Source organism: Streptococcus mobilis (assembly GCF_059727625.1).
This window is the reverse complement of the sequence record NZ_AP041823.1, coordinates 922,747-980,417: the sequence shown is the minus strand read 5'-3', so window position 1 is coordinate 980,417 and position 57,671 is coordinate 922,747. Positions and strand designations below refer to the sequence as shown.

The following is a 57,671-nucleotide window of genomic DNA, read 5'->3' as shown; positions in this document are numbered from 1 at the left end:
AACCACTTACTCTCATGGAAATGAGCGACGATGTTCGAGCGGTTGCACAGGCATGTGCATAGTCAACTCTCTAAGTATATCACTTCTATCAGACAAAGACAAGTATTTTTGCGCTTTGAAAGCGAATTTTCTTTGAAAAATCTATTTTTTGTATCTTGTAGTTTAAGATCGCATTCAAAACCTGCCTTCATCTACTTATCCTTAAATTTAAAGTCATTGAAGCTCATTTTGGCTTTAGACGAATCGTTCATCCCCTTCATTTTTTCTTCTTGTTCCTTAGTAATTTTTATCGGAATCGCTGCAGCAGTATTGGGTTTTAACACACCCGATTCGCTCACTTCATAGTCAACTGTGACATCTTTAAAAAGTGGCTCTCCATCATATTCCAAATTCAGGACAAAGGATCCATCACGATCGATGGTTGTGGTGGTACGATTCACAATAAAGAATAAGGCGAAGCGATTTTCCTCATTTCCAAAGGTATATCCTGGAAAAAAGACAAATAATTTTCCAGCTTCTCCAAGCGTTGGATGTTCCTTGATAAATTTCTCAGACGCTTCCAAGACTTCGTTGTCCTGGTCTTTATACTGCTCGGCCCTGACAAATGTGAGGGGTTCTTTTTTTCTATTGCTTGATTGGCTAGTCTTCTCTTCTTTTTTCGGGCCAGTAAACGATACTTTGACACAGCCTGTCAACAGAAGCAAACTTGTCATTAATACGATAATTTTTTTCATCTTGTCTCCTTTAAGTTGGTTAGAAAAAGAGGCTGGATACTCCCAGTCTCTCCTATAGCAAATCCTCGATCAGGTCATCGACCTCATCTTTTTCTGCTTTTGGTGTGATCTCTGTTACGATGATGCCTGCTACCGCACGCTCAACCAAAGCTTCCACATCCATACGTTGCTCATACTGCTCCGCATTTTTGAGTTTTGGATTAGTTTTTGGACGGTCTGGCGCAAAGATGGTACAACAATCTTCGAATGGCTGGATAGAGATTTCAAAGGTATCAATCTCTTGTGCAATATCGATGATTTCCAATTTGTCCATGGTCACTACCGGACGAATAACCGGCGTATTGGTTACTGCATTGATGGCCTGCATACTCTCTAAGGTTTGGCTAGCCACTTGTCCCAAACTTTCACCATTGATAATCACCAAACCACCGCGAACCTCGCGAATGCGGTCTGTAATGCGCATCATAAAGCGACGGGTCAAAGTCATGAGGTAAGCTTCTGGTGCTTTTGCCTTGATTTCCTCTTGGATCTCTGTGAAGGGCACCTCGATAAATTGGATATTGCCCCCAAACTTGGTCAACTTCCGTGTTAAATCATGGGCTTTTTTTAGAGCTCCTGGGCTGGTATAAGGCGGGCTAGCAAAGTGAACCGCCTCGATATCCACTCCCCGCTTCAAAGCTAGGTAACCAGCCACGGGAGAGTCGATCCCACCAGAAAGCATGAGCATGCCCTTGCCAGACGTACCAACAGGAAGGCCGCCTGACCCCTTAATGGTTTCATAAGAAATATAGGCTGCTTCTTCTCGAATTTCAACCTGCAAGTTGATATCTGGTTTTTTCATCTGAGCTTGGATGGTTGGAATCGCTTCAAAGACCGCACCTCCCAAGGTTTGGTTGAGCTCGCGACTATCGAGTTCAAAGGTATGGTCACTGCGCTTACTTGAGATTTTAAAGGTCAAGCCGTCCTTGTAAATCTCCTTCATGATCTCTTGCACCGCGGCTTTTAAGGCCGGAACTGATTTTTCAATCTTGTAAACAGGTGAAAAATTTTGGATTCCAAAAACCTGCTTGAGGGATTCGGCTACTGGCTCATAATCCGTCCCATGCAGATAAGCATGCGCCCGATCGCGGTCGGCTGTCACTTTGACAGCTGGATAGATAGATAAAACATCTTGGATATTATTGCGAAGTTTATTGATGAAACGCATGCGGTTCTTTCCTTTAGTAGAAAGCTCTCCATAGCGAATCATAATTTCTGAATAGGTTAAGGTCATGTTGATTTCCTTCTAAAATTAACGTACTTTTCGTGTTTGCTCGTAAATCAGTTTGAACTTGGTCAAGAATTGCTCGACTTGGCTCATGTCATTTTCAAGATCGAGACTTAAGCGAACAGCTGTCTGTGCAATACTCTTATCCACTCCCATAGCAATCAAGGTTCCAGCTGGCTTACCAGCTTTGGACGAGCAGGCACTGGTTGTTGAGATGTAAATATCAAACTCTTCAAAGGCATGGACCACTACTTCTCCACGAACTCCCTTGATCCCGAAAGTCAAGATGTGAGGCGCAAAGTGATCCTCACCAGAAAAGATGGTGACATCTGGATAGTTGGCCAATTCTTTGCGGATGACTTCTTTCATCTGCTGGGGCTTGCTGACAAAAGCTTCTTGGTTTTCCATGGCTAAGCGTAGGGCTTTTGCTGTTGCTGCGATACCTGCCACGTTCTCCGTTGTCGAGCGCATTTCTTTTTCTTGACCACCTCCGGTTAAGAGAGGGGTGATCTTTTTGCCTTCTTTGATGTAGACAAAGCCGACTCCGCGAAGTCCATGGAATTTGTGACTAGAGAAGGTCGCAAAGTCCACGCGCTCTGGTAGATAAACTTCTGTTGCTACCTTTGCCAAGGCTTGAACCGCATCGACATGGAAACTAACTGTTGGGCGATCTTCCAGAAGAGCTGCGATGTCATGGATGGGCTGGATGGAACCAATCTCATTGTTGACAGCCATGACAGAGACCAAGGTCGTATCCGGACGGAGTAGGTTAGCCAAGGCATCCACCTTGACAAAGCCACGCGCATCCACAGGAGCGTAGTCCACTTCGAATCCCTGTGTCTTTAACCAAGCAGCTGATTCCTTGATGGCAGGATGCTCGATGTCAGAGACAATGATGTGCTTGCCATAAGGAGCTTTCTCAAAGGCGACACCCTTGAGGATCCAGTTGTCCCCTTCTGTCCCACCAGACGTGAAGTAAATTTCCTCAGCTTTCTTGCCAATTAGCTCCGCAATTTGTTTCCGAGAAGCCTCTAAAATACGAGTCGCTTGACTACCTAGATTGTGCAAACTAGAAGGGTTGCCCCAGATCCGAGTCGCTACTTCTGTATAAGTCGCAAGGGCTTCTGGATAGGGTTTAGTCGTTGCTGAATTGTCAAAATAGATCATGTCCTACGCATCCATCACTTTCTTTTTACGTAACTTCTATTTTATCATTTCTAACCGCTTGGGACAAGGATTTGATAAAGAGAGATGCGGCAAAATCACTCTATAAAATTCAGTTCTTTTTAGACATTTTTCAGAAAATGACTTATAATAGGAAAGTGTTAAAAAACAATTTTTGATAGAAAGAGAATGAACATGTCACAATATTCAAGAAGTAACAAAAACCAAAAACCTGAGGAAAAAGTAGATTCAAGACCATCTCGCGGTGAGAAAGTCAAACAAGGTTTGTCCGTATTTCAAACCGTTGTAGCTACGATTGCCAGTCTCTTAGGGATTATCGTCACTTCCTTTACCATTATTAGCCTGCTCAATAAAGACAATCAAAAAACAGAAGAGAAACCATCTAGTAGCACCAGCGTCGTCGTGGTTCACGATAAGGGATCTGACTCAAGCGCTACCAATACAGATGCTAACACCAATACACAAACCAATTCAAGCAATACAGAAACAAGTTCACAAAAAGAAACCGATAGCTCATCTGCTACTGAATCTAGCTCGTCTGCCGCACAAGACCAAGGTTCCACAGCAACAGACAGTGGCGCAGATACAGCATCATCTGGAACCAACTAAAAAATCAGTAAGGACAACCTTACTGATTTTTTTTTGGCTTTCGATGCCAGCTTTTTCTGATTTATATAGAAAGCATCTATCTCATTGTCGTACTCCCACTTGAGCTTTGAACGCTCTTCCTAGATTTGATCCAATTACTCAAGTAATCTCCCCCCTATATCAATGTCGGATCCTATATACATCTCATCTAGATTCAATGTATTGTCCTCATTAATTGGGATATCTACTCCCCAACCCGATTCTTCAATATGATTTATACGTCCATAAACATTCATATAATATTCGGGAGTTGTAAGCCCACCATCACTCCATTGTGTCTGATCCCAATCAATCTGAACGGATTCAACTTTTGAATTTTGTGCTTTGACTAAATCAATAACCTTCTGTTCGTGTTCTTTTAGGTAGTCCAGTTGTTCTTTTTTTATGTCTCCTTCTGGTTTTTGTACGACTTTCTTTGAAGATGGGGTCGTTATCTTCTGTTCAGGTCTTTTGGTCAGGGTCATGATTTTTCCTCCAAGAAAAACCAGTCCTAGGATCGGTAACAAAATGATCAAAAATAGTTCCATTTGTCTCTTCATAAATCCTCCTTACAGACTTTGAATCTTCCAGTTCTTACTCAATATAATCACCCTTAATACTAATATTATGGCCCATACTAAATGTCATCTTTTGATCAGAATCAAATACGACATCCACCCTCCATCCTGAATCTTCAAGTTGATTGACGGTACCAAAAATTTCTATGACCTCATCTCCACCTTGTGGGGTCCCATTTCCACCATCAATCCATTGCGTTTCGTCCCAATAAATCTGAACAGAATCAACCTTTGAACTCTTCGATTTCACAAAATTGACGATTTCTTGCTCGTGCTCTTTGAGATAAACAAGTTGTTTTTGTTTGATCACTTCTATATCTTCTTTTGTGGAGGAAGAGGTTGCAGTTTGTACTTGTTTTGTATGAGCTTTTTGTTTTACACTACAACCTCCAATGCTTGTGAAAATAAACATTAAAGCTAATAACTTAAGTGTACATTTCATTTTAATTTTCTTGTTTCCTCATAACACTTTTACTTCTATTTACTTAAGAAAAAATTTTCCAGCCACCATTTTCCTCGATATAGATATCATTAAGCATGCCCATTTTTTTGATAGTTGGTATGCTATTTTGATCTTCTAGGTAAAAATCAACGGAGAATTTTGTGTTTTTTAATTGATTAATCTGACCAGAAATAGATAAATTGTATCCACCACCCTGAGGCGTTCCGTTTCTAGACTCTTCAATTTGCATACTGTTCCAATCAATCTGAACGGATTCGACTTTTGGATTTTGAGCTTTCACAAAATCAACAATTTCTTTTTCATGTTCTTTCAAATAGGCTAGCTGCTTTTGTTTAATGGCTTCTTTATCTTCTTTTGTGGTTGAAGAGGTGACAGTCTGCGCTTGTCTGCTCTTTTCACGTTCTTTCTTCACACATCCTACTAGACATCCAAGTGTTGAAATGAAAGCAAGTGCGATTATCAAATTGTTTATTTGTTTTCTCATAATTTTATTTCGTTTAAAAGTGATTCCTCTATTGCATCTCTCATTGTCTAACGGACGGATCATTTCTTTTCTACCCGATACAAATTGTCTGAACCAATTGAATCTATTTTAGGCATTTTATTTTCGTCTAACGTAAAATTCAGGCTAAAATTTGTTAGATCACTTCCATTGGCATAACCATAAACTAATAGTATTTCGTCACCTCCCTGAGGCGTTCCATTACCTCCTACAACTGTTTTAATACTGTCCCAGTCATAAGACACCTGCGTAATGTTAGCATTATGAGCTTTAACATAGGCTGTCATCTCTTGCTCGTGTTCTTTCAGATATGTGAGCTGTTTTTGTTTAATGGTTTTTTTGTCTTCCTTGGTTGTCGAAGGGGTTGCAATGGGTGCTTGTTTTGTTTGCTCTTTTGATTTTATGGTACATCCTCCTATACTTGCAAGGAGAGCTAATGTAGTGATTAATTTAAATATCGTTCGTTTTTCCATGGGGTAACTTTCTCTAACACAGTTCATTTTCAAAACGTATTGTACTTGATTAGGAAATTGGCTTTCCGCCAATCGTAGGTTCATGGAGCATAAACATTTCTCGCATGTTAATTGACTGATCATCATTAATTGGAATATCCACTCCCCATCCTGAGTTCTCGATATTATTAATTCGCCCAAAAACATTCATATAATATTCGGGAGTTGTAAGTCCACCATCACTCTTCTGAGTTTCATCCCAATTAATCTGAACTGACTCAATTTTTGGATTTTGAGACTTTACAAAATCGACGATTTCTTGCTCATGCTCTTTGAGATATGCTTCTTGTTCTTTTTTTATTTCTTCTTCTGATTTTTGTACGACTTTCTTTGAAGAAGTGGTTGTTATCTTCTGTTCTGGTCTTTTGGTCAGATTCATGATTTTTCCGCCAAGAAAAACCAGTCCTAGGATCGGTAACAGAATAATCAAAAATAGTTCCAGTCGTCTCTTCATCTCTTCTTCTCCAATCCTTCCTTTCATGACTGAATGGGACAGTCACTTTCCTTACTATTATAGCATCTTTCATTTGAATCTCAATCTAACTCACTAGTTAGAGACTATATGCAGCAATCATAAAAGAACTTTCGGGGTTCTTCTAGAATATAGGTAATCCTTTTTTACAAATAACAACCTAAGTGATGCTAAGAATTCAAATGTTGTATTTTTGTAGAGTATCTAAATATATAATGAAACTTTCCGCTGTGAGAAAAGTGCTAGAAACACCATTGTTTCTAGCACTCGGGAGTTTTGAAACTTTAGGTTCAAAACTAAGTCATGGAACTTCGTAGAAGTTCGCTGACGTCCGTATTCACTTAAGGAAAGTTTCTAAGAGGAGTTTATCTTCAATCAAAAAGGAACCCGAAGGTTCCTTTTGTGTTATTTCCGATACATCTTGACCTGAAGGTAAAGATCGTTATAGACTCCAAGCAACTTCTTGCCTAATTGTTGATAGACTTCCAAATGGTCCAGCGTTTCATCGCTTGGATAGAAGGATTGGTCATCTTGGATTTCTTTTGGCAACATGGCTTTGGCTTTTTTATTTGGCGTTGAGTAGCCGACATAAAGAGCATTTTTCAAAGCATTTTTAGGACGAAGCATGAAGTTAATAAAGGCATATGCTGCTTCTTTATTTTTCACGGTTTTTGGAATGACAATGTTATCAAACCAAAGGTTGCTGGCTTCAGTTGGGACGACATAGCGAAGATCCTTATTGGCTTCGAGCATTTGGCTGGCTTCTCCTGAGAAGGTAACCCCAATAGCCGCATTGTTTTGGATCATATAGCCTTTCATCTCATCAGCAACCAAAGCTTTGATGTTTGGCGTCAAGGTGTAGAGTTTATCTACTGCCTCTTGCAATTTCTTTGGATCCTTTTCATTGAGGCTATAGCCCAAGGTATTGAGACCAATTCCCATGACCTCACGCGCACCATCGTACATCATGATGTCATTTCTGTACTCTTCACGCCAGAGATCTGACCAATGTTCCGGAGCATTTTTGACCATCTTGGTATTGTAGACGATCCCCAAGGTCCCCCAGAAATAAGGTACTGAATATTGGTTACCCGGATCAAACGATTGGTTCAAGAGTTTTGGATCGATATTTTCCATCCCTTTGATCTTGGATTGATCCAACTTTTCAACCAGATGCTCATCCATCATCTTAGCAATCATGTATTCACTAGGAATCGCAATATCGTAGGTGGTTCCCCCTTGTTTGATCTTAGTGTACATGGCTTCGTTGGAATCAAAGGTATCATATTGCACCTGAATTCCTGTTTCTTTTGTGAATTCCTTGAGCAATTCTGGATCAATATAATCTCCCCAGTTGTAGATGACCAACTTGTCACTGTTCTTGGTATTCATGCTGGCTTCGATCTGGTGGCTAATTCCCCAGAGGACCAGAATGACAAGGACAATCCCAGTTAGGAATGAATAAAGTTTTTTCATGCTGCTTCCTCCTTTTCACGGGTAATAAAGTAATAACCGATGACCAAGAGCACACTAAAGAGAAAGACAAGGGCGGACAAGGCATTGATACTGAGGGAAATTCCTTGACGCGCACGTGAGTAGATCTCTACAGACAAGGTTGTAAAGCCATTTCCGGTTACAAAGAAGGTCACGGCAAAATCATCAAGCGAATAGGTAAAGGCCATAAAGTAGCCAGCAATAATGGCCGGTGTCAGATACGGCAACATGATCTCTTTGAGCATTTGCACTTGAGTAGCTCCCAAGTCATAGGCAGCATTGACCATATCCCGGTTCATTTCCTTGAGACGTGGCAAGACCATCAAGACCACAATGGGAATCGAGAAGGCTACGTGGCTAGCCAGAACAGATAGGAAACCTAGTTGGTACTTCACCGTCGTAAAGAGAATCAAGAAGCTGGCCCCGATCATAACGTCTGGCGCTACCATGAGAATGTTGTTAATGGAGAGCAAAGGTCCTTCTAACTTTTTCTTGGATTGGTAAATATAAATGGCTCCAAAGGTTCCAATCACTGTCGCAATCAAGGCTGACAAGAAGGCCAAGAGGAAGGTCTCTGATAAGATCAGCATCAGGCGACTATCTGCGAACAATTCATTGAAATGCTCAAGCGTGAAGCCCGTGAAGGCATTCATATCTCCCCCTTTATTGAAGGCATAAAAGATCAAATAGAAGATGGGAAGATAGAGGATCAGAAAGACGAAGCCTAGATAGAAATGGGATACTTTTTTCATCGTTCTCTCCTTTCTCTAGTTGCCCACATGGTAAGGAGCATAGCAAGGATCAGAACAACTCCGATGGTAGAACCCATTCCCCAGTTTTGTGTTGTCAGGAAGTGCTGTTCAATCGCAGTCCCTAAGGTAATGACTCGGTTTCCACCGATCATCCGTGTCAACATGAAGAGACTCAGACTAGGAATAAAGACAGACTGCACACCTGAGCGGACTCCATTCATGGACAAGGGGAAGACCACATGACGGAAGGTATCCCAACGATTGGCTCCCAAATCATAGCTGGCATTGATCAAGTTTGGATCTAAGTCATCTAAGACATTAAAGATCGGCAAGATCATAAAAGGCAACTCGATGTAGCTGGCTACAAAGATAAAGGAGAAATCAGTAAAGAGGATCTGCTGGGGAGCGACTCCGAGAAAGCTTAAAAAGCTATTAATGGAGCCGTTTTGCCCAAATATTCCGATAAAGGCATAGGCCTTGAGCAAGAGATTGACCCAGGTTGGCAAGACGATCAACATTAACCATAACTGCCGGTGTTTGAGCAGCGTCAAAAAGTAAGCAGTTGGATAGGAGATCAAGAGCGTCACCAGGGTGACAATTCCGGCATAAAGAACCGAATTAAAACTCATCTTTAAATAGGTCAAATTTTGCGAAGTGAAGAACTCTTTGTAGTTTTCAAGTGAAAACTGCCCTTCAACGTTAAAAAACGATTGAAAGATGATCATGACTACAGGAGCCAAAACAAAGAGAAAAATCCACAAGAAATAGGGGAGGATAAATAGATTAGAGGTTGTTTTCTTCATCTCTTTCCTCCTCAATGGCATTAATCAAACCAGCTTCTTGCTCTTCCACTTCAACGTACTCTTCGATCCGCGCATCGAATTCTTCTTCGGTTTCGTTGAGACGCATAACGTGGATATCTTCTGGTTCAAAGTCTAGCCCGATGACTTCTCCCACGATGGCCTTACGAGTGGAGTGGATCATCCACTCATTTCCCAAATCATCATAAGCGATGATCTCATAATGCACACCACGGAAGAGCTGGGTGTCCACCTTCACTTGGAGCTTGCCTTCTTCAGGAAGAGTGATTTGCAAGTCTTCAGGCCGAATGACAACTTCAACTGGTTCGTTTGGACGCATCCCACCATCGACGGCTTCAAAGCGTTTGCCATTGAACTCAACCAAGTAGTCCTCGATCATGCGACCTGAAAGGATGTTGGACTCACCGATAAAGGTAGCTACAAAGTGGTTGATCGGTTCATCATAGATATCTACTGGTGTACCAGATTGGACGATCTCTCCTTCGTTCATGACAAAGATCCAGTCACTCATGGCAAGGGCTTCTTCTTGGTCGTGGGTAACAAAGACAAAGGTAATCCCCAAGCGTTGTTGTAATTCTCGTAACTCGTACTGCATGTCTGTCCGAAGCTTCAAGTCAAGTGCAGACAAGGGCTCATCTAAAAGGACCACTCGTGGTTCATTGATAATAGCCCGTGCAATAGCTACCCGCTGGCGTTGACCACCAGATAATTTTTGGATCGAACGTTTTTCAAATCCAGCTAACTGGACCATTTTCAAGACTTCTGAAACCCGACGTTCGATCTCAGCCTTGTCCACCTTTTTCAAACGAAGGGGAAAAGCCACATTTTCAAAGACCGTCATATGTGGAAACAGGGCATAGGACTGAAAGACGGTGTGGACGTCCCGTTTGTTGGTAGGGACATCATTGATCCGTTCCCCATCAAGATAGACATCTCCAGTCGTCGCATCCAAAAGACCAGCAATGATATTAAGGATAGTTGATTTTCCTGATCCAGATGCACCGAGCAGGGTATAGAACTTCCCTTCCTCCAATTCAAAATTGATATCCTTTAGGACAACGGTTCCGCTATCTTCAAAGACCTTTGAAACATTTTTAAACTCAATAATTGGTTTTTTCAATTCACATAAATTCCTTCTTTACTGCGATTACCAAACTGCTTTTCATACGAAAATGCAGCGGCTGACAGGAAGACCTGTCAGACCACCAATACCTCTCGGGGACTTACTAGACTGCCCCACCTATTTACGGTATCGATAGGCACTCACCCCCTCTCCGACTGATGCTATCGATGGTTCACTATCAATTGTTCTTCAATACTTAAGCTCTTAGGCTTGACCGATAATGCGAACTTCTGGTTCTAAACGGACGCCTGAGTGAGCTTCTACTGCCTCAATGACATGAGCGATCAGGTCTTCGTAATCCTTAGCTGTTCCATTATCGACATTGACCATAAAGCCGGCATGCTTTTCAGAAACTTCCACACCACCGATTCGATAGCCTTTTAGACCTGCCTCGCTGATCAATTGACCTGCAAAATGACCGACAGGACGCTTAAAGACGGATCCACAAGAAGGGTATTCAAGGGGTTGTTTCAACTGGCGAAGATGGGTCAACCGATCCATCTCCTGCTTGATCGCCTCGTGATTGCCTGGTGACAAAGCAAATTTGGCAGAGATGACAACAGCACCTGTCTCTTGAATCTTAGAATGACGGTAGCCAAAAGCTAGTTCACTCGCTGACAGAGTTTCGATCTCTCCGTCTTTGGTCAAGACCTTACAGGATACTAGGACATGAGCGATCTCTCCCCCATAGGCTCCCGCATTCATAAAGACTGCGCCACCGACACTGCCTGGAATGCCACTAGCAAACTCGAAGCCTTTCAAACTATGGTGCAAGGCCACATGAGTGGTGTCGATGAGTTTAGCTCCTGCTTCTGCTTCGATCACATAACCATCCACACTGATGTCACGCAAGCGATCAAACATAATGACAAATCCCGGAATGCCCCCATCGCGGACAATGATATTGGACGCATTGCCCAGGACCATCCATGGAATTTGCTCTTGGTTGGCAAATTGAACGATGCGTTTTAATTCGTATTGATTGCGAGGAAAAGCTAAAAATTCAGCATTCCCACCTACCTTTGTGAAGGTATAATATTTTAAAGGTTCTTGAAAACGGATATCAATCCCTTCAAGAATTTGATTCATTTTTTCATTCATCTTTCTGTCTGTTCTCTCTCTATAAAAATACAAACTATTATACCAAATTTTTGACTATTTTTCGACCCTAAAAAACAAAAGAAGACCTATAATATTCAGGCCTTCCTTTTATCATTCATTATGCAATTTTACGAGCAATGGTACGATTCTTTTGTCCATCCAGAGCTGATTTGACCGAAATCCAAGCACCACCAAGAGTAAAGACAGCTAACAATCCTAGATTCAAGTAAAATTTATCTGGGACATCCCCTGAGAATGTCGCTTCATTGAGAAGCGTCCAGGTCATACCAAATGGCAAATCCAGTTCATTCATGAGCGCCAAAGTATAATCTAATTGGTTGACTAAAAAGACCGTCAAGACCATCAAAATAGCTGAAACTACCACACCTTTTTTAGTCAATTTCTTACCAAGAATCTCATAACCTTTGATGGTACAATAACCGAGGGCTGCACCTGCCAAAACAGACACATAGCCAAGACGCGCTACTAAGAGGGCAACTGCTCCACCGATGATCACACCGATCACAGCACCTACAATCCCTAAGAGGAAGTTTTCTTCCCGCGCTTCATAAGCCTCAACTGTATCTTGCACTTCGGCTTGGTAAGCTCTAAAGGTTGCATCGTCGATTAAGAAGATCGCATCTCCAATTTGATACAGACCAATTGGTCCTTCCTCACCCGTTTGCGCATTCACTTGCACAAATTGGTGGTTGAGCAAGAAATCAACAATATCTTGGATGGCTGTCCATAAGGTTTCGACAGCCTTGCCTTTGGTCATTCCGCCTTTGACAACGATCGAGGTCAAGTAACCATCAAAAGAGATAGCATTAATGGCTTTTGATTGTTCTTTTAATTCATTCCAAAGAATTTCACTATCTTCGATCAAGTCTCCTTCGGAACCTTGTTTCACACTGAGTGAAATGGTAAATACATTCTTGGTTTGAGCGCCTTCAATGACTAACAAGAAGCCTTCACGCTCCCCGTACATCACACGAGCTTCGCCATCAAATTGCAGACCAAGATCGGTAGCAATACTATATAAATATTCTGGTTTCATGTTTCCCCCTAGATTTTCAGGAAAGCTTGAGCTTTTCCCCATACTGTTCCCATTCTACCATAGGAGAAGCAAAAAGGACATATACATTCGTATACATCCTTCTTTCATTTGTGTTACATTCGGGTTTAATTCTCAACACGAACGCCAAATGTGTCAATTTTAAGTTGGAAAATCTGACCATCTAGCCCGAGTTTTTCGAGAGCTGCAACAAAGGCTGCTGTATGCTCTGGCGCTAAGAGGTTCATGATCGTTGGGCCTGCTCCCGACAGATAGGTGGCGTAAGCCCCATGCGCATGGGCGACTTCTTTGACCTGAGGAAACTCTTTGACAAGAGATTGACGGTAGCGTTCGTGGAAATGATCAGACTCGATGGAGCGACCAGCCGTCAGCAAATCTCCCTTGAGGAGAGCTGCGATAGCGACATTGGCTACGCTACTAGCTGCAACAGCTTCCTTATAAGACCATTCTTTCGGTAGGACATTCCGACTATCACTGGTCTTCAATTGGTAGCTCGGTACAAAGGCCACAAGGTCACAGCTTGGGAAGTCAGCCGTGACATATTGGACATCTTCACCGATGTAGCTCGCAATGACCATATTCCCAAAGATAGCTGGAGCTACATTATCCGGATGACCTTCGATCTCGGTCGCGATGCGTAATTTCTCAGCGTCTGATAGCTGGAGGTTGGCTAATTGGTTGGCCAATTCAATCCCTGCGACAATGACCGAGCTAGAAGATCCAAGACCACGCGCCAAAGGCACTTGACTGGTCATCTTGATTCGATGGGGCTGCATATCCGTTGAGATAGAAAGAGCTGTTGAGAGCAAGAGGTTTTTCTCATCTGTCGGAATCCCTGCTCCTAGATCATGCTCAATAAACCAAGCATCAGCTGATTCAAGGACTTCAATAGTCAAATAGCGAGTCACGGCAATCCCAACAGAATCAAAGCCTGGCCCTACATTGGCACTGGTTGCTGGAACAATAATTTTCATGCTTATTCTCCCAAGACTTTAAAGGTATTCAAGAGTTCGAAATTCGCCTCTGAATCCAATTTTTCAACCAAGTTCTTGAATTGTGTTTGGTTGACTTGGTGGGTAATGATGACGACACTTGCAAATTGACCATCTGAGTCTTCTTGGAGGATTTGCTTGAAGGAAGCTCCTTCTGCATTAAAGATTTCCGCAAGACGCAAGATTTGACCAGTCGCATCTGGTGCCTTGATTGAGAAATAATAGTTATTTTTCACGTCTTCTGGCTTAGCCAATTGAAGAGGGCGGCTGTATTCATTGAAGGCTTTACCGATCGTTCCTTCTTTTAGACGACGGACAATGCGAACGAGGTCGGCTACGACACTTGTCGCAGTTGGTTTTTGACCAGCACCTGGTCCATAGTACATAGACTCCCCAATACCGATGGACTCCACATAGACCGCATTCATAACGTCGTTCACTCCTGCGAGTGGATGTTGTTTTGGAAGGAAGGTTGGTGTCACTTCTGCTGCGATCCCTGACTCTGTTTCAACGATAGATCCGACCAGCTTAATGACATAGCCAAGGCTTTGAGCAACTGAGACATCTTGAGGAGTGATCTGGCTGATTCCTTTGTGACCCACTTGGTCAAATTGGATATTCATTCCAAAGGCAAATTGGCTCAAGATCACCATCTTGTAGGCAGCATCGATTCCTTCAACGTCGTTGGTTGGATCACTTTCAGCGTAACCAAGACGTTGCGCTTCTGCTAAAGCATCCTCATAAGTCCAGCCTTCTTCGACCATTTTAGTCATCATGAAGTTAGAGGTTCCATTGACCACACCGAGCACTTTGGTCACCTTGTCAGAAGCAAGGGAATTCACCAAGGTCCGAAGGATTGGGATCCCACCAGCTACGGCAGCTTCATAATAAAGGGCCACTTGGTGTTTTTGAGCAATCTCTAGCAACTCGCTTCCATGAACGGCAAGAAGGTCTTTGTTAGCAGAAACTACATGCTTGCCTGCTTCCAGGGCACGGGTGATAAAGGTCTTCGCTGGCTCGATACGACCCATCAATTCGACCACGATGGCAATGTCTTTGTCTTCAATGATCTCATCGACATTGGTCACAAAGTTGTAGTTGTGACCAGCAGCTTGCAATTTTTCCTTTTCCGCATCATCACGAACCAAGACCTTAGCGATCTCGATTTCATCTTGAGCTGCCTGGGTGATTTTTTCATGGTTTTCTTTTAATAAAAATGGTACGCCACTTGCAACAGTACCAAATCCTAGTAAGGCAATCTTAACAGACATCCTATTGACTCCTTGAATTTTCTATAGTAGCTCCATTATAACAAAAACTTGAGCGTTTGACAGCCAATTGCCTTAAAAATTCTGAATTTTCATGACAGGATCTGCCTGTAGCAAGTTCTGGAAAAGAACATAGAATTTGTGGTACAATAGAGAAAATGATGAAAACGGTGACACTATGAGTAAACGAAGAGTACCTAAAAAAATCAAAGTCCTACTTGGAATCAATGCACTCCTCTTGGTCTGTATCTTTATTTGTAGCTTTCTTCTGATCAAAAGGATCACTCAGCTGAGCGACGGAAATACCAGTGGTACTGCCGTGACGCGCTCGCTAGATGAACACAGTTCCTCTATCGAGTGGACCCGAATGAAAAAGCCGGTTAAACTGCCCATCCTCATGTACCACTCCGTGCACAATATGGCCGAGTCTGAAGCTGCCAATGCCAATCTGATTGTCGATCCAGAAACCTTTGAAAGCCAACTAAAGGCCCTGAAAAAAGCGGGTTACTACACCCTGACACCTGAGGAAGCCTATCGGATCCTCGCAAAAAATGAAGTGCCAAAAGGAAAGAAATATGTCTGGTTGACCTTTGATGATGGCGTCGAGGATTTCTATACCATCGTCTATCCGCTTCTTAAGAAGTACAAGATAACCGCCACCAACAATATCATCACGGACTTTACCCAAAAGGAAAAAGAAAATGTCCTGACCTTTGACCAAATCAAAGAGATGAAAAAAGCTGGCTTGACCTTTGAAAGCCATACGGTCAATCATCCAGACCTAGCCAATTCCAGTCTTGAAACCCAAAAGAATGAGCTGGTCGCTTCTAAACGCCTGCTGGATAAGGTGCTGGATCAAAATACTAGCGTTATCGTCTACCCATCTGGTCGCTACAGCCAGGTTACAATCGACCAAGCCAAGAAAGCTGACTACAAACTAGGCCTCACCACTAAAAATGGACTCGCCAGTTCCGCTGATGGCCTCTATGCCCTCAAACGAGTCCGGATCCTTCCAACCACTACAGGAGAGGACCTCCTAGCCATGATCCAAGAATAAAGAAAGAGAGTGGGACAGAAATCGGTAATTCGTTAGAATTCGATTTCGTCGTCCCACCTCCGCACAGTTGAGTAGGGCTGTAAAAGCTGATGAAATCAGCGTAGTAGAGCCCACTCAACCACTGCGTCTTGCTCGACAATCCAAAAATAATTGAGAGGCTAGGACTTTTGTCCCAGCCTCTTTTGTTATAGTTCCTTCTCTAGTTCTTTTAGAAAGGTGATTAAAAATTGATGGCGACTTTCTGCTATTTGCTTAGCAGTCTCCGTGTTCATTTCATCTTTTAATAGAAGCAACTTGTCATGGAAATGTTGGACAGTATCAGTGAGAGACCTCCCTTTGTGGCCACCATAGGAAAAAGTTCGCGCAATTCCTACAGCTCCTATCGCATCTAGGCGGTCTGCATCCTGGACAATCTTGCCTTCTAAGGTTTCTGGATGTTTCCCACGATTTTTGCTGAAAGAAACAGCATTGATAACCCGACAAATCTGGTCAATTTGGTCTTGAGGAATACCGATCTCTTCTAGAAACATGCGAGCATTTGCATTATTCTCTGTTTGAAACAATTTATCATCATCAGCATCGTGAAGAAGAGCTGACAAGCCCACTATCTCCAGATCACATGGACCATCTGCTTGTGCGATTCTCATAGCATTGGTATAGACGCGGAGGGTATGCTCCACATCATGGCCATCCGCTCGATCAGCAAATAAGGTTTTAACATACTGCTTAGCAGCTTGGATTCGTTCTTCGATCATCGTTCTTGTCCTTTGTTTAATCTCTGCTCAGTTTTATCTATTCATTTGAACTAGTTATGGAGATGTGCAGTTTACTTTAAAACCACCTCTCGGTGGTGATTACTTTTTCTTTTGTGGGAAGAGGGGGAGCCCTAGGGTCGCGATCTTCTCAGCGGGGATCTTCATGCCATCCTTGATCCATTTGGAGATGACAGAGACAATGGCTGAGCTCCAGAAGGAATTGAGGTAGCTGCCAGCGCCATTCGAGGAGCTACCATTTCGTTTTTCTAAAAAGTCATAGACTGCCTTGGTCAAGAGCCGTTCGAAATTATAATCAATGGCTAGACTGATGATCTTGGCTTCTTTCTTGACTTCCTTAAAGAGGTAGACCCAGACTTGGTAGAGATCTGTCTTGAGGTTGTAGCCATCTAAAGACTTGGTAATCTTTGCGATACTAGACTGAAAGATGGACTCTAGAATCTCTTCCTTGGAGTCATAATTACGGTAAAAGGCTGCGCGAGAGACACCGGCACGCTGAACCAGCTCAGAGATGGTGATCTTTTTCAGATCTTTTTTCTCCAACAATTGCAAAAGAGAGATTTCGATGGATTCTCGTGTAATCGCATTGTTTTCTCGGTTAAATCGTTTGAGATTTTCCAAGGATTTCTCGGATATTTTTCTTTCTGCCATAACATTTACTTTCTATCTGTCTCACCTGATGATATCTGCTTGGATAGCATTGTACTTCATGATATAATTGTAAAAGAAGACATACTACTTGTCAATGTACAATTTTATACAATTATGAGGTATGAACTGATGAAATGGAAAATTATTGCGGATTCAGGCTGTGACTACCGCTCTTTGGACAATCTGGCACAGGATACGGAGTTTGTCAGTGTCCCATTGACCATCCAAGTGGGTGATACCATCTATACAGATGATGCCCAGCTCAATATCGATCAGATGATGGAGGAGATGTATGCGACCACAACAGCTTCTAAGTCTGCCTGTCCGAGTCCAGATGATTATATGAAGTCTTTTGAAGGGGCTGAAAATATTGTCGTTGTGACCATCACTGGAACCCTTTCAGGTAGCTACAATAGTGCAGAGGTCGCTAAGAAGATTTATCTGGAAGAGCATCCGAATACCAATATCCACGTCATTAATAGCTTATCAGCTGGGGGTGAGGTGGACCTGATCGTTCGCAAGCTCAATCAGTTGGTCGCTGAAGGTCTCGATTTTGATCAAGTAGTCGATGTGATCACAACCTACCAGTCTAAGACGAAGTTGCTCTTTGTTTTGGCCAAGGTTGATAATCTGGTCAAAAATGGGCGTCTCAGCAAATTGCTCGGAACTGTTGTCGGGCTCCTCAATATCCGTATGGTCGGGGAAGCTAGTAAGACGGGTACCCTTGAGTTGCTTCAAAAAGCACGGGGCCAAAAGAAAGCGATCAAGGCAGCTTTTGATGAATTAATCAAGGCAGGCTATAATGGTGGACATATCACCATAGCCCACCGCAACAATGAAAAATTTATCGAGCAATTCTCTGAATTGGTCCGTGAAAAATTTGCCCGTGCAATGATTGAAGTCCTTCCTACTTCTGGACTTTGTAGTTTCTACGCCGAAGAAGGCGGCCTCCTCATGGGCTATGAAATTTAAGTTACCACTAAAAAGAGGCTAGGACAAAAGTCCTAGCCTCTTTATTGTTTTTGGATTGTCGAGCAAGACGCAGTGGTTGAGTGGGCTCTACTACGCTGATTTCATCAGCTTTTACAGCCCTACTCAACTGTGCGGAGGTGGGACGACCAAATCGAATTCTAACGAATGACCGATTTCTGTCCCACTCTCTCTTTTTATTCTCCGATCTCTTGGTAGAGAGTACGGATTTTTTTGCGGTAGATGGTGTAGCTGATTCCCGCTCCAATTAACAGGATGATACTATAAAGGATCACAGCCAGCAAGGTGCTGACGGAATGATAGGTCCAAATGAAGCTGACAATGATCAAGAGAAACATCACAAAGAGAAAGACAATCAAGAGAATAGACTGAAGAACTGCATTCCCACGATGACGGGTCATCAACTCCGTTATATTGGTCCAATTGGTGCTAAAGTTCTGAAAATCTTTGACATAGTCTCGGATGCAGATCGGAATGGTTGTTACAACCCAGATCAGCAACATGGCTAGGATAGCCAAGGGATGGACGCCAAAATAGAGACAAACACCAACTAGAAGAATGACAGGAAGGATGGATTGCACCAGATAGAGCAACCAAAACTTCATGAAGAGATAGCGTTTGAAATCAACAGGGAGGGATCTCAAGTACTCAAAGTTTTCGCGCTCTAGCGAAATACCGATACTGGTCAAGCCTCCAAAACTATTGAAAACACCGATCAAGATGGCAACAAGGGTCAGTGGCACCAGATACTGGGGCGTCAAGTAAGGACTAAGGCCTCCTATATTTTTCGATGCTCCTGCTGCTCCACTGAGGAGGAAAATATAAGGCAGAATGCTCATCATCAAGAGGACTTGTACCATAAGTGTTCCATCGCTCAAGAGTCTGCGATGATACTGAATGACAAATCGTCTAAAGGAGTCTTTCTGACCCACATGGAGCACTCTCACGCGCTCTTTGACGGTTTGGTTGGTCGCAACTGCAAGGGCCGCATCATAAAACTGCGGGATCACGATTTTGCGAACCAGGCCGATCAAGACCAGAAGGACCAGGATCCAGCCCAGAAGGCCAAGGATCGCTTCTCCATCAAAAGGATGGAGAATGAACTGATGAAAGGCCGTAAAAGGTGGAAATAGAATGGGAATATCTGCGCCACCCGACACTTCTACTCGATGAGTCTGGACTAGATTGAGATAGAGATAAGCTCCTAGACTCAGAAGGGAACCAATTCCGACCATGATGTTGGAGACCAGGGTCGTGTGTTTTTTGAAAAACAAAGTCTTGGTGATCAGATGGGATAGGATGATCGTCGCTAAAAAGAGAACGCCTAAGAGAATTAAGGCACAAAAGAGGCCTAGCAGGATCCCTAACGGATTGAAGCCGCCTGCTTGGACGGGCAGGATCAGAAAATAGCTGATCAAGGGAAGGATAGCCATGAGAAGGGTCAGGATGACCGAGATACTCTTTCCAGCAATGACTTCCGCATCTGAGAAAGCATAGGGCCGGTAAAACTGGAGGTCCTTGCTTTCATAAAAGACATTGTAAAAGCTCATAAAGCCTTGGGAAATGGTCATCAAGGAAAAGAGGGCGACCATATTGACAAAGAAGGCTGGTTGGTTCACAAAATCATAGATACTAAAGAGCAAGCCAAATATGAGGAAATAGACCAATCCTAAAAAGAGGTAGTTGAGCACCGATTTACGGGCAACATTGAGTTTGACGTCCGGTTTTTTTGCCTGTTTGGCACGTAATTTTGCGATCTGAGCAGGCTGACTGGCATAGATGATATTAACATTGACCAGTTGCTGGATGATCTTAAGACGCATGATCGCCACCTTCTTCCTTCCGACCCGCTAAGCTGAGATAGATACTTTCCAGACTTTGTTCGGGGTGTTGACCTTTCAATTCCTCGATCGTCCCATAGAAAATGAGATTTCCCTTTTTGAGAATGGCGATTTTATCACAGAGTTGTTCGGCCACTTCTAAGACGTGGGTAGAGAAAATAACCGTCTTGCCCCGATCCGCATGCTGGCGCATCATTTGTTTTAAATCGTATGAAGCCTGTGGGTCCAAACCGGTCATGGGTTCGTCCAATACCCAGATATCTGGATCTGACAAGAGGGCTGCAATGACGAAGACCTTCTGGCGCATCCCGTGTGAAAAGGATTCAATCACTTCATAGCGGTGGCTCTGAAAATCAAAGATCCTAAGAAGCTCCTCTAAGCGTTGGTCACAGTCTTTCTGACTCATATCATAAGAGGTCGCAACCAACTCCCAAAATTCATTGGCTGTGAGACGCAAGAAAAGATCTGGCGAATCTGCCACATAACCGATCTTCTTTTTGATCGCCAGTCGATGGCTATAGAGGTCCTGACCATCCACTTCAATGGAACCAGTGGTTGGGGTGATGACACTGACCAGGCTCTTGATGGTTGTGGACTTGCCAGCTCCGTTGTGGCCAATCAAACCGACAATTTGCCCATCCTCGATGGTCAGATACAAGTGGTTGAGGGCAATGTGCCCATCGTAATCTTTGGTAACTCCGTGAAATGTAATCATGTTAACTCCCTAATTGATCCTCATTGGGACCGGTTTTTCTTATTCTGTTGATAAGCGATCATCGAAATGGTAGAGCAATTCTAGCAGATAGTTTGGAATGGTCTCCACGAAGTCTTCTTTGTAGACCCGCTCTCCTCGCTTATGCAATTCTTTACCCCATGGTCCTAGATTAACTGCTGGAACCTGAATTTGGGCAATTTTTTCCAGATCCAGATCATAGACCTGAGCTGGTGTGGCTAGGCTATCCAAGACGACTTGATAAGAGGCTACATCCTTTTCCAAGGCACAATAACTGGTGTCGTTAATCCCCATAAAGTATTCTTCGACTTTTAATAGGTAACCTCTTGTGTCCAGATACTCGCGGTAATCAGTGATGAGGGACACGATATTGAAATCGGTATTGTCTAAAAAGCGGCAATTCATGGAAGGATAATATGGGGGCGCAAAACCGATGACCACCATAGGATCCTTATCTCCGAGAAACTCAAGGAGCCGCTGGATTTGCTGAATCGCAAGGCTCTGGTAGCTGGTCCCATTACGAAAATCTTGCTCCGCTTTTTTATTAGAAGCTTCTCTAAAGTCTTGGTAACCCTCTAAGGCTTGGCAACGTTCCTCTAGTTCTTGATAGGTGATGACTCTTGGCCTTGCAATAATATGGTCTTGGCCAGCCTGATCCTGCAAATGCTCGTACTTCTTGTAAAAGGCATCCAAGGCCTCCTGACTAAGCTCATAGATTCGTTGCAAGAGCTCTTGGGGTGTTTTCTTCAAATGCAACACACTGAAATAGCCAGCCGCATAGAGCACGGTCGATACATCGTACTGCTCCTTCAAATCTCTGAGATAGGACCACGAAGGAAGGGGAGACGTTTCTCCCAAGGCCTGATCTGCCAGATCGGGATGAAGGTCCAGCTGGCTTGCGATGGCTACTAGGAGGGATAAGGCATTGATCCCTTTGAGGGGTTCCTTCATATGGGACAAGACGCCTTGTGCCACAACGACTGGCATGAGTTTGCCGACTGTGCCAATGTGAAGGACCTTTTCTTTTCCTACTACCGATTCAAAAGGCTCTGAATCCACTGCTAATACATAATTCATATCAAACTTTTCCTGCAAATCTGTAAGGAGGCCCAAGGCTCCACGCATCCCACGTGAATAGGATTCCTCGTCTCCAACAGAGAGATAGAGCAGATTGACCTGACCTTCTGCGGGATCTGCTGCATAGGCTTCCAGAACCCCTAATTGAAGGGCCAAGGCTGCTTTCATATCGCAAGATCCTCTGCCAAATTTCCATTGACCAGATTCTAAATCAGCCTGCATATCTGGTCGTCTATCCAGTGTTTTCAAAGCTTCTGCTACTTTATCAGAATCGAGCGCGATCTCTGACAAATGTCCATAGTCTTCTAGATCGACTGTATCATGGTGGTGGAAAAGGATAACTGTTTTTTTCTTGCCCTTATCAACCAAGGCCCAATTGACTGACCGATGCAAATGATCCTGTGGCACCTCATAGCGCCCAAAGTGGTCCGGATGGTCCTTGAAATAGGGAATCTGAGCAATCCGTTGATCCAGGTAGGCTTCGATTCCTTGCTCAGTCTCAGTATTGGTGAAGCTTGGAATCGCCAAGGCTTCAGTAAAAATCGTTTCGATGCTCTCTCTATTGGTGGTTTTCACTTTCTCTCCATCCTTCTTTTCTATTATTCATCTTTGTGAGCTTTGCCAAGTGACAAAAGGCTGGTGAGCATGAGTCCTAGGAAGCCAAAGAGAGTCCAAGAGCTTGTTGCTTGACCTGTTTTTGGAAGGCTTGGTTGGCTTGTCACTTCTATCTTATCTTTATCAGCTCTTTGAGCCAATTCTTGTGCAGTTTCTTCTTTTTGTTCCTTACGGAAGTCCATCGGATCTCGACCGTGGCTTGGTTTTTGAGGAATTTCAGAAATAGCTGGATTGGTTGGCGTCATTGGATTACTTGGAACAATTGGTTTTTCCGCTTGATCTACTGGACTTGGGTCTTGTTCAGGATCTACTTTTGGTTGAATGGTTGCAATTGGCAAGATCCGATCTGCCAATGACGCATAGTCTGTATCTTTTTCACTTGGTTGATAACGGAACAAGAGAGATCGACTGTCTTCTACGATTGGAATCGTTGCAGAAATAGAATCTGTCTTGAAGGACACTTCATAAGGATCTGCAAAATAGATGTAATCCGGATCATAGGTGTGCAAACTCAAAACCAGTCGATGGCCTTTTTTCACTGTATAGAGATTTGGTTGCAGATACATGGTGTAATCATGATATTCATTTTCTTTCAGATCAATAGAATGACTAGAACTTGCTGAGTCATAGCGAGATGCTGGATTGGCCAGATTCATCCAACCACGCGCAATCACCACACTCTTAACCTTGTGGGTCTTGTAACGTTTGAGAGGCAAGGTTTCAAGGTTGCTACCATTCCAGTAGCCTGTCTCATCGATGGTTTCCTTGTCCAATGTGCGCGTGCTATAACCGTCTTTGTCATAGGTGATTTCTTCTTTGACCACATCAAAGTCTTCGTCTGAGACATCCATCAAGGTCGCACTGACATGGGCATGATTTTTGTCTCCCTTGACAAAAGCAGCGCTAAAATGCACAGGAATATGGCCTTTGATGGTGACATCTTGGTCGACAGGTGCTGCATAGGAAGCCGCTACTTCTGAGGAATGGAAGGCCGCATCTTGGTTACGTGTGGTCCAGTTATTTCCCGTACCATAGTAATCACCAGTTACTGTCACATCCTCCCGTTTGGAGTAGATTCGAGAAGAGATGGCATTGTTGGTATCCCATTTATCAAAACGACGCCATTTACTTGGATCTAGATTGTCCTGAGCTGTTACTTGCGGAAGGTTTTCAATCCCATTTTCAATACCGTAGAGGTAATGACTATACCAGAGATTCATCAGGTCATTAAAGGCTTGGCCTGCGACTTCTGTTCCTGACCAACGCGTAGATGGATAAATGTGATTGCCCTGGTGGAGCAAGACCTTGGCATCGATCCCCGCCTTTTTATAGGCTTCTAACATGAGTTCAAAATGTTTGGGTTTGACATTGTCATCATTGAGCCCTTGGATAATGAGAGGGGCCGCCTTTAAGTTGGCTGCGTTGAGCGTGTAGTCGCGTTTAGCATATTCTTCGTTGTAATTATGACCATCCTTGTGCTGGAGTTCATTGAGTTTGGTGATATAGGCTGCATAGTAATCCTTGACCTTGTCCCAATCTTCCTTGTCCAGGATCCGACCAGAGGTATAGACAGACAGCCAAGATAGGTCATTGGAAGCTCCGGTATCAAGAGGAGATCCTTGGCTGTTGAAATGGTCGTACCAACTAGCAATCCCTGCAGCTGGCACAATGGTCTTGAGACCTTCCACTCCAGTAGACGCTACACCAAATGTTGTCGTACCTGCCCAAGATAAACCAGTCATAGCGACGTTTCCGTTGGACCAGTCCGCCTTAACTTCATGGTTGCTAGTCTTATCTGAGTAAGCTTTGCGTTTACCATTGAGCCATTCAACGATATTTTTATAAGCAGCCACTTCAAGGTCAGAGCCGGTCGTATTGATCCCGTCTGATCCTTTTGAGCCCAAACCACTACTGGTCACCACTGCATAACCACGAACTAAGAAATAATTGTACCAGTTAAGATTTTCATAATCATAATGCGTATAGTCTTCAGAGCTTTCACGCGGATTGACATAGTACCAATCCTTTGGATTGGTCGCTTTGGCTACTTCTTCTGTCGTAACAGTCTTGGTTGCTTGGCGTTTGGCAGGTTTTTCATAGAGCTTGGCCATATCGAAGTTTCCACCTTCTTTGAGACCAATTCCCTCTAAGGTACGCTCTTCTGTTGTTCCTGTTACATAAGGACTAGCTTCAAAAATGGTCGCAGCTTTATAGTCCCCATTGACAGCAGCTTTTGGCACCTGCACAAAGGTCTTAACCAAGTCAGGCTTGCCGTCGCCATCCGTATCATAATCGGTTTCCACATAGACAATATAGCGGACGATGTCACTCTTGTCATAGGAGTAATGCTCCGGATCGTCTCCTGGCGTAAATGGGAAAATAGGTTGTGCTTTGCCATTCAAAAAGAGAGGAGTCTTCTTATCCGCGCGATAAGCTGCTCGGAGCTGTTTAGCTATATCAACCATTGAAGTGAGATTGGTGACCGGAGCAGAACCCTCCACTCCTTCCTTGACCATCCCTAGGCTCTTGGCAAAAGCTAATCGGTCTTTATCAGTAGATCCGACTTGATTTTCCTTAGTTGAAGCCCAGTTCAATAGTTGATTGACTGCCTCCGTCACTGTGACTTCTTTTTCACGATCCTGGTCGGTTACAGTTGCACCCGTAATTTTAGCCAAGTCTCCTTGGGTTACTTTTGGAGTCGCGCTCACCTCTTGACTGCCAACGGCAGGCGTCGCAGGTGCAGGGCTTGACTGATTGTCCAGAGTGGACTCAACAGTTGGGGCGCTCACTACCGCTGGACTTGATGCAGGTTCTTCCTGTAGCTCAGTTGTCGGAGCGGTTGGTGAAGTGGTTGGTCGGTTAGTTTCTGAAACCTCTTCCACTTTTGCAGGCTGAACGGTTTCTTTGTTGTCTCCTTGTGTTGAGGTCACTGTTTCAGTAACTTCAGAGCTTGTCGCTGGAGGAGTCACCGTCTCCTCAGTAGTTGTGCTACTTACTTGGTCTGCTTGCACATGCTGGGCGAGTACAGCAGGACTAATCAGTAAACCTGCAACGAGTAGAGAAACAAGAGTTGTTTTTTTCATAAAATGGTCTCCTTTCACCATTTTCAAAGTCAGTCCTAGCGGAGCCTGACTCTATTATGTTATATTCTCACTTCATTTCTTTCATGTATGCGATTTCTTTTCTAGGAAGGGCTCGTTTCCAGTGCAAACGTTTGTCCTATCCAACTATTTTTGGTAAAATAAGGACATTCACATGAAAGAAGAAATAACGATGGAAAATCAAACCTTAATGCAATATTTTGAGTGGTATTTGCCCGCTGATGGGAACCACTGGACGCGTCTTGCTGAAGATGCGCAACACATAGCAGACTTGGGTATTCGCAAGGTCTGGATGCCACCTGCCTTTAAAGCTACTTCTAACAATGACGTTGGGTACGGGGTCTATGATCTCTTTGATTTGGGCGAGTTCGACCAAAAAGGAACGGTTCGCACCAAATATGGTTTCAAAGAAGATTATCTTCAAGCCATCCAAGCCCTCAAAGATGCTGGGATTCAACCGATGGCCGATGTCGTTCTCAACCATAAAGCTGCGGCTGATGGTCTAGAGGAATTCGAGGTCGTTGAGGTCGATCCCATGGACCGAAACATTGTCCTCACAGAGCCTTTCACCATTCAAGGATGGACCAAATTTACCTTTGATGGTCGAAATGGAGCCTATAATGACTTCCACTGGCATTGGTACCACTTTACCGGTACCGACTACGATGCTTCTCGTAATAAAAGTGGGATCTACCAAATCCAAGGGGACAACAAAGGCTGGGCCCACGGAGATCTGGTGGACAAGGAGAATGGAAACTACGATTACCTCATGTACGCCGATATCGATTTCAAACACCCTGAGGTTGTAGAAAATCTCGATCAGTGGGCTGAATGGTTTATCGAAACGACTGGTGTAGAAGGTTTTCGTCTGGATGCAGTCAAACACATCGACTCCTTCTTTATGAAGAATTTCATCCACAATATCACCAAAAAATATGGAGAAGATTTCTACGTCTTTGGTGAGTTTTGGAATGGGGATAAAGAGACCAATGATGAATACTTGGAAAGCATTGACTACTTATACGACTTGGTCGATGTAGCCCTCCACCAAAATTTCTTCAGAGCTAGCCAAGAGGGTGAAAATTTCGACCTGCGAACCATTTTTGATGGAACACTGGCTCTCAATCATCCTGAAGAAGCCGTAACCTTTGTGGACAACCATGATACCCAACGAGGGCAAGCCTTGGAATCTACCGTTGAAGAATGGTTCAAGCCTGCTGCTTATGCCTTGATCTTACTTCGTGAAGCTGGTTTACCTTGTGTCTTCTATGGAGACTACTACGGTATCAAAGGCAAATTTGCACAAGATAGTTTCCAAGATGTCCTTGATCGCCTCTTATGTGTTCGCAAAGATCTGGCCTATGGGGAACAAACGGACTACTTCGATGATCCTAATTGCATCGGTTGGACACGTTCAGGTACAGAAGAATCAGCACCAATCGCCTGCTTGATTTCCAATAACCAAGCTGATACAAAAGTCATGGAGATCGGCTCATCCTACGCAGGTCTCACCTACTATGATGTCCTAGAAAATTGTAGCGAAACTGTCCAAGTTCAAGAAGACGGTACTGCTGAATTCCCAGTGGCAGAGCGCTCCGTCAGTGTCTGGGTAGCCCAAGATACAGAGGGCCAATAACCTTTATATGTAATTTTCTCCTAGGATCGACATCTTCCTAGGAGAATTTTTTCCTGTAAAAATTTTATAGGAAATACAGTTTCATTTTAGCACTATAAGAAAGCGCTGTCAATGGGTGTCGCGTCTATTTAAAAGAAATAAAGAGCATAAGAAAACTCGTTTTCCAATATGGAAAACGAGTTTTCATTTTAGCTCAATTCTGCAATGATTTCTTTCAATTGCGCTTTCGTATGAACTCCAGCCACTTGTTTGACAACTTGTCCATCTTTTTTAAAGAGAAGAGTTGGGATCGACATGATACCGAATTGACGTGCTGTATTTGGATTTTCATCGACATCCATCTTACAGATTTTCAAATCATCTTCATGTACTTCTTCTGCCAACTGATCCAAGATTGGAGCTTGCATGCGGCATGGACCGCACCAAGTTGCCCAAAAGTCAATCAAGACAAGGCCTTGGCTGGTTTCTTGTTCAAAAGTTGCATCTGTGATTATGTGTGCCATATTTCCTCCTTTTTCAGTAGTGACTACTGATTCTGCATTTCTACTTTTATTTTACACTAAAAGATGCCATTTTAGAAATATTTGCTACGGGGAGTCCTTAGGCATCTTCTCTCTTTTTGCGCCAAAAGATGAGGCTAGAAGCTGTTAGGCTAATCACCCCTAAGAGACCCAGAGAATGGTCTTTGCTCCCTGTTTGAGGAAGCGTATGATCTGCTTTCTCCCCTCCCACTACAAGAGTTGCAGCTTGAGGATCTTCTGCCAATCCTTGTGAAACAAATTGAGGTCCATAAGATACAGCTAGTGTATGAAGAGAGTGCTCTTGTCTTGCTGATCCTATTTGCATCTGCTCTGCTTTTTCAGGAAGAGTTTGGCTTGGTTGGACAAAGGATTCTGGGCTTGGAAGCCTATATTCTTCCTTGTAGTGCACTTCTGGAGCGACTAGAGCAGCACCTTCAACTTCTGGTAAATTCGCATAGTCTGTATCTGTTGCACTTGGTACATAAGCTGCCTTTTGGGCGCGGGTCTTTTCAACAATTGGAATCGCCGCCTGGATAGAATCTGTCTTAAAGGTCACTTCATATGGATGCTCCACCGTTAAATCAGATGGGTCATAGGTGTTGAAAACAAGTGCTAACTTGTGACCTTTCTTAACCGTATAGAGATTTGGTTGGAGATAGACCGTATAATCGTGGTATTCTCCAACTTTTGGCTCAATGCTAGCGCGTGAGCTTGCTGAATCGTAGCCAGACTCAGGGTTCGCAAGGTTGATCCAGCCTTTTGCAATCACCTTGTACTTGGTCTTGATGGTTTCGTATTCGGCAACAGATAGGTTGCTTAAATTGCTTCCCATCCAGAAACCGTCTGCTGTTTTATCTTGCTTGACGCTACCATTTCCTACCACGTCAAAGTCCTCATCTGCCACGTCTACTAAGAGGGCGTTAATTTGGAAATTCTTTCCTTGACCCTTGGCCAGAGCTGCCTTGAAATGGACAGGGATGTGGCCCTTGATCGTAGTGTCCTCAGTAACATCAGAAACGAAGGTTAGATTGGCCTTAGAGGAGGCTTTGCTGACTGTTTCATTACGTTTAGCGATCTCAACACCTGCAGCCGCATAATCACTAGAAATGGTTTCTTCTAGACGTTTCGAGCTTGCATGTAAGAAGAGACGTTGACTGCTCTTCCAGTTATCATAGCTGGTCCACTTGCTTGGATCATAGTTGTTTTGAGCTAGGACCGCTGGCAAGCTTTCGACGTGATTGTCCACTCCGTAGAGGTAATGGGTCAGCCAGGTATTGAGCAGGTCATAGAAGTCCTGACCATTGGCGGTGATGCCGTATCCCCGTGACATAGCTGCTGGATAGACGTGATCTCCTTGGTGAAGATAAAGCTTGACATCTTGTCCTGCTTTCTTGAGGGCATCGTACATGAGTTCAAAGTGTTTGGTCTTGACATTGTCATCATTCAAGCCATGGACGATCAGGGCACTGGTCTTGAGATTTTCTGGATGAAGGGTATAATCCCGCTCCTTCCAGACATCGCTGTAGTTACGATCATGGGCGTACTGGTCCTTGTTCAGTTGGTTGATGTAGTTGGAATAGTTTTGCCAAATCCCTGCCCAGTCGTCTTGGTCCAGCATCCGCGTGCTAACGTAGAGGGAGAGCCATGAAAGATCACTATAAGGCGCATTGCCAAACTGGGTTCCTTGGCTATTGAAATAATCATACCAAGAGGCAATCCCTGCTGCTGGAACGATTGTCTTTAGGCCTTCTACGCCTGTCGCTGCCACACCAAAGGTCGTGGTTCCAGCCCAGGAGAGACCTGTCATAGCGACATTGCCTGTTGCCCAGTCGGCCTTGATTTCGACATTGCTGGTCTTATCGGTGTAGGCCTTGCGTTTGCCATTAACCCATTCGATGATATTCTTGAAGGCATTGATTTCGAGATCAGACCCCGTCGTGTTAAATCCTTCTGATCCCTTGGTACCAAGTCCGGCGCTAGAGATAAAGGCATAGCCTCTGACCAAGAAATAGTCATACCAGTTCAGATCTTCGTAGTCATAAATATACTCGTAGGGACTGTAGTAATACCAATCCGATGCCTTGGCCTTTTTCGCTGCTTCTACTGTTGTTTCACTGCTTACTGGCCGTCTCTTTGCAGGTTGGCTGTGCAGTTTCTTCATATCATAGCTACCGTCTGTTGGAAGCCCCAAACTTTCAAGGGTCACGTAGTTTTCATCGAGCGTCCCCGCTACGTAAGGGCGCGCTTCGAGAATAGTGGCTGCCTTAAAATCACCTTGCGCTACTGCTTTTGGTAATTGAACAATGGCTTTGACTAAGTCCGGCTTGCCATCTGCATCGGTGTCGTAGTCCGTTTCGACATAGACAGGGAAGCGTACAATTTGGCTGTCTTCATATTTGTAGTCTTGGTCTTCTTTTTCTCCCGTTGTATAAGGGAAAATCGGCTGGGCCCGACCATTTAAAAAGAGCGGACTTTTCTTTTCAGCACGATAGGCATCGTAGAGTTTCTTAGCTGTTTCATACATCTTGGCCAATTCTGGCTGACTAACCTTACGAGTCAGATCTTCTGATTTTTCAATCAAGCCTAAACTCTGGGCAAAGCGTTCGCGATCTGCTTGGCTTTGGCCCAATTGGCTAGGATCTGTTGCTGCCCATTGAAGCAAGCCATTAACAGCATCTTGGACCGTCAACTCTTTAGAGGCCTGATCCGCTGCAAGGGTTGAACCTGTGACTTTTGCCAAATCCTGAGCTGTTACCGGAGCTTCTGAACTGGGAGCAGATTGAGGGGCAGCTTCCCTGTTGGTTGCTGCTGGAGTTGCCACTGGGACAGTCGGCTCACTTTGTCTTGTGTGTTCTTCTGTTGCGGGGGCTACTTGATTGGCAACTGCCGTCCGATCCAGCGATCCCTCACTCGAGCTCGCTCCTTCTTCACTAGTGGCAGTACTTGTGTCACTTGCTGTCTGTCTTGCTTCAGTAGCTGGAGCATGGACCACTTCTGTTGATGGGGCTAACTCTTCCGTTTGCTCATCTGCTGCTGCTACTTGGTGCAAGACCATCGGCGCGATCAATAAGCTCGATGCGACAATGGAAACCATTGTTTTCTTTTTCATGTCAATCTCCTCACTTTTTGTAATCAACACTCCTATTATACTATGTAAGCGTTTTTAGATCAATTAGATATTCAAATGATCCCACAAAAAACCGAGGCATCAGCCTCGGTTATCGATTCTTATTTAACGTGTTTCTTAAGATCTTCTTGTGCTTTTTTGTTTGACTCTGCTTGTTCTTTTTGCCATTTTTCAAGGGCTTTGTTGTAGTCAGCAGTTGTCACAGCTTTATCTTGGAGTTTCATTCCTTTGTAGATCACGTGGTCTTTTCCTTTACCACCAGTCCATGCAAATGGAGCTGAGAATGGTTCGATACGTGTCAAGAATGGACGTCCAGTTGATGAAGAAGTTGGCATCACAAGAGCACTATCTGTCAACCAAGCTTGCGCAGCCGCATATTTTTCATAGCGTTTGTTGACGTCTTGTGTTTCTGCACCAGCATCTTTGATCATCTTTTCAAAGTCGTACAGACCAACTTTTTTAGCTGCTTCATTGTTTTCACTTGGGTCAAATCCAAGGAAAGTCTTAGTATTTTCACCAGATGAAGCTTTCAAGATATCCATGTAAGTTGATGGGTCTTGGTAGTCAGGGCTCCATCCAACATTATCAGAGAGATCCCAGTCTTCGCCAGCCGCATTTGGCGCAAAGAGGGTCACATTTTGAAGGTCTTCTTTCGAAAGCATTTGGATATCGATGACGATATTTTCTTTACCAAGTGCTTCTTCAACAGATTGTTTGAAGGATTGTACCCGTTGAACTCTTGATGGTGTGGTTTGGTCTACAGGCATATCGATGTGAATTGGGAATTTCACACCTTCTGCTTCCAAAGCAGTCTTCGCTTTTGCAAACTCTTCCTTCGCTTTCTTAGCATCGAAGAGACCGTTTTGACCATCGTCTAGTTTAGTAGATTTCCACTCATCTCCGTAGGTATCCAATTGTGTTTTCACCATTTCACCAAAGGTCTTGCCATTAGCTTGGACAAATGTTGGTGGAATGTAGAGGTTACGGATGATCTTGCTTGCTCCGTCTTTTCCGTTCAATTGAGCAGCATACGCTTCACGGTTGAAGGCAAAGCTGATCGCTTGACGGAAGTCCTTGTTCAAGAGAGCTTTCTTAGTAGATTGTTTTTCTTCGTCGGTCTTCTTAGCTGTGTGTTTGTAAGATTGACGGTCGATGTTGGTACCAATGACATAAGAAGCAGCATCTTGAGGAGTGTAGGTGATTTCGTCTTTGAATTCTTTGGCTTGCTCTGAATAACCAGATCCAGTTGGGAAGAGTTTGGCCAAGCTAAGAGCATTTTCTCCGAATGATTTGGCCAATTTACTTTGGTCTTGTCCATCGTAGAATTCCAATTTAACATCTGAGATGTAGACCTTGTCTTTATCCCAGTAGTTTTCATTCTTGGTCATTTCGATAGAAGATTTTGAAGTAAAGCTCTTCAAGATGTAAGGACCATTGTAAAGAAGAGAGCTAGTATCACTTGCTTGAGCGAATTTATCCCCTTTTGATTTCACGAATTTTTCGTTGACAGGGAAAGTGATCCCAAGAGTCAATTTAGAGTTCCAGTAAGATTCTGGTTGGTTCAAAGTGATTTGAAGGGTATGATCATCAACTGCTTTTACTCCTACAGCTGAGAAATCTTTATTTTTACCACTAACGTAGTCATTCAAGCCTTTGATAGAATCTTGAATGATGTAGAGCATTTCTGATTTGTTATCAGCCGCATATTTGATCCCTGTGACGAAATCTTTAGCTGTTACATCCGCATACTCTTCGCCTTCTGAATCATACCATTTAGCATCATCACGAAGTTTATAAGTATAAGTCAAGCCATCTTGCGAAACTGTCCAATCTTTTGCAAGAGATGGAATCAAGTTCCCGTATTTATCATTTTCAAACAAACCATCAATCAAGTTTCCAGTGATATCGTGGGTTGCTGCTTTACCAGATGTGATATAGTTTAGGTTTTCTGGCTCAGTCTCATAGACATATGAGAATTTTTGGCCGTTGCTTGAGCTAGATGATTTAGAACCTCCAGAACAAGCTGCTAGGATACCTGCTGAAAGGAGGGCAACTCCCGCAAGTGCAATGACATTTCTTTTTTTCATGTAAAACTCCTTAAGAAATTTTAAGTTTATTTTAAGATTATACCACAAAGATTTTCAGAAGAAAAGGAATTTTCAGAAAATTTTAGTCTTTTAAAAAACTACTCCGGAGAGTAGTTCCAATTTTTACTCTACTAAGTCGCTCTTGAGGTAGGCATCGACCATGCGCTCTGTTGCGACTACAGAATCCAAGTGAGTCCGCTCATATGAGTGGCTAGATTCGATCCCTGCTCCAAGAAGGGCATGTTTGACTTCTGCTCCTGCGCTCATGGCTGCAGAGGCATCTGATCCATAGAAAGGATAGATGTCCAACTTATAAGGGATTTCTTGAGCTTTTGCCAAGGCTACTAAATGCTGACGGAATTCGTAGTGATACGGTCCAGAAGCGTCTTTGACACAGATGGATACCGTGTATTCATCCGTCGCTTGGTCATCTCCCATAGCTCCCATGTCCACTGCCAAGTATTCGACTACTTCAGCTGGAATACTAGAATTAGCCCCATGCCCTACTTCTTCAAAGACTGAAAAGGCAAAGGTGGTCGTTACTGGTAATTGGATCTGTTCTTCCTTGTACACGCGCAGAAGATTCAAGAGAATCGCCGCACTCACCTTGTCATCTAGATGACGAGATTTGATAAAGCCGGTGTCTGTCACAATGGTCCGAGGATCAAAGCTGACAAAGTCCCCCACTTCAATGCCAAGGGCACGGGTTTCTTTTTCATTGGTTACTTTTTCATCCAGACGGACTTCCATATTGTCCTGGGTCCGCTCGACAGTCCCCGCATCCTTGTAGACATGGCAAGAAGTCTGATGGACCAAAATCGTCCCAGAATGGGTCTTTCCTGTATTAGCCACATGGACTGTACAGTTTTCCCCTTCAATCATATTCCAAGGGAAGCCACCGATACGGTCTAGCTTGAGGCGGCCATCTGCTTTCACAGCGCGGACAATAGCCCCCAAGGTATCCACATGGGCTGTGACATAGCGTTGCTTGTCTGTGATCACACCAGGAACGGTCACATTCACGCCACCCTTAGCAGTCCGAGTTACTTCGTACCCAAAGCTTTCAATGGTTTTGACCAAGTATTCTGCGATCTCACGTGTAAAACCGGTCGGGGAAGGAATAGCTGTCAATTCCTGCAAATAAGTCACTGTCTGATTCATAATGCCTCCAAATGTGTTTTTCTTTATTCTAGCATGAAATAGGTGGAATAGCTAGAGGAGAGAGCTTACAGGGTAGAGTTTTTCAACTCTTCCCGTACTTGCATTAGGAGAAAGCCAGAGTTCTATTTATATTTTCAACACATTTTGGGAGAGATTCATCTAGTGCACCTAAAATAAAAAAAGAAACTTGTCCACAACTAACGGTGTCTAAACAAGTTCCACGCAGGCTATTTCAATGGTGATACATAATTATCAGGATAAAATATGATGTAATTTTTGACAATATCTGTTAGACTATCTTCAGTTATGTTTCTCCACTTATGGAGATAGAAGGTTTCAGACTTGAGAACAGAGTGAAACCATTCGATACAGCCATTATCTGCTATTTCGCCTCTTTTCTGAGAATTCTTACACTCCTGTTTCCAGCGATAAAGGTGGAGCGTTTGACGCCGAAACATTCTAAAATAATCGATACAGGGCACGTTTTCTTATACTCTTCTACTAGCTTGATAAGACTTACTTTGTCGATTCTCTTATCAAGTTCTGATACTTTTTTAGTAATTCTACCTGCAAACGTAACTGTTCCACTTCAGATAACTGTTTCATCCCATTACCATAAGTATATTGTTTCCCCACGGGTTGTTGGAAACGGTACAATTCATCATTCTGATACCATCGCTACCAGGTCTTGGCCTGACTAGCATTTTTGATGCTGAGGGTATCCATGATAACTTTATTTGATTTGCCTGCCTTCTTCATTTCGATACAGGCTAGTTTAGTTTCTACCGAATATGCTTTTTGACCATAACAAAACACCCCTGTTTCTAGTTTACCAGATTTCAACAGGAGTGTTTTCTTGTGTCTCATTTTATGGGTGCAGTGCCGACCCTAGGGATTCTTTCGTTCTCATATATACGTCATTAGTATAGGCTAATTTGATTTAAATTCCAAGAGAAATAACATTTTACATAAAAATCAGTGGGTATTTTACAATTTTTGCATATAATAGAGCTAAAAAACAACTGGTTTTAAGAATTCTTATCTGAAACATTCGGAAATTCCCCTTAACCGTAGCGGAAAGTTGTTTTCTTCTCCTATTTATAATAGACTATCACTAACATTAGATGAAAAGGTGACTCTATGACTATAAATCAACTGCTTCAAAAGCTGGAGCCTACTAGCCCTATCCTTCAAGCTAACTTTGGAATTGAACGCGAAAGTCTTCGTGTCGATAGACAGGGAAAATTAGCACATACGCCTCACCCTTCCTGCCTAGGAGCTCGAAGTTTCCACCCTTATATTCAAACAGATTTTTGTGAGTTTCAGATGGAACTCATCACACCAGTTGCTAAATCTACCACTGAGGCTCGTCGATTTCTTGGAGCCATTACCGATGTAGCTGGACGTTCCATCAGTAAAGATGAACTTCTCTGGCCCTTGTCCATGCCTCCTCGTATCAACGCCCAAGAAATCCAAGTTGCCCAACTGGAAAATGAATTTGAACGCCATTATCGTAACTACCTGGCCGAAAAATACGGAACTAAACTACAAGCTATCTCAGGTATCCACTATAATATGGAACTAGGGAAAGATTTGGTTGAAGCCCTATTCCAAGAAAGTGACCAGATTGATATAATTGCTTTCAAAAACGCCCTCTATCTTAAGCTGGCTCAAAACTACTTGCGCTACCGTTGGGTTATTACCTATCTCTTTGGGGCTGCACCTATTGCTGAGCAAGGCTTCTTCGACCAAGAAGTGCCAGAACTCGTGCGTTCCTTCCGAAACAGCGACCATGGTTATGTCAATAAGGAAGAAATACAAGTATCTTTTGCAAGCCTAGAAGACTATGTCTCTGCCATCGAAAATTATATCGAACAAGGTGATTTGATTGCGGAAAAGGAATTTTACTCGGCTGTTCGTTTCCGTGGACAAAAGGTTAATCGCTCCTTCCTTGACAAGGGAATCACCTACCTGGAATTCCGTAACTTCGACCTCAACCCCTTTGAGCGTATCGGTATTAGCCAAACTACCATGGATACCGTACACCTACTCCTTCTAGCCTTCCTCTGGCTGGATGCCCCTGAAAATGTTGATCAGGCTCTGGCTCAAGGTCACGCGCTGAATGAAAAAATTGCCCTCTCTCATCCTTTAGAACCTCTACCTTCTGAAGCTGAAACTCAGAACATTACGACAGCTCTAGACCAACTGGTGCAACATTTTGGGCTTGGTGACTATCATCAAGGGCTGGTCAAACAAGTTAAAGATGCCTTTGCAGATTCCAGTCAGACACTAGCTGCTCAACTTCTTCCTCATATCAAAGACAAGTCCCTTTCTGACTTTGCCCTTGACAAGGCGCTTGCCTATCATGATTACGACTGGACTGCCCACTATGCCCTTAAGGGTTATGAGGAGATGGAACTTTCTACCCAGATGCTGCTCTTTGATGCCATTCAAAAAGGGCTTCATTTTGAAATCCTAGATGAGCAGGATCAATTCCTTAAACTCTGGCATAAAGATCATGTTGAGTACGTCAAAAATGGTAACATGACCTCAAAAGACAACTATGTAGTTCCTCTTGCCATGGCTAATAAAACCGTGACCAAAAAAATCCTGGCTGATGCTGGCTTCCCTGTCCCTGCCGGCGACGAATTTACCAGTCTAGAACAAGGTCTAGCCTACTATCCTCTTATCAAGGGCAAGCAAATTGTGGTTAAACCAAAATCAACCAACTTCGGGCTGGGCATTTCCATTTTCCAAGAGCCTGCCAGCCTTGATAACTATAAGAAAGCTCTCGAGATTGCCTTTGCAGAAGATACAGCTGTTCTTGTTGAAGAATTTATCCCAGGAACCGAATACCGTTTCTTCATTCTGGACGGGCGTTGTGAGTCTGTCCTCCTTCGTGTTGCTGCTAATGTTGTCGGTGATGGCAAACACACCATTCGTGAATTAGTCGCTCAGAAAAATGCCAATCCATTGCGAGGCCGTGACCACCGCTCACCTCTGGAAATCATTAAGCTAGGAGACATCGAACAATTGATGTTGACTCAGCAAGGTTATGCACCTGATGATATTCTCCCAGAAGGGAAAAAGGTCAATCTCCGCCGTAACTCCAACATCTCTACGGGTGGTGACTCTATTGATATCACTGAGACAATAGATTCCTCTTACCAAGAATTGGCAGCAGCTATGGCAACTAGCATGGGGGCCTGGGCTTGCGGGGTTGACCTCATCATTCCAGATAAAACTCAGCCTGCTAGCAAGGAAAAACCTCATTTCACTTGTATCGAGCTCAACTTCAATCCCGCTATGTATATTCACACCTATTGTGCTGAAGGTCCTGGACAAGCTATCACTCCAAAAATCCTAGACAAGCTTTTTCCAGAAGTTGCCACAAGTCAAACCTAAAACCTAATTCTTAGGAACAAACAAATCACCTTTATCTCGATGATATGATACCTCTTAAGTAGACAAGGTAAATACCTAAAATCTACGGCTCTTTGTCAACTTTAGTGGGTTGAAGAAAAGCTAAGCTCGAGAAAGGACAAATTTCGTCCTTTCTTTTTTGATATTCAGAGCGATGAAAATTCGCTTCTTGAAGTTTTCAAAGTTCCGAAAACCAAAGGCATTGCGTTTGATAAGTTTGATGAGATTATTAGTCGCTTCCAATTTTGCGTTGGAATAGGATAACTGAAGGTCATTGATGATTTTCCCTTTGTCCTTTAGAAATGTTTTAAAGACAGTCTGAAAAAGAGAATGAACCTTCTTTATATTGTCTTCAATGAGTCCAAAAAATTTCTCTGGTTCCTTATTCTGAAGGTGAAAAAGCAAGAGCTGATAGAGATTATAGTGGTATTTCAAGTCTTCTGAATAGCTCAAAAGCTTGTCTAGGATTTCTTTATTGCCTAAATTGTCAAATTAAGTTAGACTTTTCAAGTAACTCAGAAAAACTTGGTAGGGTGATTGAAATAGTTCTAATGGGAATTCATAGACTACCCTCTGTTCAGCTATTCCCCCTTCATCTGTAACAAAAAAATATTTCTCATGATGTCGCCAAATATGTTGTCCATAACCTTTTATTTCCTCAAACTTACTAACTTCTTCCCAGCCTAGTTTACTATATTTCATGAACATTATCCGCTCTTTGTATTAATATTTGGTGATCATCAATACTGATAGGGCACAAAAATTTTGTCTGTAATAATTCTTTAAATAATTGTATCTCTATACTTTTATCATAACATATTCTTAGGTTCATTATCTAATCAATTAATCTATTGTCCATCAATTTTCTTTTTTTAACTCTTTCTCTAATTGTTTTAAGACTACTAAAATTTCGCTTTTATAATCCATAGTTTCATCTATAAATCTTCTTGCTAAACTAAAAAAATTAATGTCACCGATATTTTCTCCTCTTCTTATACACTTAGTTAAGTTATATATATCCTGTATAATTCCCGGGTATAACTTTTGACTTGGATATTCTAAGTCAATTAAATCTTGTAATTTGTCTGTATATTTCATATATTTATTTTTCATAATTCAAAACATTAACTTGGTACAATTCCTATATTCACTATCCAGTCTAATGGCCATTGATTTGGTAATAATGGAATTCTGTCATTATTTTGGACACATTTTCGGAGCGATTCATTTAGTCCACTTAAAGTACAAACAGGAACTTGCTTACAACTAATAGTGTATAAACAAATTCCTTACAAGCTATTTCAATGGTGATACATAATCATCTGGAAGTTTACCTCTCCAGTCAATCCACATTTGCTCAGCAATCGGAATTAATCTTTTTAGCTCTTCCTGAGTAAATAATTCTCTAGTTTCAGGTATATCAATTAATGATGTGGGACTCTCTTCTATGAAACGTTTCTCACTAGCCCTCTTTTCTTCTTCCGTCGGTGGCCAAGAATCATGCTTAATCTTCCAAGATATTTCGAGTAGTGATCTCTCTCCACTATCTAATAGAGAGAATAATTCTTGGGGTAAATCATAGACTGCTAACCAAGAAGCCACAGTTCCCTCTTCTAAAACTAAATAATATTTGTCCTCATTTTTCCAGATTGACTTCCCGTATCCTTCTACTTCTTCAAACTGGATAACATCTTCCCATTCTAGTTTTGTTGGTTTCATTTATATCTTCCTTACTTAAGTGGTGATACATAATCATTTGGAAGTTCTTCTCCAGATTCAATCCACTGCTTCTCAGCAATCGGAATCAACTCTTCAAGTTCTTCCTTAGAAAAAAGTTTCCTATTTTTAGGGACATCTATCAAAGAAGCTGGATGTTTGCTTATAAATTTTCTTCTAGATTCTCTTCTCTCTTCTTCCGTCGGTGGCCAAGAGTCATTCTGAACTTTCCAGGAAACTTCTTGGAGCGTTCTATCTCCACTCTCTAATAGAGCAAATAATTCTTGTGGGAGTTCATAGATTACTAACCAAGAAGCTACGGTGCCTTCTTCTAAAACTAAATAATACTTGTCCTCATTTTTCCAGATTGACTTCCCGTATCCTTCTACTTCTTCAAACTGGATAACATCTTCCCATTCTAATTTACTATGTTCCATGTATGCTCTCCGCTCTTTGTACTAATATCTTTCATTACACATTCAGGAATATCTCCTGTTGATCATTGTAACTATCTAGTTGACTGTTATACCAAACCCAGACTGTTAAATGGAATAGCTAGAGGAGAGATCTTACAGGATAGAGTTTTTCAACTCTTCCCGTACTTGCATTAAGAGAAGGCCTAGCTTGTTCTTCCCAGAGCCATCTCCCCCATCAGCCCAGTAGTCGTCATTTCGTGTATGTTCGATGAGGATGACATCTCCTGTCGCGAGCAATTCTTTCGCGATTTCTGGATTTTGGCTAAATTTCATCCGAAGGGCTTGATGCATCACCTCATCTTTGACCTCTTCCCAATCTGATCTCAAGGGATTCTGACGATTGCGTCCCTCCAAAGCAGCATCCATTGGAGAGGCTATCTGACGAATTTTCTCTTGAATTTCGGGTACTAATACAGTATCTGATGACAAAATGCTGGCTTTATCTTCTGCTTGTTTATCCTCTACAAGTTTAGCTGCAGCCAATTCGATTTCTTTGCGACTTTGTTTAACAGTCGAGTGTTGACCAGCAGTATATCCCATCATGAGAATAAAGCTAGTTGCAGCTACTGTTCCAACACTAATTAAGGCTTTAGTTTTGACTTTATTTAACATCTTAGACCTTCTTTCTATAAAAACTAAGTCAAGAATACTAGATAAAGCTAGAAAAGAGTATCACAGAAGTAAAAATGCCACCCGAAGGTGGCCAATATAACTTACAAAATTAGTAATCCGTCTGATAAATTTTTTTATACAAACCATTTTTCAGATACCCTAGACATAATGATTTCCTCCTTAATTACTAATAGATTATCAAATTTACTGTTTATTAGAATGAGTAATATGTGCAATTTTTGTAAATAAATTAAAAAAGCTGCATCTTCTGCAACTTTTTAATCTGGTGGAAAATAGCCCAACTGCTCAGCGATGTGAATCGCCTCCTGCCTGTTAATCACTCCCAATTTTGAAAAGATATTGGCCAAGTGATTGGAAACTGTACGTTTACTCACATAGACCTTGTCACAGACATCATCAATGGTCAAGCCATTTCTAACCAGTTCTAGTATCTCGATTTCTCGTGGTGTTAACACCTCTACCATTACTTCATCTGAAAAGACCTTACCACCTAGATAAATCTTTTCCAGTTTTTTCACCAACTCATCTGGGTCCATACTTTTGTCCAGAAAGCCATAAGCCCCCATAACTTTAGCTCGGTGTTCATACATTTTTTTACTGTAACCTGTCAAAATCACAACCTTACTAGAATAACCATTGTCGATAATCTCTTGTGCCAAGGTCAGCCCATCATCTTGATACAGACTCGTCAGGTTGATATCAATCAAAATAATGTCGTAGTCATTAAAAGTAATCTCCGAAATAGTCGAAAAATCATCTACTAACTGGACCTTTTTAATGTTTTCCGATAACTCTAAAATCATCTTGATACTTTGGCTAAATAATTTATGATCATCAATTAATAAAATTTTCATAACACAACTCCTTATCAATCGGGAGAGTAATTTCTACACGAAATCTCTTATTATTTTCAAAAATCTGCATTTGACCACCTAAAACACTAATTTTATTAGACATATTTTTCAATCCATAACCTAAGGATTTTTCTGTTTGAAGGCAGTCATTTTCAGAAATGATAAAAATAGCGTCATCATGCACATCAATCTTCAAAGAAATCCTTCCACCACTAGCGTACTTAACGGCATTGGTCGCCAACTCCTCAACCAGACGATAGGCAATTTTATCGTAAGGAGATAAAAGCCTAAAGTGGGCAGGAAACTGTGTGACTACTTCATTTTCTGCGTGATAGCGTTTGACAATCCGATTAATCAGCCCTTGATACTGGATGTCTAACTGTTCGTCTGTTTCTACCATTGGCTGATAATAATCCATCCGCTCACGAATCCGCTGAACCAACTCCTCTGTTACCAGATTGATCTGTTCACCAAAAGCTTGATTGCTACTATATTTATTGAAATTTTTTATTGCCATAACATTTTGCAGGATTTCATTGTGAAGAAATTCGGAGAACTGTTGTTCTGTATCTTCATTTGCCAGCAGATTTTTCACCATACGGTTACGCTTTAAAAAGAGAACTTTTACATAATCCCCAGAATCTAGCATTTCAGCAGAACGAAAGAGGCGAATCAATTCTTCCGAACAAATCCCGAACAATAGTAACATGATATTCAAGACCAAAAAGCTCGTGTTTAAATCTAGACGAAAGATGATGAAAATGCCTACTAACAAAAACATAACCAGTAAAAACAAGCGTGAAAAAGCTTTTATATAGGACAATTTTAACTCTGATACCTTTTTTTGAAGAGAGCTGATAATTGTTTTGAAGTGTAAAAAAGCTAAAATGCCAACAATTTCCAGATACCAGACTAGGTTCATCACTCCTGAGCCCCTCGTATTGATATACAAAAAGAAATAAGAAAGAGGCAATATCAAAGCTAATATCCACAAATTTCGTCTCTGATACTTGAGTTTACTTTTCAACTCTTTATGATATAAAATCAGTAAAATCAAGGGAACAAGGTTTAAAAAGAAAGACGCAAACAAGGACAGAAATAGAAAAATTGAAGGACTTAACAGATATGAACTAATGGTGATTAGTGTCAACACAAAGGACACACTCAACAGTTCTTCTCCTATTTTCTCTCCCAGAAAGATAATATACAGAGAACTATACACCAATAAAAAAGAGTTGAGCGGATGAAGAATATCAAAAAAGTGCAACAGGGTGCTCGCAGCTCCTTGATTAAATATGGATTGCCAGCTAATGAGAAACATCATCAGGAGCAACCAAAGTTTCAACTCACTATACCGAAAGGTCACAATATTACAAATATAGCTAAATACAATTAAAGCAATAATCAGCAATAAAACCATCTGCAAGGAAAAATCTGTCGAAAAGTCCAGAGTGATCCTATGATAAATATAAATCATTAAAGCTAGATGATTCAAAATCGTCAACCACCACAATAAAAGTGAGTTTTTCGAGAGCGATTTGACAAACTGTTTCATATATATCCACTTCCTGAACTACTTTAATATCATTATAACACAATACCAGAATTGTCGGATAGGCAACTCTGGTATTTGACTTAATTTTCAATAATTTGCCAACTTACTCTGTAAGTCACTAGCAGGTAAAGGACAAATAGTAAGACCGCTACTCCCAGATAGGTGATATCTATAGAAATGCTGGTATTAGCGAAATTTTCAAAATAGCCTAGAAGTGCGGTACTTAAGGCAAGCGCTAGCGGACCTGCGATGACCAGCGGAACCAAGAAATAACTTAGAATCTGTTGCAAAAGAATAGAGCGATTTTGCTTCCTCTTATTCCCAAGAAGATATAAGATTTGATAATCATTGACACTATCCAAAGCACTTGTAGAAGTTTGAAGGGACAAGATACTGAGGGAAATAATGATAAAAATAACACTGACAAAAATCATGACAAAGACAATGACGCCCATAAATCCAAGATAAATCTCAAAAATTCTTCCTTTGGTTTGATAGGTGAACGGATTCAACTCTGCTCCATCACGAGTGAAGTAGTATTTTTCTATCCACTGACTTAAGAATGTTTCTACTTTCCGTTTGTCGATATTTTCTTTGAAATTTGCAACATAGGTCGTGTGGTCTTCCGTCAATCCAACTACTACCTTATCTGGTACAATTAAGGTTCCTGTGTCATTTGTACCCACTGACGATAAAAAGTAAACTGTTTCAAGCGGCTTTGAAGACGCAAGATTAAGAGAATAACCGTTAATCATGAGAGTTTTTGTCGTTAATAGAAAGTCCTGAATCTGCTTGGCAGTTCCTTTATAGTTAGCATTGACCAGAAATTGGTTATCTGCCAAGTCAACCGCTTTTTCCCCTTGCAGTTTGCGGAGATGATTGTAGGCAGAAATTCCTAAAATCGGTACTTTTGATTCAGGAAGTTCCTTATCATGCGCCCAGAGATTGCTAGTATCAATCAAATCTTTATAGATTAAATCACTAGAATAGATAGGATAGCTGTACTCCTCTTTGATGAGGTTAAAGTCAAATCCATCTGCTTTTAATCTGTCTTTGACAGATTCCTGAGAAAACTGGAACTCCTGACCACGATAGAGATTGACAGTTACATCATAAGGTGAGTATTTGTTCAGCTCTCGGTTCATAGTCGTATAGGCACTACCACTAAAAACTAGTAAGCTGAGAGCCAGGGTCAAGGTTAAGGATAAGACAGCCAACGTGACCGAATTACTATCAGCTTGTTTTGAAAATTGACGAATTTTAAAACTGTTTAGTTTGTGATAGTAGGTTTGAGGCAGTTTTCTAAGGGAAACCAAGATAAAATGGCTCAAGGTATTGTAAAATAAAATCACAAAAATCACGAAGACAGATACCAGCAAGATACCCCAACTTTTCAAGAGTGATAGATGGTGATAGTCTGAAAAATAGAGAGCACCAAAACCGATAACAGCTGTCGAAAGAATAAAGAGAAGTGCTTGAAGAACTGGCTTGCCTTTTGCCAAGACAGATTTCTTGACCCCATTTTCTTGAATGAGTGCAATGATATTTTGCTTTCTAAAGGTAAGAATGTCCATGACACCAACAATAAAACTGGTTACCAAATAGGAATAAACTAGTAAGATGACAGACTTGCTATCAAAAAAAAGCAGACTACCAAAGTAATTGGCCATAAAAAACTCAGATGCAACCTTAGATAGAATGACCAGTAAAATCAAGCCAAGCAAGAAACCTAGAATCAAGGAAAAGATATTGACCAGCATGGTTTCAAAGAACAGGGTACGGATAATCTGCTTCTTCTTCATTCCCAGCGTTGCATAAAGTCCCAGCTCTTTCTTACGCCGTCCCAGGACAAAGTTTGTGGAATAAACGACGAGAAAGGCAATCGCCGATAGAATCAGATAGGAAAGCAAGCCCATGTACTGACCCATCACCGTCGTCAACATTTCCTTTGCCCCTGATAAACTTTGCATCACTGGATGGCTTGGTAAAGCATTAAAAGCATAGAGCAAGCTATAAATCAAGGTTAGACTGAAAAAGTAGATGGTGTAAGTCTGTAAATTTCGAAATACATTTCGTAAAATTAATTTTGGATACATACTCTCATCCTCCTATCTGGTACGGCTGTAAATCTCTTGCAAATACTGTTCATTAGATAAGCTGTTACGTTCCAAATCATCCATAATCTTTCCATCGCTAAGTAGCACCATCCGTGAGGAATACTTTGCTGCGGCAGGGTCGTGGGTAACCAATAAAATGGTAATACCAAAACTTTTATTGATTTCCTGCAAAAGCGCCATCAGTTTTTCAGAATTGGCAGAGTCCAAGGCTCCTGTCGGCTCATCTGCGATAATCAGTTTAGAATCATCAATCAAGGCTCTAGCAGTTGCCACACGTTGTCGCTGACCACCTGATAACTGATTAGGAAACTTATTTTTTAAGTTTTGGATGGACAACTTATCCAAAATTTCCAAAATCTTATCCTGATGTTTTTTGATATTTTTCCCCTGAATTTGAAGAGGTAGAACAATATTTTCATAAACTGTCAAGGTTTCCACCAAGTTGTAAGCTTGGAAAATATAGGAAATGTTTTTAGCACGATAGTCAGCTAGTTCATTTTCCTTGGCATGGATGATGTCGAAATCTTCAAATCGAATCTCACCTGATGTTGGTTTATCAATCGTTGAAATACAGTTGAGAAGTGTTGTTTTTCCACTACCACTAGCCCCCATAATTGCCAGGAATTCACCTTTTTCAACGGACAAGTTCACATCTAATAAAGCATGAACGATATTATCCCCTTGACCAAATGTTTTCGTTAATCCTGTCACAATAAGCTGTTTCATCATTTCATTCCTCCGTTTCTTTATTACTCTCTCATTATACGGTTTCTTTCAAGGTTTTCCATGAGTATTTTGTGCAATATATTCAAGTTATAAAAAACCGATGCCTTTTTCAGGTATCGGTCGATTTGATTATTTGCGATCGTTTCTTTTTTTCATAAAGTAAACAATCCCTATGACAACAACTCCTAAGACCAGTACAGGTGCATAGAATTCTAGTGTCCCAATAATTCCTTCCATTTTATCCTCCTGTCAAAAAATAGAGAGTTTTATCCACAGCGCATGTTTGGCGAAAAAGAATATGTAAACTACCAACCACAGCGCCCCTGTGCTGTTAATCTAACAGCCGTCCCCCACCCAGCAGCAGATTTTCCATCCAATTCTTGGATATTAATTTCCATAATCCAAAGAATCAATCTCAAAGTTATCTTGTTTTATTTGTATTTCTCCCGTCAATATAACACTAAATCAAAGTGTTGTCAAAGTTTTGTAATAAAATACTAGAATTTTCCTTTTGTTTTATCTAACAACGAACATTATTTATCGTACACTCATAGGAACAGGTGAAACACAATCCACAGCGACCTGCTAGTGTCATTTTAAAAGCTGTGTACCACCAGCTCCTGATTTCCCGGAAAGTTCTTGGTTTTCAACCTCGAAACTTAGAGAATCAATCTCTGGACGACTTGTATTTTTAGCCATAAGGTTGCCTCCTTCCTTCTTTTAGATGATCATCTTTACAGTAACTAGTATAAACTCTAGTATTGGCTAAGTAATGAGTAAATCGTGCAAGTTTCTTATTTTCGAGAAAAATTTTTATAGTGCCCAATTAAAAAGTAGCTGAACAATCTCTTGCTCAGCTACTTTTTAATCTTCTTGTCCAACTAATGATTTTCAAAACACCACATAAAAGTAAGGATAGATTAAATACCGCATAAAATCCTGTAAAACTGATCAGACCATTCTGGGATAAATCTTCCATATAAAGGGTCGGTTCAGTAAAGAACAAATATATTCCATAGCCCTCCACGAAAATAAGAAAACTGACAAAACCAATAAGGAAAAGTCCACTGGCAATAAGAAAGAGTCTCCATAAAAGAATAAGAATTCCTCCTATTGCTAAAAAAATTACTGGGATAAGGAGTAAATCATTCATGACTTTCTCCTTTCTAGTCAATCAACTGACGGAAATAGGTGGCAAGAGAGTAATCAAATTCCTCTAGCTTTTGAACTAAGTCCAAATACTCCTCTTTCTCATGATTTGTAGGAATGAAGCAAGGGTCTCCAAGACTTTCATCATCCATCTGATAATAGACTTCAGTTATTTCTTTTCCAACTTCGTTTCCCAATAAATTACCATCAAAAGCGGATTCTTCCATATTCCCAGAAATGACATTCTCCAAAGCTTCGCGAACATCCGGATAAAAGTATGAACTTCCGTCATCATAAAGGTTGTTAAAATTTTATAATTTTCTCTGTTATATAGGACGGTGAGTGCTATTTTGTCGTCGACACTCTTGAATAATTTATATTGTCTTTTTAACACTTGTTCTAGCCTATTTCTAATCCTCAAGAATTGAAAAATTATATTTGTTTTTGTATCTCTGATTGAAGCGGACAATTACATTCATAGGGTCTTTTTTTGTTAATCCATTATCAAAAGTTATACTTTTCGTTAACTCTTCCCGAAATTTTTGTATCCTAGATGCTATTTCAGCTACTAATCTTGAAGTATCAATTTTAAAAGTGGCAATACCCTTATCTTCCATAAAGAGTATTGAATCGAAAAATAATATTGAAATATACAAATCCGTAGCTGAACTCTTTGTCAATTTAATTAAAGAGTTCTCTAATAATAATTGAATGTTTTTGATATCACTTTGATTATAAAAATATTCAAACAGTATCTGATTTATATCTGTAGGAAAAACGTCTGGAACAAAAGTTGGAGGTTCAATTCGATACTTTTGTCTTCCGCGAAGTATATCTTCAACGTTTCCTTCTTTAATAGCTTCTATAATTTTTATTTTTTCCTTCAATTTAGTTTATTATTCTTCCTTCTTCTCTCCATATTTAGGATCAATTATATTAAATAAGCGAATTTGTTCCTCTTGAAAAAGGCTATTATAACGTTCAAAATCTCCATTTGCATTAGTCCATGCATTCTTTGATGCTATTCTAGTAACATATGATTGTAAAAGATAATAAAGAATATCTTCCTTATTATCAAATTTTTTCTCAGAATTTATTTTGCCACGTTCGACACCAACAATATAGTAATAATCGCCCTCTAAATAAATAGTACGTCCTTCTGGTAAAAATAGAGATGGTTTTTCTTCTGTAAATAAATCCGACTGATTCAGATTTGACTCCCCTATTTTTAATAGTAACTTCGCTAATTCTTGCTTTAACTGCATTATTTTTACCTCGTTCAATGTCGTTTAGATAACTACGCCCTCACCAGCCACTTTCGTGATAAAATTTATCAACTAATTCCCAATCGTAATCAGAAATAGCTGAACGACCATCAGCTCTCCGTACATCAATCCCTAATTTTCTTAACGCAGCGAAAGACATATGACCTAAGCAAATTGAACCTAAAACTGAATCATTGACAGACAGTTTGACAGAAATTTCTTTTAATTTATCAATAACGTTAATATCATTGATTTTACGGTTAACAATTTCTTTAATGATATGATAGGAGACTATAGGATTTAAATCTATATTATTTATTAAGTCCTCATTTTGATATGTTTTATCTTCAATTTTTTTAAGAATATTCACCCTATGCTCCTGCTAACATAATGACGTGTTCATCCATTTCACTATTTTCCTTAAATCCTATTCTACCAAAATAAACCCATGAATTCATGCTAAAACAAAAAGAGAGCAGCAAACTGAACTGCTCTCCATTTGGTTTATTTTTCGACCATACCGCCTTTGATAAGACTGTCTTTCGTTACTGAATAACTGACTGTTTTGTCATCTAGGGGATTGAAGCCTGGTACGATTTCTTTTAATTTATTAAAATCGATTTTTGTGTAATCAATGGTATTGCGGATATAAAAGATTCCGTCTTTGTATTCTGATGTCAGTTCAAATCCATGGCCCATCAGATCTTTGAATTTTTCTTGGCTTTTTGCGACGGCTTCTTTCATGGTTTCAAGAGGGTTCTCACCAGGAACTTTTGAGACGTCGTAATCATCAACTTTTTCTTGTAATAACAAGGTATCTCCCTTGTAATACAAGGTGATGGTTGACTTACCTGCTTCATCACTCGTTTCGAGAACGGTTTTTTGAGCACCTGCTAGTGCATCTTCTTTTTTGCTTTCATCAGTTGATGACTCTTTTGTCTTCTCTTTAGCGGATGATTTGCTTGTTGCTTTACTTGTCGCCTTAGTAGACGATGGACTAGTAGATTTTGTACTCTCTTTTTGTGTGCAACCAGCTAAAAGAAGACCCGCTGTCAAGAAGACGGCTAACATTTTTGTGGTTTTATTCATTTTGAATACCTCACTTTTTTATGATGGTTAGGGAAATGACTGACGTCTGAAACGAGTCATTTGGCAAGATCAACTGTCGTTTTAGATGTTATTAAAAAAGTCTCAAAAATGATGTCCGCAGCCCCTCCTTATCGATCATTGTAGCCATCTGGGTGGCTGGAATGCCAAGCCCAGGCTGTTTGGATAATGGTTTCGATATTGTCAAATTTGGGTTGCCAACCAAGGATGGCACGCGCTTTTTCAGATGAGGCAATCAAGGTATCTGGATCTCCTGGTCTGCGATCGGCCAGCTCAAGTGGGATCGGATGTCCTGTCACCTTGCGGGCTGCTTCAACGATTTGAAGATTGGAAAATCCGGTCGACGAGCCCAGGTTAAAGGCAGTCGATTCATTCCCATTACGCAGATACTCAACCGCTAAAAGATGGGCATCTGCCAAGTCAAATGGATGGACGTAGTCCCGAACATTGGTGCCATCTGGTGTCTTGTAGTCATCTCCAAAAATAGAGATCTTCTCGCGTTTGCCTTGGGCCACTTGCAAGACGATCGGCAAGAGATGAGTCTCTGGTCCATGGTCTTCTCCGATGGATCCATCTGGCTTGGCACCCGCTACATTAAAGTAACGAAGGGGCACATACTTGATCCCGTAGGCTTGATCGGCCCAACGCATGATGGTTTCCATCATGAGCTTGCTTTCACCATAAGGGTTGATTGGTTTTTGCGGAGTGGTTTCAAGAATCGGAATTTCTTCTGGAATGCCGTAGGTGGCAGCAGTTGAAGAAAAGACGATGTAGTGCACCCCACATTCATGCATGACTTCCAAGAGTTTGACCATGCCTGCTGTATTGTTATCAAAATATTTCAATGGATCTGCCATAGACTCAGCGACCAGTGAGTAGGCCGCAAAGTGGATGACCGCATCGATATCTTCGTGTTCTTTAAACACAGTGCGCATAAAGTCTTGGTCCGCCAGGTCTCCTTGATAAAAGACGGCATCTGGATGCACCGCTGCACGGTGGCCTGTGACCAGACTATCGACCACGACGACTTTTTCCTGTCCTTCATTGACCAAGCGGTCCACCATGTGGGAACCGATATAGCCAGCTCCTCCGAGTACGAGTATTGCCATTTGTTTTCCTTTCGCTTCTTGTCTTCTCTCTTATTGTACCAAATTTCTGCCGCTTCTCCACACTTAAAGTGTCGCAACAAAGCGTCTAAAGGCAGCTTGTCCTTCTGCTGTTCGCTTGTAGACTCCGGCATCTTCGAGCACGCGCGCAAAGATCTGGCCGACTGATTCACGGACAAGGGCCTCTGCCTCTGCTTCTTCTGTGATGGATGGGTGATTGGCTTTCAAATCATCCGCCCAAGCCTGGTGGTAGGTTGCCACTGTGCTCTCACGTCCAAGCAAATAGTCCTGAACCTGCTTGAGCTCTTCCTTGAGGCGAGGTGGCAAAATGGCCAAGCCCATGACTTCGATCAGGCCGATATTTTCTTTTTTGATGTGTTGCACATCCGCATGTGGGTGATAGATCCCATCTGGATGCTCTGGTGAGGTTTGGTTGTCACGGAGCACCAAGTCCAGTTCATAATGCCCATCACGAATCCGTGCAATGGGGGTAATGGTATGGTGGGGCTGACCGTCGGATGCTGCTAAGACTTGAACGGCTGGATCCGAGTAGCCTCGCCAGGCTGTGAGGATATGGTCTGCCAGGGCAATCAATTGCGCCTTGTCGTCCGTTTGCAAACGAAGAACTGACATGGGCCAATTAACAATTCCTACCGATACAGCCTCAAAGCCCTGAATGGTAAAGCTTTCCTCAACAGGAGCTAGCTCCATAGGGAAGGTGTGGCGTCCGCCTTGGTAATGGTCATGAGTCAGGATGGATCCCCCTACAATGGGCAGGTCTGCATTAGACCCTGCAAAATAGCCTGGAAAAGTCTCGACAATGGTCAAGAGTCGCTCAAAGGTCTTGCGGCTAATGGCCATGGGAACATGCTGGCTATCGAGGAAAATGCAGTGTTCATTGAAGTAGGCATAAGGGGAATACTGAAAGCCCCAATCATGACCGTCCATATCAAAGCGAATAATCCTGTGATTAGCCCGAGCTGGATGGTCTAGGCGACCTTGATAGCCTTCATTTTCAAAGCACAATTGGCAGGCTGGATAATGACTGGCTTTGGCAAGTTTGGCCGCTGCAATGTCTTTAGGATCTTTTTCAGGTTTTGACAGATTGATGGTGATTTCAAGAGAACCGTAGGGAGTTTGTGTCTCAAAGGCAATGTTTTGTGCAATGGCTTTGACCTTGATGTAATCATTGCGCTTAGAGAGGACATAGAAATCAGCAATCGCGTCTTCCTTGGACTGACGGTAAGTCTCCCAGAAACGTTGGTTGACCTGACTAGGGCTAGGGGTGATCCAATCCATCAACTCCGCACCTAGGCTGTCTTTTGCTGCCATACTATCCTGGATCTTGCTATTCGCAACCGCAATCTCCACCAACTGATCTTTGAGTGCAATCAAGTCTTCTTTTTTGGCTGGGGCATCTAGCCCTTCTTCTCCAACGCGACTCATGACGCGATTTTTTAGATAAATCCGATCCATCTCTTCGTAGTCACTGGCCTTAATGACGGCTGTGACAAATGCATCTAATACCTGTTCTGTCATCCTATCTCCTTTTTAATCGAGTACCCGTGTTCCTGCCGCAACTTCTGCAATATAGAAGCTTGGCGCATAGCCAACGACTTCTTCATAACGGTTGCCGACAGCTTCTTTAAATGCTTCAACCTTATCTTTGTTTACGAGAGCGATGGCGCAACCACCAAAGCCTGCTCCGGTCATACGAGCGCCTAAGACACCTTCTTGTTCCCAGGCTGTATGCACCAAGGTATCTAATTCTAGACCTGTCACTTCGTAGTCATGCTCCAAGGATACGTGGGAAGCATTCATGAGACGGCCAAAGCCTTCCAAATCACCTGCTTCAAGGGCCTTGCGTGCTTGGAGGGTCCGTTGGTTTTCAAGTACAGCATGACGAGCCCGTTTGATGCGATTTTCATCCTTGATCAAGTAGCTGTAGGCATCAAAAGCCCAGAGATCCAATTCCCCTAAGGTTTGGATATCCAATTTTTCTTGGAGTTCAGAAACGGCAGTTTCGCATTCTGAACGACGTTCATTGTATTTTGAATCTGCTAATTCCCGGCGTTTGTTGGTATTCATGATGACCACGACATTGTCTTTGAGGTCCAGCGGTACCAGATCATACTCTAGGGTGTTGGTATCGAGATAAATAGCCCGTTGATCAGCTCCCATACCGATGGCAAATTGGTCCATGATCCCAGAGTTAACTCCGATGAAGTGATTTTCGGTTTGTTTCCCGATCTTGACCAGATCTAGACGATCTAAGTGAAGATCATATAGTTTCTCAGCGATGACGCCAATCAAAAGCTCAAGAGAAGCTGAAGAAGAAAGACCGGATCCATTTGGAATATTGCCGTAGACATAGACGTCCATTCCGCTATCAATGACATGACCCGCTTCTTGCAAGAAGTGGAGCACACCTTTTGGATAGTTGGTCCAGTTGTGCTCTTTTTCAAAGTGGAGATTATCCAGTGGGACTTCAATGATCCCCTTGTCTTCAAAGTTTCCTGAGAAGAAACGCAAGACCTTATCCTCACGCTTTCTTGCAGCTCCGTAAGTGCCGAGTGTGATAGCTGCTGGGAAGACATGGCCTCCATTATAGTCCGTGTGTTCACCGATCAGATTAATCCGACCTGGTGAAAAGAAAGTGTGGTCAGCCTTTTCCCCAAAGACAGCCTGGAATTTTGCTTGTAAATCTTGAGATGTGATTGTTGTCGTCATGAGAAACTCCTTTAGTTTTGTAAACGTTTTTATACTTGTATTATATCTGATCAGAAGTAAAACTTCAAGTGTTTTTAGTAAAATTTTATTAATTTTTTATTTTGTGTCCGAAAAGGCTATAACAAAGGGTTTTCCTCCGATTATAACTTCTATTCCACTCTTGCTATTTCGAGTTAATTTTAGTAAATTTTTACCAAAAAATCTCAATTGGGAGATTACCCAATTGAGATTCTGAATCCTTTAGTGTTTCTTTCTTGGATAGACAAAAGATCCAAGGAAGGTTAAGAGGCTGATGCCCATGAGGGAGAGGAGGTTCCCTGTTTGACCGGTTTTTGGCAATACCGATGATGCAGGACTTGCTGAAACACTTGCAGGAGCCTGATCAGTGGCTTGTTTTACAGCGATCGGAGTAACTTGTGGAGCATCAAGTGTGCTAGCTTTTTCTTGCTTGCTAACAAGGACCTGTGTTCCTGTGTTACCAACCTCTACTGGTTGTGTCTGATGGGTTGGATCTTGGACTGGTGAAGTTGGATCTTGGGTTTCTGGTGTTGGCAATGGTGCAGGTGCTGGATAGAAGAGACCATGACCAATACGGTAGGCGTACTCTGTTTTCGACATTTTTCCGTCTACAATTTTTGGAATATCAACCGGTAAGGTACCTAGATGTTCCTTGCCATTGAAGATAACTTCCACTCCTGCAGGAATATTAGGACCAAATGCATTGTCTGGTTTGAGGGATTCCGTTGGATCCATTCCCTTATTTCCATAGACTGCCAAAATGGCTTTGGCTGCTGGATAGTTGGCTACATCATAAGGTTTAGAGATAGAAAGGACAGCTGCCTTCTTATGGTTGGTATTGGCATAATGGACGATTTCTGTTGGGATCTTGGTCCGCCAGAAATCTTTATCCAGTTGCCCTTCATAACCGATCTCTGAAATCACTACGATGTGAGTGGCTTTCTCTAGGTCTTCTTTTAGACTATCAAGGGTAGATTCTTTAGTGAAGTTCTTGGCCACAAAGGAGGTATCTTTTGGAAGCACTCCATCCGCGATTAAGCGACGCATGCCCAAATTTAGTCCAGGGACTTCATTTTCAAAAGCTCCTAGGAGGAGGACATGATCTCCTTTTTGCACCTTAAATGGCAAGGTTTGGTCTTCATTTTTTACAACCGTCACCGCTGCTGCCGCAATCTTGCGTTCCAAATCACGATTAAGGGTAGAGCCGACTGCTTCTTCTGCTTTTTCAGGCGTCCGAGCACTCGGATCAAAATTCAGGACCCCACGTTTTTCTTTGAGGGTGAGAATCCGACGAACTGACTCATTTAAACGTTCTTCTGAGATGTCACCCGTTTGTACCGCACGCACCACTTCATCGACAATGGTATCAATCTTGCTTAAATCGGTTTTACTTCGAAGGGTCGTTGGCATCAAGACCAAATCAACGCCTGCCTTGATAGCCATTTTTACAGCTTCGACTTCACCAAAGTTCTTAGCGATAGCATCCATTCCCATGGCATCAGAAACAATCACGCCCTTATAGCCGTATTTCTTCCGTACCAAGCCCGTTAAAATATCATCAGAGAGTGTTGCTGGGACATAGATTTTCTCACCAGTTTCTTTTGACACAACCTGATCTTTTTCAATTTGTGGGTATTGGATATGGGCCGTCATCAAGAGGTCTACGCCAGCATCCATGGCTTTTTTGAATGGAAGGAGTTCCAATTTTTCAAGCTCAGCAAGAGATTTATCCACCAAGGGGAGACCCGTATGGGAATCGACTGCTGTATCCCCATGACCTGGGAAATGCTTGGCTGCTACAGCCACATTGTAGTCCTGAATGCCTTTCATCATCGGAATACCCAAGTAGGCAACCCGGTTTGGATCAGATGAGAAGGAACGAAGACCAATCACAGGGTTTTGTGGATTGTTATTGGTATCTAGCACCGGAGCGAAATCCACATTCAAGCCTAGTGCAGAAAGTTCACGTCCGATGATTTGACCGGCTTCTTTTGCTAGTTTGGGATCATTGGTTGCCCCGATGGCCATATTACCGGGAAGGGCTGTACCTGTACCTAAGCGGTAGACGATCCCCCCTTCTTGGTCAATGGCTAACAATAGCGGAATCTTCCCGTTGTTGGCCTTGTTTTCGATCGCTGCTTTTTGCATATCTTGCGTCAGAGCCAGGGTCTGCTTGGTCTCTTTTACGTTTTCAGCAAAAAGAATGACGCCCCCAAAATCATATTTATCAATCGCATCTGCTACTTCAGCATTGACCTTGGTGAGATCCTGTGGCGATTCCTGATTAGCCTCCTGCCACTTACGGAAGTCCGGCATGATCATTTGAGTCACTTTTTGTTTGAGTGGCATGTTTTCAATCAGTTTTTCCACTTCAGGAGATGCCGTCTCTGTCGATGTTACCGTTGGGGAGGCAGCAGGGACAGCTACACGGTCTGTTGTCGTCGGTGTTTCGGCCACTTCCCCCTGATTTTCTGTAGTGGTTTCTGGAGTTGGAGAAGCCACCACCTCTTCTACTGTTGCTGCCGGTTCATTGGCTTGATCCGACGCTTGAGCTGTGTCTGCTTTTGCTGTTTGAACGGATAATAGAGCAAAAGCCGTTAATAGGGCCGCAGATGGATAAATGATTTTTTTCATAAAGCGACCTCCTTTCTTTCAATAGATATTGTACCATCGTTTTATAGTTTTGTAAACGGTTGCAAGGCGCTTGTTTTAAAAAAGGATAAGCATTTTTTACTTATCCTTTAGTTCGTTCATATTTTTTTAAAACACCATTTCTTGACCATTTTCTGTCACTTGGTAAGTGCCCTCAGCAAGATCAATTCGGGCTACTGCTGTGACAGTCTGGTCTTTATTTTGGCGCGTGATGACAATGGTATGATCATCTGGTGTTTCCACCTCAATGCTTCCTTCTAGGTCAAAAGCTTGCGAGTTGTTCCGGAAACTAAAGAGTTTGAGAAGGGATTGCACGACTGGTCGCTCCACTTCTTGCGCAATTTCTTCATTGCTGTAGTAATGACGGTTGATATTGCGGCCTTCTTTGGTGTTTTCTAAGAGTTCCAAATCATTCTTCCCAGCTAGGAATCCAACATAATAAACTTGTGGAATACCTGGTGCAAAGGCTTGAATTAAACGGGCTAGGAAGTACTTGCGATCATCATCTCCAAGTGCTGAATAATAGGTCGAATTGATTTGGTAGATGTCCAAGTTGTTGTATTCTGCTGTGGAATATTTGCGTTTAACATTTGCCCCTACCTTATAGAGCTCATTTGAAGCATAGTCAATCTCTTCATCTGTCAAGATATCCTTGACATCGACCACCCCAATTCCATCATGGGTGTCCAGCGTCGTGAATTGCTTCATTGGACTCATCTTCAACCACTTGGCAAGGCGCTCCACTTTTGAACTATAGAGGGTATAGAGGGTTACCATTGGAAGGGCGAAGTCATAGACATAATAGTCGTGATCGGCAATCTTAAATTGGATGGAATAGTGCTCATGAATCTCTGGAAGAAGCTCAGCACCGTAGCCTGCCGCCATATCGCGCACCTTATCCAACAAATCCCAAATGTCTGGCTCCACGAAGAAATCATTGGTGTCCAATTTCTTGACTGCATAGGCAAAGGCGTCCAAACGAATGAGGTCACAGCCATTGCTCGCCAGGTGTTCGATGGTCTTGCGAATAAAGTCCATGGTCACGTCCTTGGTCACGTCTAGGTCAATCTGCTCTTCCCCGAAGGTATTCCAGAGATGCTCGGTCGTCCCATCCGCAAAAGTGATGGCTTGTTTAGGAGCTCGGTCTTTGCGCTTATATATTAAGTCAACGTCTGCTTGAGTCGGACGATTCTCCGGCCAGAACTTGTCCCAGTTCAGGAAGAGATCTTTGTAGGCACTTTGGTCGTGCTTTTCTTGGTAGTCCTTGTAGTATTTAGATTGACGAGAAATGTGATTGATCATAAAGTCAAACATAAGATAATACTTGTCGCCCAAGCGTTTGACATCTTCCCAATCCCCAAAGGCTGGATCCACTTGGTCATAGTCCACAGGCGCAAAGCCACGGTCACCAGTTGATGGGAAAAATGGCAAGAGGTGAACTCCACCTACTGCATCTCCAAAATATTTCTCCAGATTTTCATAGAGATCCTTAAGGTTATTTCCTAAGCTATCTGAGTAAGTAATTAACATGGTTTTGTTTTGAATTGGCATAATGGTTCCCTTTCTTTTTTGAAAGCCAAGTCTTTGAGGACCTGGCTTTCATGAGTTTTTCTATTTTAGAATTACTTCCTAGGATACGATTGAAATCAGTAAGCTGAATCGTCCCTTTGTATCTGGAATTGAACACGCCCTAAGCTCTGTGTGAAAAAGATGAATCTTCAAAGAAGCCAAGGCTTCTTATTCAGATTCCCTGGTTTTCCACAGCCGTTGCTACTTCAGTAGTCTACAGATGTGGATGCCCTAGGGTA

Annotated in this window: 50 protein-coding genes, 3 pseudogenes and 1 other annotated feature (1 of these 54 running past the window's edge); of the genes and pseudogenes, 5 read left to right on the top strand and 48 right to left on the bottom strand. The window is 42.2% G+C overall.

Annotated features, from left to right (window positions below; all coding sequences use genetic code 11):
* Window positions 1-54, bottom strand: a sequence feature (ribosomal protein L21 leader region) (it extends 34 nt beyond the left edge of the window).
* 137 nt (window positions 55-191) lie between these two features.
* From AC6IZR_RS04605 to AC6IZR_RS04595, 3 genes are read right to left on the bottom strand one after another with little or no spacing between them, the layout of a single operon-like run.
* Entirely contained in the window at window positions 192-734 is a 543-nt protein-coding gene (locus AC6IZR_RS04605; protein WP_024055387.1) for a membrane lipoprotein lipid attachment site-containing protein, read from the bottom strand.
* Between the two features lie 52 nt (window positions 735-786).
* Entirely contained in the window at window positions 787-2,007 is a 1,221-nt protein-coding gene (thiI, locus tag AC6IZR_RS04600) for a tRNA uracil 4-sulfurtransferase ThiI (protein ID WP_497848886.1), read from the bottom strand.
* A gap of 18 nt (window positions 2,008-2,025) precedes the next feature.
* Window positions 2,026-3,168 carry a cysteine desulfurase family protein gene (locus tag AC6IZR_RS04595; protein ID WP_497848885.1) on the bottom strand — a complete coding sequence of 381 codons (1,143 nt, stop codon included), beginning with the start codon at window positions 3,166-3,168 and terminating at the stop codon, window positions 2,026-2,028.
* 192 nt (window positions 3,169-3,360) lie between these two features.
* Between AC6IZR_RS04595 and AC6IZR_RS04590 the strand changes: the two genes are divergently transcribed.
* Entirely contained in the window at window positions 3,361-3,795 is a 435-nt protein-coding gene (locus AC6IZR_RS04590; RefSeq protein ID WP_497848884.1) for a DUF6556 family protein, read from the top strand.
* Window positions 3,796-3,929: 134 nt separating this feature from the next.
* On the opposite strand, the gene AC6IZR_RS04585 is transcribed toward AC6IZR_RS04590, so the two are convergent.
* The 13 genes from AC6IZR_RS04585 to AC6IZR_RS04525 form a co-directional block, all read right to left on the bottom strand.
* A complete protein-coding gene (locus AC6IZR_RS04585) occupies window positions 3,930-4,373 on the bottom strand; it encodes a hypothetical protein (protein ID WP_049492014.1) in 444 nt (147 codons plus the stop codon).
* A gap of 34 nt (window positions 4,374-4,407) precedes the next feature.
* Window positions 4,408-4,833 (bottom strand): lipoprotein BUG3, encoded by a 426-nt coding sequence (locus AC6IZR_RS04580; protein WP_065426838.1) that lies wholly within the window; start codon window positions 4,831-4,833, stop codon window positions 4,408-4,410.
* Between the two features lie 43 nt (window positions 4,834-4,876).
* The gene (locus AC6IZR_RS04575) at window positions 4,877-5,338 is read right to left on the bottom strand and encodes a hypothetical protein (protein ID WP_497848883.1); all 462 of its coding nucleotides are present in this window, start codon (window positions 5,336-5,338) and stop codon (window positions 4,877-4,879) included.
* Between the two features lie 59 nt (window positions 5,339-5,397).
* Complete coding sequence (locus AC6IZR_RS04570; protein WP_049492021.1) at window positions 5,398-5,829, bottom strand: hypothetical protein; 432 nt, start codon at window positions 5,827-5,829, stop codon at window positions 5,398-5,400.
* Window positions 5,830-5,878: 49 nt separating this feature from the next.
* Complete coding sequence (locus AC6IZR_RS04565; RefSeq protein ID WP_193389742.1) at window positions 5,879-6,322, bottom strand: hypothetical protein; 444 nt, start codon at window positions 6,320-6,322, stop codon at window positions 5,879-5,881.
* A 423-nt stretch (window positions 6,323-6,745) separates the two neighbouring features.
* Entirely contained in the window at window positions 6,746-7,816 is a 1,071-nt protein-coding gene (locus AC6IZR_RS04560) for an ABC transporter substrate-binding protein (RefSeq protein WP_045759569.1), read from the bottom strand.
* On the bottom strand, window positions 7,813-8,586 hold the full coding sequence (locus AC6IZR_RS04555; protein WP_003002847.1) for an ABC transporter permease: 774 nt from the start codon (window positions 8,584-8,586) through the stop codon (window positions 7,813-7,815). The genes AC6IZR_RS04560 and AC6IZR_RS04555 overlap by 4 nt, the downstream gene beginning before the upstream one ends.
* Window positions 8,583-9,389: an ABC transporter permease gene (locus tag AC6IZR_RS04550; RefSeq protein WP_049475040.1), complete on the bottom strand. Its 807-nt coding sequence runs from the start codon at window positions 9,387-9,389 to the stop codon at window positions 8,583-8,585. Before AC6IZR_RS04550 ends, AC6IZR_RS04555 begins: the two co-directional genes overlap by 4 nt.
* Window positions 9,370-10,527: an ABC transporter ATP-binding protein gene (locus AC6IZR_RS04545; RefSeq protein ID WP_350007288.1), complete on the bottom strand. Its 1,158-nt coding sequence runs from the start codon at window positions 10,525-10,527 to the stop codon at window positions 9,370-9,372. Before AC6IZR_RS04545 ends, AC6IZR_RS04550 begins: the two co-directional genes overlap by 20 nt.
* Window positions 10,528-10,734: 207 nt before the next feature.
* The gene (murB, locus tag AC6IZR_RS04540) at window positions 10,735-11,631 is read right to left on the bottom strand and encodes a UDP-N-acetylmuramate dehydrogenase (RefSeq protein WP_023918387.1); all 897 of its coding nucleotides are present in this window, start codon (window positions 11,629-11,631) and stop codon (window positions 10,735-10,737) included.
* Window positions 11,632-11,749: 118 nt separating this feature from the next.
* On the bottom strand, window positions 11,750-12,730 hold the full coding sequence (locus AC6IZR_RS04535; RefSeq protein WP_497848882.1) for a hypothetical protein: 981 nt from the start codon (window positions 12,728-12,730) through the stop codon (window positions 11,750-11,752).
* 83 nt (window positions 12,731-12,813) lie between these two features.
* Window positions 12,814-13,680 (bottom strand): homoserine kinase, encoded by an 867-nt coding sequence (gene thrB / locus AC6IZR_RS04530; RefSeq protein ID WP_021153412.1) that lies wholly within the window; start codon window positions 13,678-13,680, stop codon window positions 12,814-12,816.
* A gap of 2 nt (window positions 13,681-13,682) precedes the next feature.
* On the bottom strand, window positions 13,683-14,969 hold the full coding sequence (locus AC6IZR_RS04525) for a homoserine dehydrogenase (protein ID WP_049503638.1): 1,287 nt from the start codon (window positions 14,967-14,969) through the stop codon (window positions 13,683-13,685).
* Between the two features lie 175 nt (window positions 14,970-15,144).
* Here AC6IZR_RS04525 and AC6IZR_RS04520 point away from each other — a divergent pair, with 175 nt between their 5' ends.
* Window positions 15,145-16,023: a polysaccharide deacetylase family protein gene (locus tag AC6IZR_RS04520; RefSeq protein WP_497848881.1), complete on the top strand. Its 879-nt coding sequence runs from the start codon at window positions 15,145-15,147 to the stop codon at window positions 16,021-16,023.
* Window positions 16,024-16,208: 185 nt separating this feature from the next.
* Here AC6IZR_RS04520 and AC6IZR_RS04515 read toward each other — a convergent pair whose 3' ends face one another.
* Together AC6IZR_RS04515 and AC6IZR_RS04510 are read right to left on the bottom strand one after the other, a co-directional pair.
* Entirely contained in the window at window positions 16,209-16,778 is a 570-nt protein-coding gene (locus AC6IZR_RS04515) for an HD domain-containing protein (protein WP_497848880.1), read from the bottom strand.
* Between the two features lie 99 nt (window positions 16,779-16,877).
* Window positions 16,878-17,447 carry a TetR/AcrR family transcriptional regulator gene (locus AC6IZR_RS04510; RefSeq protein ID WP_003010925.1) on the bottom strand — a complete coding sequence of 190 codons (570 nt, stop codon included), beginning with the start codon at window positions 17,445-17,447 and terminating at the stop codon, window positions 16,878-16,880.
* 129 nt (window positions 17,448-17,576) lie between these two features.
* On the opposite strand from AC6IZR_RS04510, the gene AC6IZR_RS04505 reads away from it, so the two are divergent.
* Entirely contained in the window at window positions 17,577-18,419 is an 843-nt protein-coding gene (locus tag AC6IZR_RS04505) for a DegV family protein (protein ID WP_497848879.1), read from the top strand.
* 194 nt (window positions 18,420-18,613) lie between these two features.
* On the opposite strand, the gene AC6IZR_RS04500 is transcribed toward AC6IZR_RS04505, so the two are convergent.
* Genes AC6IZR_RS04500 through AC6IZR_RS04485 form a run of 4 tightly spaced genes read right to left on the bottom strand, consistent with a single transcriptional unit; the run spans window position 18,614 to window position 25,786 of the window.
* Window positions 18,614-20,260: a hypothetical protein gene (locus AC6IZR_RS04500; RefSeq protein WP_497848878.1), complete on the bottom strand. Its 1,647-nt coding sequence runs from the start codon at window positions 20,258-20,260 to the stop codon at window positions 18,614-18,616.
* Window positions 20,250-20,993: an ABC transporter ATP-binding protein gene (locus AC6IZR_RS04495; RefSeq protein WP_497848877.1), complete on the bottom strand. Its 744-nt coding sequence runs from the start codon at window positions 20,991-20,993 to the stop codon at window positions 20,250-20,252. Before AC6IZR_RS04495 ends, AC6IZR_RS04500 begins: the two co-directional genes overlap by 11 nt.
* 39 nt (window positions 20,994-21,032) lie before the next feature.
* On the bottom strand, window positions 21,033-22,664 hold the full coding sequence (locus tag AC6IZR_RS04490; protein WP_497848876.1) for a M20/M25/M40 family metallo-hydrolase: 1,632 nt from the start codon (window positions 22,662-22,664) through the stop codon (window positions 21,033-21,035).
* A 23-nt stretch (window positions 22,665-22,687) separates the two neighbouring features.
* Window positions 22,688-25,786, bottom strand: coding sequence for a CocE/NonD family hydrolase (locus AC6IZR_RS04485; RefSeq protein ID WP_497848875.1), 3,099 nt, complete (start codon window positions 25,784-25,786; stop codon window positions 22,688-22,690).
* Between the two features lie 172 nt (window positions 25,787-25,958).
* On the opposite strand from AC6IZR_RS04485, the gene AC6IZR_RS04480 reads away from it, so the two are divergent.
* Window positions 25,959-27,440, top strand: coding sequence for an alpha-amylase (locus AC6IZR_RS04480; RefSeq protein ID WP_497848874.1), 1,482 nt, complete (start codon window positions 25,959-25,961; stop codon window positions 27,438-27,440).
* Window positions 27,441-27,628: 188 nt separating this feature from the next.
* On the opposite strand, the gene trxA is transcribed toward AC6IZR_RS04480, so the two are convergent.
* The 5 genes and pseudogenes from trxA to AC6IZR_RS04455 form a co-directional block, all read right to left on the bottom strand.
* Window positions 27,629-27,943: a thioredoxin gene (gene trxA, locus AC6IZR_RS04475; RefSeq protein ID WP_049483759.1), complete on the bottom strand. Its 315-nt coding sequence runs from the start codon at window positions 27,941-27,943 to the stop codon at window positions 27,629-27,631.
* A gap of 97 nt (window positions 27,944-28,040) precedes the next feature.
* Window positions 28,041-31,070, bottom strand: coding sequence for a CocE/NonD family hydrolase (locus AC6IZR_RS04470; RefSeq protein WP_497848873.1), 3,030 nt, complete (start codon window positions 31,068-31,070; stop codon window positions 28,041-28,043).
* Between the two features lie 119 nt (window positions 31,071-31,189).
* Window positions 31,190-33,175, bottom strand: coding sequence for a peptide ABC transporter substrate-binding protein (locus AC6IZR_RS04465; RefSeq protein ID WP_023918412.1), 1,986 nt, complete (start codon window positions 33,173-33,175; stop codon window positions 31,190-31,192).
* A gap of 123 nt (window positions 33,176-33,298) precedes the next feature.
* Window positions 33,299-34,336: a M42 family metallopeptidase gene (locus AC6IZR_RS04460; RefSeq protein WP_497848872.1), complete on the bottom strand. Its 1,038-nt coding sequence runs from the start codon at window positions 34,334-34,336 to the stop codon at window positions 33,299-33,301.
* A 552-nt stretch (window positions 34,337-34,888) separates the two neighbouring features.
* Window positions 34,889-35,095, bottom strand: a pseudogene (locus tag AC6IZR_RS04455) (IS3-like element ISBt2 family transposase); the annotation flags it as partial.
* Between the two features lie 381 nt (window positions 35,096-35,476).
* Between AC6IZR_RS04455 and gshAB the strand changes: the two are divergent.
* On the top strand, window positions 35,477-37,741 hold the full coding sequence (gene gshAB, locus AC6IZR_RS04450; RefSeq protein ID WP_070665281.1) for a bifunctional glutamate--cysteine ligase GshA/glutathione synthetase GshB: 2,265 nt from the start codon (window positions 35,477-35,479) through the stop codon (window positions 37,739-37,741).
* 120 nt (window positions 37,742-37,861) lie between these two features.
* On the opposite strand, the pseudogene AC6IZR_RS04445 reads toward gshAB, so the two are convergent.
* From AC6IZR_RS04445 to gtfA, 21 genes and pseudogenes are all read right to left on the bottom strand, one after another.
* A pseudogene (locus AC6IZR_RS04445) lies at window positions 37,862-38,245 on the bottom strand (ISL3 family transposase); the annotation flags it as partial.
* Window positions 38,246-38,617: 372 nt separating this feature from the next.
* Entirely contained in the window at window positions 38,618-38,857 is a 240-nt protein-coding gene (locus tag AC6IZR_RS04440) for a hypothetical protein (protein ID WP_141754482.1), read from the bottom strand.
* 198 nt (window positions 38,858-39,055) lie between these two features.
* Window positions 39,056-39,478 (bottom strand): hypothetical protein, encoded by a 423-nt coding sequence (locus AC6IZR_RS04435; protein WP_070665279.1) that lies wholly within the window; start codon window positions 39,476-39,478, stop codon window positions 39,056-39,058.
* Window positions 39,479-39,489: 11 nt separating this feature from the next.
* Entirely contained in the window at window positions 39,490-39,912 is a 423-nt protein-coding gene (locus AC6IZR_RS04430; RefSeq protein WP_070665278.1) for a hypothetical protein, read from the bottom strand.
* A 132-nt stretch (window positions 39,913-40,044) separates the two neighbouring features.
* The gene (gene ybiA, locus AC6IZR_RS04425) at window positions 40,045-40,563 is read right to left on the bottom strand and encodes a riboflavin biosynthesis intermediates N-glycosidase (RefSeq protein WP_497848871.1); all 519 of its coding nucleotides are present in this window, start codon (window positions 40,561-40,563) and stop codon (window positions 40,045-40,047) included.
* A gap of 278 nt (window positions 40,564-40,841) precedes the next feature.
* Window positions 40,842-41,438, bottom strand: a complete 597-nt coding sequence (locus tag AC6IZR_RS04420; protein WP_049498465.1) for a response regulator transcription factor — start codon at window positions 41,436-41,438, stop codon at window positions 40,842-40,844.
* Window positions 41,419-42,993 (bottom strand): sensor histidine kinase, encoded by a 1,575-nt coding sequence (locus tag AC6IZR_RS04415; protein WP_049498464.1) that lies wholly within the window; start codon window positions 42,991-42,993, stop codon window positions 41,419-41,421. Before AC6IZR_RS04415 ends, AC6IZR_RS04420 begins: the two co-directional genes overlap by 20 nt.
* Before the next feature lie 80 nt (window positions 42,994-43,073).
* Window positions 43,074-45,089, bottom strand: a complete 2,016-nt coding sequence (locus AC6IZR_RS04410) for an FtsX-like permease family protein (RefSeq protein WP_070665276.1) — start codon at window positions 45,087-45,089, stop codon at window positions 43,074-43,076.
* A 12-nt stretch (window positions 45,090-45,101) separates the two neighbouring features.
* Window positions 45,102-45,836: an ABC transporter ATP-binding protein gene (locus AC6IZR_RS04405; protein WP_049498462.1), complete on the bottom strand. Its 735-nt coding sequence runs from the start codon at window positions 45,834-45,836 to the stop codon at window positions 45,102-45,104.
* 129 nt (window positions 45,837-45,965) lie between these two features.
* Window positions 45,966-46,073 (bottom strand): QVPTGV class sortase B protein-sorting domain-containing protein, encoded by a 108-nt coding sequence (locus tag AC6IZR_RS04400; RefSeq protein WP_004256158.1) that lies wholly within the window; start codon window positions 46,071-46,073, stop codon window positions 45,966-45,968.
* A gap of 616 nt (window positions 46,074-46,689) precedes the next feature.
* On the bottom strand, window positions 46,690-47,010 hold the full coding sequence (locus AC6IZR_RS04395) for a DUF5966 family protein (protein ID WP_083312652.1): 321 nt from the start codon (window positions 47,008-47,010) through the stop codon (window positions 46,690-46,692).
* Window positions 47,003-47,092 (bottom strand): annotated as a pseudogene (locus AC6IZR_RS04390) (DUF5962 family protein); the annotation flags it as partial. The pseudogene AC6IZR_RS04390 and the gene AC6IZR_RS04395, both read right to left, overlap by 8 nt.
* A gap of 303 nt (window positions 47,093-47,395) precedes the next feature.
* Entirely contained in the window at window positions 47,396-47,872 is a 477-nt protein-coding gene (locus AC6IZR_RS04385) for a hypothetical protein (RefSeq protein WP_070665272.1), read from the bottom strand.
* Between the two features lie 9 nt (window positions 47,873-47,881).
* Window positions 47,882-48,268, bottom strand: coding sequence for an Imm63 family immunity protein (locus tag AC6IZR_RS04380; protein WP_070665270.1), 387 nt, complete (start codon window positions 48,266-48,268; stop codon window positions 47,882-47,884).
* A 22-nt stretch (window positions 48,269-48,290) separates the two neighbouring features.
* Window positions 48,291-48,620: a hypothetical protein gene (locus AC6IZR_RS04375; RefSeq protein ID WP_070665268.1), complete on the bottom strand. Its 330-nt coding sequence runs from the start codon at window positions 48,618-48,620 to the stop codon at window positions 48,291-48,293.
* 134 nt (window positions 48,621-48,754) lie between these two features.
* A complete protein-coding gene (locus AC6IZR_RS04370) occupies window positions 48,755-49,339 on the bottom strand; it encodes a DUF1307 domain-containing protein (protein ID WP_070665266.1) in 585 nt (194 codons plus the stop codon).
* Between the two features lie 128 nt (window positions 49,340-49,467).
* The gene (galE, locus tag AC6IZR_RS04365) at window positions 49,468-50,466 is read right to left on the bottom strand and encodes a UDP-glucose 4-epimerase GalE (RefSeq protein WP_070665264.1); all 999 of its coding nucleotides are present in this window, start codon (window positions 50,464-50,466) and stop codon (window positions 49,468-49,470) included.
* Between the two features lie 63 nt (window positions 50,467-50,529).
* Window positions 50,530-52,002: a UDP-glucose--hexose-1-phosphate uridylyltransferase gene (gene galT, locus AC6IZR_RS04360; RefSeq protein ID WP_497848870.1), complete on the bottom strand. Its 1,473-nt coding sequence runs from the start codon at window positions 52,000-52,002 to the stop codon at window positions 50,530-50,532.
* Between the two features lie 12 nt (window positions 52,003-52,014).
* Window positions 52,015-53,193 (bottom strand): galactokinase, encoded by a 1,179-nt coding sequence (locus AC6IZR_RS04355; protein WP_497848869.1) that lies wholly within the window; start codon window positions 53,191-53,193, stop codon window positions 52,015-52,017.
* A gap of 240 nt (window positions 53,194-53,433) precedes the next feature.
* A complete protein-coding gene (locus AC6IZR_RS04350; RefSeq protein WP_497848868.1) occupies window positions 53,434-55,845 on the bottom strand; it encodes a glycoside hydrolase family 3 N-terminal domain-containing protein in 2,412 nt (803 codons plus the stop codon).
* Window positions 55,846-55,971: 126 nt separating this feature from the next.
* The gene (gtfA, locus tag AC6IZR_RS04345) at window positions 55,972-57,414 is read right to left on the bottom strand and encodes a sucrose phosphorylase (RefSeq protein ID WP_497848867.1); all 1,443 of its coding nucleotides are present in this window, start codon (window positions 57,412-57,414) and stop codon (window positions 55,972-55,974) included.
* Window positions 57,415-57,671: the final 257 nt, after the last annotated feature.

Bases quoted from the DNA above. Each gene is read 5' to 3' on its own strand.
- AC6IZR_RS04605 (WP_024055387.1), bottom strand. From the start codon at position 734: ATGAAAAAAATTATCGTATTAATGACAAGTTTGCTTCTGTTGACAGGC.
- thiI (WP_497848886.1), bottom strand. From the start codon at position 2,007: ATGACCTTAACCTATTCAGAAATTATGATTCGCTATGGAGAGCTTTCT.
- AC6IZR_RS04595 (WP_497848885.1), bottom strand. From the start codon at position 3,168: ATGATCTATTTTGACAATTCAGCAACGACTAAACCCTATCCAGAAGCC.
- AC6IZR_RS04590 (WP_497848884.1), top strand. From the start codon at position 3,361: ATGTCACAATATTCAAGAAGTAACAAAAACCAAAAACCTGAGGAAAAA.
- AC6IZR_RS04585 (WP_049492014.1), bottom strand. From the start codon at position 4,373: ATGAAGAGACAAATGGAACTATTTTTGATCATTTTGTTACCGATCCTA.
- AC6IZR_RS04580 (WP_065426838.1), bottom strand. From the start codon at position 4,833: ATGAAATGTACACTTAAGTTATTAGCTTTAATGTTTATTTTCACAAGC.
- AC6IZR_RS04575 (WP_497848883.1), bottom strand. From the start codon at position 5,338: ATGAGAAAACAAATAAACAATTTGATAATCGCACTTGCTTTCATTTCA.
- AC6IZR_RS04570 (WP_049492021.1), bottom strand. From the start codon at position 5,829: ATGGAAAAACGAACGATATTTAAATTAATCACTACATTAGCTCTCCTT.
- AC6IZR_RS04565 (WP_193389742.1), bottom strand. From the start codon at position 6,322: ATGAAGAGACGACTGGAACTATTTTTGATTATTCTGTTACCGATCCTA.
- AC6IZR_RS04560 (WP_045759569.1), bottom strand. From the start codon at position 7,816: ATGAAAAAACTTTATTCATTCCTAACTGGGATTGTCCTTGTCATTCTG.
- AC6IZR_RS04555 (WP_003002847.1), bottom strand. From the start codon at position 8,586: ATGAAAAAAGTATCCCATTTCTATCTAGGCTTCGTCTTTCTGATCCTC.
- AC6IZR_RS04550 (WP_049475040.1), bottom strand. From the start codon at position 9,389: ATGAAGAAAACAACCTCTAATCTATTTATCCTCCCCTATTTCTTGTGG.
- murB (WP_023918387.1), bottom strand. From the start codon at position 11,631: ATGAATGAAAAAATGAATCAAATTCTTGAAGGGATTGATATCCGTTTT.
- AC6IZR_RS04535 (WP_497848882.1), bottom strand. From the start codon at position 12,730: ATGGGGAAAAGCTCAAGCTTTCCTGAAAATCTAGGGGGAAACATGAAA.
- thrB (WP_021153412.1), bottom strand. From the start codon at position 13,680: ATGAAAATTATTGTTCCAGCAACCAGTGCCAATGTAGGGCCAGGCTTT.
- AC6IZR_RS04525 (WP_049503638.1), bottom strand. From the start codon at position 14,969: ATGTCTGTTAAGATTGCCTTACTAGGATTTGGTACTGTTGCAAGTGGC.
- AC6IZR_RS04520 (WP_497848881.1), top strand. From the start codon at position 15,145: ATGAGTAAACGAAGAGTACCTAAAAAAATCAAAGTCCTACTTGGAATC.
- AC6IZR_RS04515 (WP_497848880.1), bottom strand. From the start codon at position 16,778: ATGATCGAAGAACGAATCCAAGCTGCTAAGCAGTATGTTAAAACCTTA.
- AC6IZR_RS04510 (WP_003010925.1), bottom strand. From the start codon at position 17,447: ATGGCAGAAAGAAAAATATCCGAGAAATCCTTGGAAAATCTCAAACGA.
- AC6IZR_RS04505 (WP_497848879.1), top strand. From the start codon at position 17,577: ATGAAATGGAAAATTATTGCGGATTCAGGCTGTGACTACCGCTCTTTG.
- AC6IZR_RS04500 (WP_497848878.1), bottom strand. From the start codon at position 20,260: ATGCGTCTTAAGATCATCCAGCAACTGGTCAATGTTAATATCATCTAT.
- AC6IZR_RS04495 (WP_497848877.1), bottom strand. From the start codon at position 20,993: ATGATTACATTTCACGGAGTTACCAAAGATTACGATGGGCACATTGCC.
- AC6IZR_RS04485 (WP_497848875.1), bottom strand. From the start codon at position 25,786: ATGAAAAAAACAACTCTTGTTTCTCTACTCGTTGCAGGTTTACTGATT.
- AC6IZR_RS04480 (WP_497848874.1), top strand. From the start codon at position 25,959: ATGAAAGAAGAAATAACGATGGAAAATCAAACCTTAATGCAATATTTT.
- trxA (WP_049483759.1), bottom strand. From the start codon at position 27,943: ATGGCACACATAATCACAGATGCAACTTTTGAACAAGAAACCAGCCAA.
- AC6IZR_RS04470 (WP_497848873.1), bottom strand. From the start codon at position 31,070: ATGAAAAAGAAAACAATGGTTTCCATTGTCGCATCGAGCTTATTGATC.
- AC6IZR_RS04465 (WP_023918412.1), bottom strand. From the start codon at position 33,175: ATGAAAAAAAGAAATGTCATTGCACTTGCGGGAGTTGCCCTCCTTTCA.
- AC6IZR_RS04460 (WP_497848872.1), bottom strand. From the start codon at position 34,336: ATGAATCAGACAGTGACTTATTTGCAGGAATTGACAGCTATTCCTTCC.
- gshAB (WP_070665281.1), top strand. From the start codon at position 35,477: ATGACTATAAATCAACTGCTTCAAAAGCTGGAGCCTACTAGCCCTATC.
- AC6IZR_RS04440 (WP_141754482.1), bottom strand. From the start codon at position 38,857: ATGAAATATACAGACAAATTACAAGATTTAATTGACTTAGAATATCCA.
- AC6IZR_RS04435 (WP_070665279.1), bottom strand. From the start codon at position 39,478: ATGAAACCAACAAAACTAGAATGGGAAGATGTTATCCAGTTTGAAGAA.
- AC6IZR_RS04430 (WP_070665278.1), bottom strand. From the start codon at position 39,912: ATGGAACATAGTAAATTAGAATGGGAAGATGTTATCCAGTTTGAAGAA.
- ybiA (WP_497848871.1), bottom strand. From the start codon at position 40,563: ATGTTAAATAAAGTCAAAACTAAAGCCTTAATTAGTGTTGGAACAGTA.
- AC6IZR_RS04420 (WP_049498465.1), bottom strand. From the start codon at position 41,438: ATGAAAATTTTATTAATTGATGATCATAAATTATTTAGCCAAAGTATC.
- AC6IZR_RS04415 (WP_049498464.1), bottom strand. From the start codon at position 42,993: ATGAAACAGTTTGTCAAATCGCTCTCGAAAAACTCACTTTTATTGTGG.
- AC6IZR_RS04410 (WP_070665276.1), bottom strand. From the start codon at position 45,089: ATGTATCCAAAATTAATTTTACGAAATGTATTTCGAAATTTACAGACT.
- AC6IZR_RS04405 (WP_049498462.1), bottom strand. From the start codon at position 45,836: ATGAAACAGCTTATTGTGACAGGATTAACGAAAACATTTGGTCAAGGG.
- AC6IZR_RS04400 (WP_004256158.1), bottom strand. From the start codon at position 46,073: ATGGAAGGAATTATTGGGACACTAGAATTCTATGCACCTGTACTGGTC.
- AC6IZR_RS04370 (WP_070665266.1), bottom strand. From the start codon at position 49,339: ATGAATAAAACCACAAAAATGTTAGCCGTCTTCTTGACAGCGGGTCTT.
- galE (WP_070665264.1), bottom strand. From the start codon at position 50,466: ATGGCAATACTCGTACTCGGAGGAGCTGGCTATATCGGTTCCCACATG.
- galT (WP_497848870.1), bottom strand. From the start codon at position 52,002: ATGACAGAACAGGTATTAGATGCATTTGTCACAGCCGTCATTAAGGCC.
- AC6IZR_RS04355 (WP_497848869.1), bottom strand. From the start codon at position 53,193: ATGACGACAACAATCACATCTCAAGATTTACAAGCAAAATTCCAGGCT.
- AC6IZR_RS04350 (WP_497848868.1), bottom strand. From the start codon at position 55,845: ATGAAAAAAATCATTTATCCATCTGCGGCCCTATTAACGGCTTTTGCT.
- gtfA (WP_497848867.1), bottom strand. From the start codon at position 57,414: ATGCCAATTCAAAACAAAACCATGTTAATTACTTACTCAGATAGCTTA.